Origin of the sequence: Bacillus cereus group sp. MYBK245-2 (genome assembly GCF_051916145.1) — a bacterium.
In the GTDB taxonomy this organism is placed as follows: Bacteria; Bacillota; Bacilli; order Bacillales; family Bacillaceae_G; genus Bacillus_A; species Bacillus_A pacificus.
Map to the genome: position 1 here is coordinate 402,879 of NZ_JBQAGB010000002.1, position 48,571 is coordinate 451,449.

Sequence of the window (48,571 nt, forward strand, 5' to 3'; positions counted from 1 at the left end):
TTTAGTTCCTGGATCGGATGATTTTCAATCAATGGCGGGTAATCATATTTATTTACGACTAGATGAATCAGGGACATATTTAATTCTTGCCCATTTAAAGCAAGGGTCCATTAAAGTTAAAGAAGGACAACATGTAAATGAAGGAGAATTTCTTGCTCAGGTCGGTAACTCAGGAAGTTCAAGTGAGCCACATTTACATATTCATCATCAAAGGCAGGATCCATCCAAGGTAAGCATATTTCTTTCGGAAGGATTACCACTTTACTTTCGAACTGAGAAGGGTGTGATAATGCCGGAAAAAGGAGAATATATAAAAAGACATTAGGGGGAAACGCTGATGTGGGAGAAATATTATATCGAAACTGATAGAGGGAAATTTGAGTATTTTCAAAAGGGAGAAGGAAAACCACTTTGTGTAACACATTTATACAGTGAGTTTAATAGTAATGGTAATTTATTTGCTTCTGCATTTACGAATCATTACACAGTGTATCTTATAAACTTAAGAGGATGCGGAAATTCTACACATGACACCACTAAATATAATTTGGGAATGGTAGATGCAGTACGTGATTTAGAAGCGATACGTGAGGCGTTGAATTTTAAAGATTGGACATATGCAGGTCATTCAACAGGTGGAATGCTAGCTTTACAATATGCGATAATGTGTCCAGAGAGGCTTGTAAAAATTATAGCTGGCGGATTATGTGCATCAGCTGAGTATATGAATCACAAAAATAGTATTTATTGTAGAGATAATGATCAAAATGCTCGTTTAAGAGAAATATTTGCAGTGCTCAGGGACGTAGCTTCTACAATTGATGAGAGGCGTGCCGTAAATAAAGAGTGGACAATGATGTCTTTATATAATGAATCAGCGTATGATGAAATGATTGCTAGACCGAACAGCGGTAAAACAGTATCAAAGCGCCTTGATTATTTTTCTTATAAGGAGTTACCTACATTTGATTTACGTTTACAATTAGAGAATGTAAATATACCAGCCCATATTTACGCTGGAATTTATGATGCACAGTGTCCGCATGAATTTGCAGTGGAAGTAGCGGAGCTTATGCCAAATGCGATAATGTCGACATTTGAATACAGTAATCATTTTCCATTTATTGAGGAGGAAGAAGAGTTTATAAAATTTGTTGAAAGCACGGTCTGTCATGTAAATGGATGATGAAAATCTATAATTTAAAAAGAAGAAGGCTGTCTTCAACACAAATTTGAGACAGCCTTCTTCTTTCATTATCCTACAAACGTTTGATACAGTAAGAAAATATTTAAAATGATAACAAGTACAGCAATGATCCAAGCGATAAAGGTAGTTATGCGGTGATTAACGAGTGCACCCATAATTTTTTTATTACTTGTAAACATAATAAGTGGTACTAATGCAAAGGCAATACCGAATGATAAGACAACTTGACTCATGACTAGAGCGTAAGTTGGATTTACGCCTAAAGCGATAATCACTAGTGGTGGAATCATTGTAATAAATCGGCGTAAGTATAACGGAATATGCATTCGAATGAAACCTTGCATAATAATATCACCTGACATTGTACCGACAGAAGAGCTAGATAGTCCTGCTGATAAGAGCCCAATTCCAAATAAAGCAGCTGATACAGGGCCCACTAAAGTACTGAACTGGTTAAAAGCAACATCAAGATCTTCGACATGCAAGCCGTTTTTAAAGAATAGTGCAGCAGCAACAATTAACATACTTGCATTAATTGCTCCAGCGATAACCATTGCAATAATGATATCAATAAACTCGAAGCGGAAAATCTTTTTCTTTTGTTCATCATTTGTTCCGATTACGCGGCGTTGCGTTAAGGCGGAATGTAAATAGATTGCGTGCGGCATAACTGTCGCCCCTAAAATTCCGGCTGCAAGTAATATACTGTCTACACCTTGGAATTTTGGAATAAATAGTCCTGAAAGCAAAGGGCTTAATTCCGGTTTTGCATAAAAGACTTGTACACCGAAAGCGATAACAACGATAAAAATCATTCCTGTTATAATAGCTTCTAATGGACGGAAGCCTCTGCGTTGAAATTCAAGAATAATAAATGATCCAGCAGCTGTAATTAAAGCAGCTGGTAACATTGGAATTCCAAATAATAAATACAATCCGAGTGCTGCCCCGATAAATTCAGCTAAATCAGTAGCCATAATAACGAGTTCACCTTGTATCCATAAGCCGATGGAAACAGGTTTTGGGAAGTTTTCTCGAGCAATTTCAGGAAGGTTTCTACCTGTAGCGATTCCTAATTTAGCTGATAAAGTTTGGATTAATACAGCCATTAAATTAGAAGCGAGAATTACCCAGAGTAATAAATATCCATATTGTGATCCAGCGGCAATATTTGTCGCGAAATTGCCAGGGTCAATATAAGCGACTGAAGCGATGAAAGCAGGACCTAAGAATGGTAATAGTCTTTTTAAGCCTTTCGTTTGTCCGCTTAATGCTAAATGCGCTGATTGAACAGTTGTACTTTGAGAAGGGACATGTTCATCTTTTGATATATCTTTATTCATAGTAGTTTTCCCCTTTGGTATGTTAACTTGATGAAATTATTGTAAGTATTCTTATTCTTTATTTCAATACATTTAAATGTACTAGGTTATATTTTTTATTTGAACATAAATGTTTCCTTAGTGCAAATTATATGCCTTAATACAATGAATGGTGTGGTGTTATTAAAAATTGGGAGTTTATGGTGTGATGACGTGGGGAAACATAATGAATTAAAGGGCTGTTTTTGAAATTTATGTGAACATAAAGCCGATAATACAGCATATTAATTGATGGAATTGCATTTGTATGATATATAATATATTGGGATTACAACATAACCATAGTGTTTTGGTGTGTAATCTTGTTTTTTATTTTTGTTAACTGATAGAAAATAGTATAAAGAGAAGAAAATGGGATTCATTTTCTTATTATATATGTTTTGATATGAACGTTAACTTATACATGATTTTAAAAATTAGATAGGTGGTAGAAATACATTGGCAACTACAAAACCATACAGAGTATTACTATATTACATGTACACAACAATTGAAAACCCAGAAGAATTCGCGGCAGAGCATTTAGCATTTTGTAATTCACTTGAATTAAAAGGTAGAATTCTTGTAGCAAAAGAAGGTATTAACGGAACTTGTTCTGGTACTGTAGAACAAACAGAGAAATACATGGAAGCTATGAACAACGATCCACGTTTTGACGGTATCGTATTTAAAATAGATGAAGCTGATGGTCATGCATTTAAGAAAATGCACGTGCGTCCTCGTCCAGAATTAGTTACACTTCGTCTAGAAGATGACATTAACCCACACGAAATCACTGGTAAGTATTTAGAGCCAAAAGATTTTTATGAAGCAATGAAACAAGAAGATACAGTTATCATTGATGCACGAAATGATTATGAATTTGATTTAGGTCACTTCAAAGGTGCGATTAAACCTGATATCGAATCATTCCGTGAATTACCAGATTGGATTCGTGAAAATAAAGAAGTACTTGAAGGTAAAAAGATTTTAACGTACTGTACAGGCGGAATTCGTTGCGAGAAGTTTTCTGGTTGGTTAGTTCGTGAAGGTTATGAAGATGTAAGTCAGCTTCACGGCGGTATTGTAACGTACGGAAAAGACCCAGAAGTACAAGGTGAGCTTTGGGATGGACAATGTTACGTGTTCGATGAGCGTATCGCTGTACCAGTAAACCAAAAAGAACATGTTATCGTTGGTAAAGACTACTTTACAGGTGAACCTTGTGAGCGCTATGTAAATTGTGCCAATCCAGAATGTAACAAGAAAATTTTATGTTCTGAAGAAAACGAAGCGAAATATTTACGTGCATGTTCTCACGAATGCCGTGTAAGCCCACGTAACCGCTACGTAATACAACATGAATTAACGGAAGAACAAGTAGCTACTGCATTAGAGAAAATCGAAGCAGGGAAGTAAGAGGAATTCGTGTAATAAAAAAGGGTACTCCAAACTTTATGTTGGAATACCCTTTTTATATTGTCCGGTTCAGCCTTTTGTCGGTTTCTGTCGGTAAGTCGATATATCTGGAAAATCGCCGATATATTTTGAGTTGCGCTGATATATTTAAAAAATCGCTGATATATTTCGAGATGCGCCGATATATCCGAAAAATCGCTGATAAAAATTTCAATTACTGTAGCGTACCACATACTTCAATGTAAAAATAATCTTCTTTATTTCGAATCATCTTTCTCTCTCACAGCAGAAAGTACAGTTTGTTTTACCCATGCTTTTCTTCGTTTATGTTGTAGACTCCATTGGTATAAACTTTGCGCACCTAAAATAAGTGAAATGACGATACCGCTAATTGCTATTAAAAGCGCGAAAAATTCAAGTGGCGATGATATTTTGTTTGAATCGGTGTTTCTTAACAGATCAATCATAGTAAACCCTAACATTTGGCCTACTACAGAGTAGAGCGTTAAAATTAATAGTAAAAGGCTATCTTTTTTTGAAGCAACATTTTCTTGATATTTAAACAAACTATCAAGATTTTGTTTTGCATTTGAGTATAGTATCTCAATGTTAAAAAGCTTTCTTAAGCGAAAGAAAATATCTTCACTCTGTGATTGGGATACTAGCTCTAAAGAAAAGTAATTCGCCGTAAACGAATTGATTGAATAAATTAATTTCTCTATTTCATTTGTATCTTGTTCAATGTTTAATTCAGCATAAGCGTTTGCCATTTTCAATAAAACAATTTTATGAAATAGATTTAATAATAAAGCGTAATAAAACTCCCCATACATTTGACTCGCAAGTTTAGTAAATTCGCGTCCTCCTTCATTTGTTACACATGTGAATATATGTTCTTCCATTATGAAATAGCGATTCGGAGCCCATCTTTGGTAAGCGTGTTGTTTTAAATAATCATGAATATAAGGCAGATTATTTGCACTCACATATGCCTTGCCATCACTTGTTAACCCGGAAAGACTAGAAGTACGATAAACATCCACTTCATTCAGTTCCATATCTTCTTTTATAGATAATAAAGTTTGTACGTACATTCGCTGATCTTCAAAGAAAGGAAAGGTTTGAAAGTAAGAACTTCTTAATCTCTTCTTCTCAAAGAAATCTGTTACGCCATGAAATAAATAGCCAAAAATGAATCTTTCCACTTGGGAATATTTTTTTCCATTACATTCAATGCAAATCGTTTCATTTGTATCATTTTTAGTTTCAAGTACACGGAAGCGGGCGGCGAATTCAATTGCTTCTGATAATGTCATGTTTGGAGCGGTCTCTACTTCTGTCCGAATTGTTAAGAAGCCAAGCTCATAAGGACAAAGTGTTACGTCAATAGAATGAATCTTAAATGGAACGGAAATAAGATTTGTTGTTAAATGTCCAGTTAAGTTAAGGTCTTTAGAATAGCGCTGTAACCCCTTTTGATGCTCTGAATGAGGAAATAAAATTTTATTTGTAAATGAAAGATAGTATGCTTCCATATTTTGATGTGAAACTTGAAACTTTCCATAGTATGTATTTTCATTTTCAAGATGATCGAGTCGAAAAGGACGAAAGTCATTTTTCTGTAAGAAAGGGAACATATTTTGTTCATAACCAGTTTTAAAAGAAAACGGGAATATAAATTGAAATATAGCTGTTGTTACATCTTTTTCCTCGATTGTATGTATTGCCTCCATTTACATTGTTTCCTTTCCAAATATGCTATAAAAACAACATGCCCAAATTCATTTGAAAATAACCACTGTTGTATACTTGATTAAGAATGAAAATTCAGCTTATTTAGTAGGGGATATGTATAATGTTATGTATACTGAATGTTATAAAATTGTATTTTGAAAAGGGGATGTTGTATGCGTATTTTAGTATTAGGAGCGGGAGGCGTTGGAGGATTTTTTGGGGGACGCTTAGTAGAAAAAGGAGAAGATGTTACTTTTCTTGTTCGTAGTAAACGGAAAAAACAATTGGAGGAAAGAGGACTTGTAATCCGTAGTGTTAACGGGGATTTTTCCTTCCAACCGAAATTAATAACGAAAGAAGATCGAACTGCTCCATTTGATGTCATTTTATTTTCAACAAAAGCGTATCACTTAAACGAGGCAATTCAAGATGTGAAGCCTTTTGTAGGTGAAAACACTGTGATTATTCCATTGTTAAATGGTATCGCTCATGTATCACTATTACAAAAGGAATTCGGTGAGGAAAAAGTAATTGGCGGTTTATGCTTTATCGAGACGACTTTAAACGATCAAGGAGAAATTGTACAAACTAGCGCTGCCAACAGACTTGTGTTTGGAGAAATGAAGTCTCAAGATTCAAAGAGAATAAAGCATATTTCTAAAGCATTTGCAGGTACGAAATCTAGTTTTGTTTTAAGTGAAAACATTATGCAAGATATGTGGCATAAATATTTATTTATTACTGTAATGTCGGGTGTGACGACATTAATGCGGGCACCGATAGGACCGATTCGTGAAAGCGAAGGTGGACGCGATTTTATCCAAAACTTATTTGAAGAATGTATGCAAATTATGAGATCTATGGAAGCGCCAATTAAAGATGATATTGCCGAGGAACATATGAAAACAATTGATAAAATTTCGTATAATATGAAGTCATCGATGCAGCGTGATATGGAAAAAGGTTCGTCTATTGAAGCGAAGCACTTACAAGGATACTTACTAGATGTAGCGGAACAATTTTCTATAGAAGCACCATTATTAGGAGCAGTGTATCAAAATTTGAAAGTGTATGAAGAAATGACCTTTAACAAATCAGCAATACAATTGGATGTATGAAAAAATAAAAAAGAAAGCAATATATAAATGTATTGCTTTCTTTTTTTATGACAAATCATTTATTTCTTTTTGTTCTATCTGTCAAATTTATTTCCTGTTCACGTTTACCGTATAATTGATTAATTTCATTTGCTAATGCATCTAAATAGGAATCGGAAAAAATAGGCTTCTTTTCTTTAGACATATAGATCTCCTTTAGTGATTTTTTAGTATTCATTATGTATATTTACCAGCGGATTATGCGCAATCATTTTAATTTTTTCTTTTTAAAAATTTTTGTTTACATTTTGAAAATAAAGGAGTATTATAATCCACAGTTTCAATTTTCTAAATCGCTGAAACCGCATGGTACGGGGGACCCGTTTTTACGGATTGGTACATAATCCGATGGGGTGAATCCTTGAAAAAGGTAGGGCTACTCATAGGCCCGAATCCGACAGCTAACCTCGTAAGCGTTATATTGAGAAGGAAGGTGGAGCTTGTGCGACAAAAAAAATAATGTCTACAAGTCTATTTCGTTATGGCTTGTAGACATTTTTTGTTTTCTGAAGAAATCGTTTATCCGCTATAACTAGCAGAAAAGTTCGTACAAAATTATTGGAGAGTGGACAGCAGTGGTTTCATCTATTAAAAGATTTTTAATTGGAAGACCGTTAAAATCAACAGAGCTTGGAGAACAGAAGCTTAATAAAACGAAAGCTTTAGCTATTTTATCTTCTGACGCATTGTCATCAGTTGCTTACGGTCCAGAGCAAATTTTAATTGCTTTAGCAGGTGTTGGAGCGATCGCTTATTGGTATTCCATTCCGATCGCTGTTGGGGTATTAGTATTATTGACGGCCCTTATTTTATCTTATCGTCAAATTATTTTTGCTTATCCGCATGGCGGGGGCGCGTATGTTGTATCAAAAGAAAATTTAGGGATGAATCCAGGCTTAATTGCTGGAGGATCTTTATTAGTTGACTATATTTTAACTGTTGCAGTAAGTGTGTCTGCAGGTACAGATGCGCTCACATCTGCTTTTCCTAGTTTACATGCACATAATGTAATCATTGCGATTATATTTGTTATATTTATTACCATCTTAAATTTAAGAGGTGTAACGGAATCAGCTTCCGTTTTAGCATATCCTGTTTATTTATTCGTTTTGGCACTATTTATATTAATTGGTGTAGGGATATACAATATTTTAACGGGGCACGTGTCACCAACTTTACACACGCCGATTGGAACACCAGTTGCAGGGATTAGTTTATTTTTATTACTAAGAGCATTTGCATCAGGTAGTTCTGCTTTAACAGGTGTTGAAGCAATTTCAAATGCAATTCCGAACTTTAAAGATCCTGCGCCAAACAATGCAGCGAAAACATTGCTTGCAATGGGTGCATTACTTGCAGTTTTATTTTCAGGAATTGTGTTCTTAGCTTATTATTACGGAATTTCTCCAAGTAAAGAAGTAACAGTTGTTTCACAAATTGCTGAACAAACATTTGGACGTAATTTCATGTACTATTTCATACAAGGTACAACAGCTTTAATATTAATCCTTGCTGCTAACACAGGATATTCTGCGTTTCCGTTATTAGCAGTAAACCTTGCAAAAGATAAGTTTATACCAAGAATGTTTACGATTAGAGGAGACCGCCTAGGTTACTCAAATGGAATTATTATACTTGGAATCGCATCGATTATTTTAATTGTAGCTTTCCAAGGGCAAACAGAGCATTTAATTCCTTTATATGCAGTAGGTGTATTTATTCCATTTACCCTTTCTCAAAGTGGTATGGTATTAAAATGGCTTCGTGAAAAACCAGAAGGATGGGCTTTACGATTAACAGTCAATTTAATTGGTGCAGTCATTAGTTTTATCGTAATGAGTATGTTCTTTTTAACTAAATTCGCACAAGTTTGGTCAATCCTTATTTTCTTACCTGTTATTATCTTCTTGTTCCACCGAATTAAGAAGCATTATGATGCAGTGGGTGATCAATTAAGCTTAAAAACTTGCGAACCTCTTATTCCAATTGAGGGGAATGTAATTGTCGTTCCAGTAGCTGGTATGACGCATGTAGTAGAAAATTCATTAAACTATGCGAAGTCTCTATCTGCAGATCAAGTTATCGCTGTATATGTTGCTTTTGACAGAGAAGAGGAAAAGAAATTTGAAGAGAAATGGAAGAAGTGGCAACCTGAAGTAAGGCTTGTTACATTACATTCTCACTATAGAAGTATTATTCAACCACTAACGAAGTTTATTGATACAGTACAATATAAAGCGAGTGAATCAAATTACCGAGTTACTGTCGTTATACCACAGTTCATTCCGAAAAAAGGTTGGCATAACATTCTTCATAATCAGTCTAGTTTACTCATTCGTGCGTATTTACTCTATAAAAGAAATGTAGTCATTACGACAGTTCCATATCATTTGAAAAAATAAGAAGATTTTTTAAGGATAGCTTCATGAAAGTGAAGCTATCCTTTTTGTGTATACTCTATGCATAATTGCATATGAGTCTAAAAGATATATTGATATAATTTTTGTATCTATAAATAAGTAGAGGTTTTTGTTGTGATATATGGATATTTTAATTGAAAAAGTGAAGTGGATTATATTTTGAAATAAAGACATGAAGGCTTGAAAATAAAGGGAATGAAAATACTTCTTTACGTTATATAAATAGCTGTGTTTAAATGACCTTACAGTACAAAACTTATATGAAAACAAAACGGAATTTCATATTTATGTATGTGAATTAGTTTAAAATGAATAATATTTTTATGTAATATATTCACTGTATCAATGTGGAAAATAAGATGAAATAGAAAATTTATGCAATGTTATTCATACTAACCATATATGAAAAGTTTTATAACGATAAGTAAGTACTGTAGCAATAAAATTGGAGAGAGATGGTTCGTGCGTGAATCGCGGTGAGAACGTTCTCTATTTTAACCATCTCAAACTATGTACAAGAAAATAGAATAATAAAATGCGATAGTAATAGTTGCTAATACATAGGAGGAGTTAAAGTGAAAAAGACTTTAATTACAGGGTTATTGGTTACAGCAGTATCTACGAGTTGCTTTATTCCTGTAAGCGCTTACGATAAGGAGGGGCAAACAGAAGTGAAAACAGTATATACACAAAATGTAATTGCTCCAAATACATTATCCAATTCAATTAGAATGTTAGGATCACAGTCACCGCTTATACAAGCATATGGACTAGTTATTTTACAACAGCCAGACATTAAGGTAAACGCGATGAGTAGTTTGACGAATCATCAAAAATTTGCAAAGGCAAATGTAAGAGAGTGGATTGATGAATATAATCCGAAGCTCATTGACTTAAATCAAGAGATGATGAGATATAGTATTAGATTTAACAGTTATTACAGTAAGCTCTATGAACTAGCAGGAAACATGAATGAAGATGAACAATCAAAAGCAGATTTTACAAATGCATATGGAAAACTGCAATTGCAAGTACAAAGCATCCAAGAGAGTATGGAGCAAGATTTATTAGAGTTAAATCGATTTAAAACGGTATTGGACAAAGATAGTAATAACTTATCAATTAAAGCTGATGAAGCAATAAAAACACTGCAAGGATCAAGTGGAGATATTGTGAAATTAAGAGAAGATATTAAAAGAATTCAAGGGGAAATTCAAGCTGAATTAACGACTATTTTGAATAGACCTCAAGAAATTATTAAAGGTTCTATTAATATCGGTAAACAAGTATTTACAATTACAAATCAAACTGCACAAACGAAAACAATTGATTTTGTTTCTATTGGTACTTTAAGTAATGAAATTGTGAATGCTGCCGATAGTCAAACGAGGGAAGCGGCTCTTCGTATTCAGCAAAAACAAAAAGAGCTCCTACCACTTATTCAAAAATTATCACAAACTGAAGCAGAGGCGACACAAATTACATTCGTTGAAGACCAAGTAAGTAGCTTTACAGAACTAATCGATCGTCAAATTACAACTTTAGAAACGTTATTAACAGATTGGAAAGTTCTAAACAATAATATGATCCAAATTCAAAAGAATGTTGAAGAAGGCACATATACAGATAGTAGTTTACTTCAAAAACATTTCAATCAAATTAAAAAAGTAAGTGATGAAATGAATAAGCAAACAAATCAATTTGAAGATTACGTTACAAACGTTGAAGTACATTAAAAATAAGTAACGATATAGGGAGAGAAGAAAAATGACAAAAAAACCTTATAAAGTAATGGCTCTATCAACACTTATGGCAGTATTTGCAGCAGGGAACATCATGCCAGCCCATACGTATGCAGCTGAAAGTACAGTGAAACAAGCTCCAGTTCATGCGGTAGCAAAAGCTTATAATGACTATGAGGAATACTCATTAGGACCAGAAGGCCTAAAAGATGCAATGGAAAGAACAGGTTCAAACGCTTTAGTAATGGATCTGTACGCATTAACAATTATCAAACAAGGTAATGTTAACTTTGGTAATGTATCGTCTGTTGATGCGGCTTTAAAAGGGAAAGTGATTCAGCACCAAGATACAGCTAGAGGAAATGCGAAGCAATGGTTAGATGTATTAAAACCACAGCTTATTTCAACGAATCAAAATATTATTAATTACAATACGAAATTCCAAAACTATTATGATACTTTAGTTGCTGCGGTTGATGCAAAAGATAAAGCGACGCTTACGAAAGGATTAACTAGATTATCAAGTAGTATTAATGAAAATAAAGCACAAGTAGACCAATTAGTAGAAGACTTGAAGAAATTTCGAAATAAAATGACGTCCGATACGCAAAACTTCAAAGGTGATGCAAATCAAATTACATCCATATTAGCTAGTCAAGATGCAGGAATCCCGCTTCTGCAAAATCAAATTACAACGTACAATGAAGCGATTAGTAAATATAATGCAATTATTATCGGCTCATCTGTTGCGACAGCTCTAGGACCAATTGCAATTATTGGTGGTGCAGTAGTTATTGCGACAGGTGCAGGAACGCCGTTAGGAGTCGCATTAATTGCAGGAGGCGCAGCGGCTGTGGGCGGTGGCACAGCTGGAATCGTATTAGCGAAGAAAGAGCTTGATAATGCACAAGCGGAAATTCAAAAAATAACTGGACAAATTACAACTGCTCAATTAGAGGTAGCAGGACTAACAAACATTAAAACACAAACGGAGTATTTAACAAATACAATTGATACTGCTATTACAGCGTTGCAAAACATTTCAAATCAATGGTATACAATGGAATCAAAATACAATTCTTTACTTCAAAATGTAGATTCAATTAGTCCGAACGACCTTGTTTTCATAAAAGAAGATTTAAACATTGCGAAAGATAGCTGGAAAAACATTAAAGACTATGCAGAAAAGATTTATGCTGAAGACATTAAAGTAGTAGACACAAAAAAAGCATAATCGAATACGACTCGTTAGAGCGTTACGTATTGATGAATGATTTGAAGCTCCTGTTCAGTTGTGAGCAGGAGCTTTTTATACCCTTATAAAGAAAATAGGTGAAAAGTATGCAGAAAAGATTTTATAAAAAATGTCTTTTAGCGTTAATGATCGCTGGGGTAGCAACGAGTAACGCATTTCCTTTACATCCTTTTGCAGCAGAACAAAATGTAAAGGTGTTACAAGAAAGTGCGAAAAATTATTCTCTAGGGCCAGCTGGATTCCAAGATGTTATGGCCCAAACGACGTCGAGCATATTCGCAATGGATTCATATGCAAAATTAATTCAAAATCAGCAAGAAACTGATTTGAGCAAAATAAGTTCGATTAATGGTGAATTTAAAGGGAATATGATTCAGCATCAAAGAGATGCAAAAATTAATGCGGCGTATTGGTTAAATAGTATGAAGCCTCAAATTATGAAAACGGATCAAAATATTATTAATTACAATAATACTTTTCAAGCGTATTATAATAGCATGTTAATAGCGATTGATCAAAAGGATAGTGTAAAATTAAAAGCGGATTTAGAAAAATTGTATGCCGATATTGTAAAGAACCAAAATGAGGTAGATGTATTATTAAGGGATTTGAAAGCTTTTCGTGATAGAATGGCGAAGGACACAAATAGTTTTAAAGAAGATACAAATCAATTAACAGCGATTTTAGCAAGTACGAATGCCGGTATTCCAGCTTTAGAACAACAAATCAATACATATAATGACTCAATCAAAAAGAGTAATGATATGGTCATTGCTGGTGGTGTACTTTGCGTAGCGTTAATAACATGTCTTGCTGGCGGACCAATGATTGCCATTGCGAAAAAAGATATCGCAAATGCAGAACGAGAAATCTCCAATTTAAAAGATAGAATTTCTGGCGCACAAGCAGAAGTTGCAATTTTAACTGATGTAAAAAATAAAACAACAAATATGACTGAAACGATTGATGCAGCAATTACAGCATTGCAAAACATATCAAATCAATGGTATACAGTAGGTGCAAAATATAATAATTTACTACAAAACGTAAAAGGAATTAGTCCGGAAGAGTTTACGTTTATAAAAGAAGATTTGAATACAGCGAAAGCTAGCTGGAAAGATGTAAAAGATTATACAGAAAAATTACATGAAGGCATGGCGAAATAACCAGTGGACTAGTTCCGCTGGTTATTTTTTATCACGTTTTTTGTAAGAGTTGAACTTGTAATTTTATATATAAGTTTTCATGTGTTTTATCAATGTGGCTATTGGATAATATGTAATGTTTTAATGAAAAAAGCTATACTGTAAGAAAAATTAAAAAATCGGAAAGGGAATACTAGAATATGGAAAATTATTTGTTATTTATCATTACAGCAATGTTAATCATAATCATGCCTGGTCCTGGTTTTGCACTAGTTACAAAAAATACTATCTCGTATGGTAAAAATGGTGGGATGAAGACTGTCTTAGGAACGATATCTGGAATGATGATTCATACAATAATGGCTACGCTAGGACTCTCTGCCATCCTAATGAAATTCTCTATGATATTTACATTAATAAAATATGTTGGGGCTTTTTATTTAATTTACTTAGCTGTAAAGTCAATTAAAAGTGCCTTTTCTAAAAAAGAGGACATGTTAGGTGGAATGGACATGAACTTTAAGGATACTGGAACGATTAAAAGTTTTAGACAAGGATTTACAACGGCAATCTTAAACCCAAAAACGGCTGTATTTTTCCTAAGCTTTCTCCCACAATTTATTATGAGTAATCAAAATCATTTCTTCCAATTTCTTTTGTTAGGACTCACATTTACGACTTTGACCGCAATATGGTATTTGCTTTATATCTCTCTAATACGCCAATTAAGAACTTTTTTAAGAAAAGAACGAGTGAACCGTACAATGGAGGGGATTACGGGCACAGTATTGTTAGTATTTGGAGTTGGGTTATTTTTCCAAAAAAAAATATGTAGATGAAACGAAAAATAAAAAAGGTGGTTATTTCTTCTTTAAAATCTGCAACAGAACCAGGATTTCCCCTCAAAATATAAATTCCAAGGGGGAATCCGTTTTTTTATTTACTTATATACGTACAGCTGTACCACTTACAGCAACCATTAACATTCCATCACGAACAACTTCGTAATCTACGTCAATACCAACGATCGCGTTCGCACCTTTTTGTTTTGCAAGTTCTTTCATTTCATCCATTGCGATATCACGAGCTTCTTTTAGCTTGCTTTCATAAGAACCAGCACGACCACCGACAACATCACGAACAGAAGCGAATACATCGCGGACAATATTTGCACCCATAATGGCTTCACCATTTACAATATCGATATACTCAATAATTTCTTTACCTTGAATTCCAGACGTTGTTGTTACAATCATGACTGACACTCTCCTAATAAGTTGTAGTTTTAATTAGCTATCTTACGGCTTTCTTATGCCGTAGAAAAAGTGGTTGTGGTGCCAAAAATACTCGATAAAAACATAGAGTATTTTTGCATCAAAACCTGTAATTACATATGTCTTCCTATGACATATGCAATTGAATAAAAGCAATAGAATTATTTAACATATGTATCGCCATAACATATGCAAGGGATCTGTTAGAAATAAGATAAGCCGCAGTAAGTATAACCGCGCCAGGTAAATAAAGAGCATAATCCGAAAGTTGGTTCGTATGAAGGAATGTAAAAATTAGAATCGAAATGATAGATGCAATAGCAGTACCAATATAATGTGAAAAACGATTTAATATTATATAACGAAATATAATTTCTTCAAGTATTGGACCGAGAATACCAAATACAAGTAATGTAAATATAAGAGGTATCTCCGCGCCCGTTTCAAGGAGCTGTTCTTGGTTCTCTGGCTGACCAGTTGCTAGAAAACGCATAACAATCTGTTCTACAATTACCGTAAATAAAACCACCATAGGAATACTTACTATTTTCAAAATTGTCTTCTCTCTAAAATAAGTAAAACTTTCAATAATTTCTTTCCTAAAGAAAATGATTCCTACAATAGCAGGTACACTCAAACCGATGGCAATAAGAGCAAATTCTGATTCAACTATATTGCTGTTAGTTAAAAGTGATATGCCCAATAATATGAACAAGCCGATTTGAAATGGTACAAACAGTGCATAAATTATTAGCATAATAAGTTCTTTTGTATTCGTTTTTATAAAGTTCACTTTATTACCTCCATAATTAAATTACTTAGAATTTTTGACTTTTCTTGCTGCATTAGGTTCTCCTTCTAAAATATATTTATATAAATACCAAACCGGACGGTTCGGTTCGAAAACTAATGATACTATAAGTTGCTAGTTTTTTAAACCCCTTTTATAAATTATTAATAAAATAAAAATGGTAAACTACAAATATATTTATATCTCAGTTGCTTATTTACAAGCAAATTTCAGTACTCATTCATTTTTGACAATTAGCTTTTTATAGAATGAAGTGATAAGGCTTTTAACCGCAAGGACTGCGGGAGATATCTTAATATACGAAGTGAAAGTGGGGTAGTTTAAACACTTTAGCTAAACATATTAATAAAAATTATATATAATAATCGTATGTCTATACGTTAAAATTAACTATATATTTTTATATCTCTACAATTTTAGGTGAAATTAGTTGTATAGCATGACTGAATTAAACAATTGGTCATGTTATTTTGACAGAAAATTCACTTATTTTATATGAATAATACAATTTGATTAACTTCTTTTCAAACTGTATTGTTTGAGGTTTCCATAAGATAGGGATTGATAAGATATTTCTGTTCCAAACGTATTTATACTTACAAAAAAATTAAGAAAATAGAGGGTAAACATTACCTAGAATATTAGGATCGTTTTCATTAGGAGGATTACAAAGCATGACTAAAGTTGATAAGGTAAAAGAAAAGATTATTGAAACATCTTTATATTTATTTAATACTAATGGGATAACTTACACATCCATCCAGGATATAATGACAGCTACTGAACTATCTAAAGGAGCTATTTATCGTAGATTCAAAAATAAAGAAGAAATTGTCCTTGCTGCCTACGACAAAAGTGGTGAGATTATGTGGGGGCATTTTCATAAAGCAATGGAAAATAAAAAGACGGCAATCGATAAAATCCTTGCCATTTTCCTTGTATATCAAGATGCAGCTAATAATCCCCCAATTGCTGGAGGTTGTCCATTGCTTAATAGCGCAATTGAAAGTACGGGAGTATTTCCAGAATTACAAAAAGCAGCAGCAAAAGGTTATGATGATACAGTAATGTTAATGGCCTCTCTCATAAAGGAAGGAATAGAGAAACAAGAATTTAAAGAAGATATAGACATTATATCGCTCGCTTCTTTTCTTGCATCTTCAATGGAAGGAGCCATTATGGCAAGTCGCGTATCTAACGATAATATACACCATCAATATTTTATTGAACAAATAAAGCATCATCTTTTCACTTATTCTAAATAAGTGGGAACTTGCATTGTTTCCATCCAATTTTTATAGAATTAAATTGAATAAATCCCCCTCATAAAATGTATCTTCTGTTTATGAGGGGGATTTGAATAGCTTTTAGACGATTTTTCATGTTTCTTATTGGAAGGCTTTGTTATCGTTACTACAGAAAAAGAAAAAAATGAATTACATATAAATCGATTTACATGTTTCAAGTGTATCTATATTGAGTTTGTAAATCTACACAATAAGGTTTCCTTGTATAGAACAAATGTAATAGAAGTTCAGGTAGATAAAATTCGATAGTCGAAATTTCTTGCATAAAGCTGTATAATGCTTGTAACGAAAGGGAAATACAGGAAAGGATTTGTAATGAGTTACTATGGAAAAGGATAAACAACAATTAAGCGTTGAAGTTGCAAGATTATATTATCAATCAGATTATAGTCAGCAAGAAATTGCTAACAAATTAAATATTTCAAGACCAACGATTTCTAGATTGTTAAAGTACGCGAAAGAGAAAGGGTTTGTTCAAATTAGTATCGCTGATCCATTTGCGGATTTAGATAACGTCGGGAACTTACTGAAAGAAAAGTATAACTTATTAGAGGCACATGTCGTATTTTCTCCAGTTCCGGAATATGCAACGATTACAGAGTATATTAGTAAATATGCTGCTGAGTATATGGAAAAGACGGTTAAAAACGGTGATATCGTTGGTGTAAGCTGGGGAATGACGATGTATGAAATCGCTAGGAAAATTGTACCGCAACATGTAAAAGGTGTAGAAGTTGTCCAGCTAAAAGGTGGTATTAGTCATTCGAGTGTAAATACTTATGCGAATGAGACGATAGCATTATTTGCAGATGCTTTTCAAACGACGCCAAGAAATCTACCTCTCCCAGTTATATTTGATAATGCAGTGACAAAAGAATTAGTAGAGCAGGATCGACATATTCATCACATTATCGAAATGGGAAAACAAGCGAATATTGCAATTTTTACTGTAGGAACAGTGCGAGACGAAGCGCTATTATTCCGATTAGGTTATTTCGATAAGGATGAAACAAATTTACTCAAAAAACAATCGGTCGGTGACATTTGTTCACGTTTCTTTGATGGAGACGGAAATATTAGTAGCGAAGAAATTAATAAACGTACAATTGGAATTGAGCTAGAGGAACTGAAATTAAAGAAACGCTCTATTTTAGTTGCAGGTGGTAACAGAAAAATAAAAGCAATTGATGGTGCGTTACGTGGCGGATATGCAAATGTATTAATTATCGATCAGCATACAGCAAAAGAATTGTTGCATTATCAAAAAGGTTAAAAATAAAAGGCTTTCTCAAGATATTAATTTTGAGAAAGCCTTTTATTTTGTTATGTATGAATGATAGGAGTGTTTTTTGAATACAAATTGCCTTTTTAAAAATAATTATGGATATTGAGATACATACTATTATTGTTAATATAGAAGTTTTGATTTTACATATGAAGCGTTTCTTAGTTAGAATGTGCTTTATTTAATACAAGAAAATTTCTTTTAAAAGAATGAACAAAATTTCAAAAGTGTATTTACATTTGTTCAACTAAGAGTTAGAATGAAGTTGTTAAAAGATATGAGGAGTGAAGATAATGAACATTGCAAAGTTAATTGACCATACAATTTTAAAAGCTAATTCTACAAAAGAAGATGTTATGAAAGTAATCGAAGAAGCAAAGGAATATAAATTCGCTTCTGTTTGTGTTAACCCAACATGGGTAAAGCTAGCGGCTGATGAACTAGCTGGACATGATGTAGATGTTTGTACTGTAATCGGTTTCCCATTAGGAGCAAGCACGACTGAAACAAAGGCATTTGAAACAAAAGATGCTATCGCAAAAGGTGCAACTGAAGTTGATATGGTAATCAACGTAGGTGCTTTAAAAGATGGCGACAATGAGTTCGTTGAAAAAGACATTTATGAAGTAGTACAAGCAGCAAAAGGAAAAGCTCTTGTAAAAGTAATCATTGAAACTTGCCTATTAACAGAGGAAGAGAAAGTACGTGCTTGTGAATTATCAGTAAAAGCTGGTGCTGATTTCGTAAAAACTTCAACTGGATTCTCAACTGGTGGAGCAACTGCTGAAGATATCGCATTAATGCGCAAAACAGTAGGACCAAACGTTGGTGTAAAAGCATCTGGTGGCGTTCGTACACGTGAAGATGCAGACAAAATGGTAGCGGCTGGAGCTTCTCGCGTTGGAGCAAGTGCTAGTGTTGCAATCGTATTAAATGATGCAAAAGGTGCTACAGATAACTACTAATCATTAATGAAGTCAAAAGCAATAGATACACAAAGTAAAGTGTATCTATTGCTGTAATAATTTTAAAAAATGTAAGCGGATACGAATGGGAGGAGACGGCTTATGAAATACTTAATCGGTATTTTTGGCCTCGTATTGATTTTAGGTATCGCTTGGCTTGCTAGTAATGATAGAAAGAAAGTCAAATATCGCCCAATCATAACGATGGTTATATTACAATTCATTTTGGGGTTTTTATTATTAAATACAAGTGTAGGGAATATATTAATTAGCGGAATAGCAGATGGTTTTGGAGAGCTGTTAAAATATGCCGCTGACGGTGTGAATTTCGTATTTGGTGGATTAGTGAATCAAAAAGAGTTTTCGTTCTTTTTAAGTGTATTAATGCCAATCGTATTTATCTCAGCTTTAATCGGTATTTTGCAGCACATTAAAGTATTACCTATTATTGTGAAATCTATCGGTCTAGCATTAAGTAAAGTAAATGGAATGGGGAAACTAGAATCATATAATGCTGTTGCTTCTGCGATTTTAGGACAATCTGAAGTATTTATTTCAGTTAAGAAACAATTAGGGTTATTGCCAGAGAAAAGAATGTATACATTATGTGCATCAGCAATGTCTACCGTTTCTATGTCTATCGTTGGATCATATATGGTGTTATTAAAACCACAATATGTTGTAACCGCTTTGGTGCTTAACTTATTCGGCGGCTTCATCATTGCTTCTATCATTAACCCGTATGAAGTTACTGAGGAAGAAGATATGTTAGAAGTACAAGAAGAAGAGAAGAAGACCTTCTTTGAAGTATTAGGGGAATACATTATTGATGGATTTAAAGTTGCGATTACAGTAGCAGCTATGTTAATTGGTTTCGTAGCTCTTATCGCATTCATTAATGCCGTATTTAAAGGTGTAATCGGTATTTCATTCCAAGAAATTCTTGGTTATGTATTTGCACCATTTGCATTTATTATGGGTGTACCTTGGCATGAAGCAGTTAATGCTGGAAATATTATGGCAACAAAATTAGTATCAAATGAATTTGTCGCTATGACAGATTTAGCACAAGGAAACTTTAATTTCTCAGATAGAACGACAGCGATTATATCTGTATTCTTAGTTTCATTTGCAAACTTCTCCTCAATTGGAATTATTGCAGGGGCAGTTAAGAGCTTAAATGAAAAGCAAGGGAATGTAGTCGCAAGATTTGGCTTGAAATTACTTTTCGGCGCAACATTAGTAAGCTTCTTATCAGCAACAATCGTAGGATTATTATTTTAATAGATTCATATCATATAAAAAGGAATGGTGATTGTAATGAGAATGGTAGATATTATTGCGAAAAAACGTGACGGTAAAGAATTAACGACTGAAGAAATCAAATTCTTTATTAATGGATATACAAACGGAAGTATTCCTGATTATCAAGTGAGTGCACTTGCAATGGCAATCTTCTTTAAAGATATGACAGATCGCGAACGCGCAGATTTAACGATGGCAATGGTGGAGTCTGGAGAAACGATCGACTTATCAGCAATTGAAGGAATTAAAGTAGACAAACATTCAACTGGCGGTGTTGGTGATACAACAACATTAGTATTAGGACCATTAGTAGCTGCTTTAGATGTACCAGTAGCAAAAATGTCTGGTCGTGGTTTAGGACATACGGGCGGAACAATTGATAAATTAGAAGCGGTAGAAGGATTCCACGTTGAAATTACGAAAGAGCAGTTCATTGATATTGTAAACCGTGACAAAGTAGCTGTTATTGGACAAACAGGAAACTTAACACCTGCAGATAAAAAGATTTATGCATTACGCGATGTAACCGGAACGGTTAACTCAATTCCTTTAATCGCAAGTTCAATTATGAGTAAAAAAATTGCAGCTGGTGCTGACGCAATCGTACTTGATGTGAAAACAGGTGCTGGCGCGTTTATGAAAACAGAAGAAGATGCAAAAGAATTAGCACATGCAATGGTACGTATCGGAAATAATGTAGGACGTCAAACTATGGCTGTTATTTCAGATATGTCACAACCTCTTGGATTTGCGATTGGTAATGCTCTAGAAGTGAAAGAAGCGATTGATACGTTAAAAGGTGAAGGTCCAGAAGATTTAACAGAATTAGTACTCGTATTAGGAAGTCAAATGGTCGTACTTGCGAAAAAAGCAAATACATTAGAAGAAGCTCGTGAAATGTTAATTGAAGTGATGAAGAACGGAAAAGCAACTGAGAAGTTTAAAGAGTTCTTAAGCAATCAAGGCGGAGATAGCTCAATTGTAGACAATCCAGAAAAAATGCCACAAGCGAAGTATGTAATTGATGTACCTGCAAAAACTTCAGGTGTTATTTCTAACATTGTTGCAGATGAAATCGGTATCGCAGCTATGCTACTTGGTGCTGGCCGTGCAACGAAAGAAGACGAAATTGATTTAGCGGTAGGACTAATGTTACGTAAAAAAGTGGGCGATGCAGTAAAAGAAGGCGAGCCATTCGTAACAATCTATGCAAATCGCGAAAATGTAGAAGATGTAAAAGCTAAAATTTATGAGAACATTTCTATCGCTGAAACAGCAGAGGCTCCTAAATTAGTGCATACAGTTATTACTGACTAATCATCATTACACTTACTTTGAGGGGGAAATAATATGGATAAGAAAAAATATATTGAAGAAGCAAATAAGATGTTAGAAAAAGCATATATTCCGTATTCAAAATTTCCTGTTGGTGCAGCGTTAGTTACGAAAGAAGGTAAAATCTATACTGGTTGTAATATAGAAAATGCTTCTTACGGCTTATGTAACTGCGCAGAAAGAACAGCGATCTTTAAAGCAGTATCAGAAGGTGAGCGCAACTTTAGTTACTTAGTTATTACAGGAGAAACGGACGGACCGATTTCACCGTGTGGTGCTTGTAGACAAGTAATCGCTGAATTCTGTGATCCGAAAATGCCTGTATTACTAACGAATGTAAAAGGCGATGAAAAAGAAGTAACTGTTGAGCAGTTACTGCCAGGTGCTTTCACAATAGAAGATTTAAAATAAGTTGAAAAACCATTCCACAAATATGAATTGTGGAATGGTTTTTTTATATTTAAATATTGAATGTAATATTTTGTTCATATTCCGTTCATAAACTTTGCGTAAAATGATTGCAGCGAATATGGAAAGTTTACAGCAGGAGGAATAGAATGAAGAAATTATATAATGCAGCATTCATTTACTTAATTATTGGTTTATTATCAGGAGTATTTGCAAGAGAGTACTCGAAAGCACAAGGAATTAAAGGGTCCACAATGTTGCAATTGGTGCATACACATGTATTAGTGCTCGGTTTCGTATTCTTTTTAATTGCTTTAGCTTTATGTAAAGTGTTTCATGTACAAGAAACAAAGAGTTTTCGTGCGTGGTTTGTTGTTTATAATGTAGGATTACTTTTTACTATTGCTACAATGCTATGGAGAGGTCTTCTACAAGTAAATGGAACTGACTTTAACGGTTTAAGCCATATGGCTGGATTAGGTCATGTTATTATAAGTATCGGGCTCGTTTGGTTTATGATTTTGCTCAAAAAGTCTGTTAAATAGATAGGAGTGGAAAGTATGATAGCACTTTTATCAAGTATTGTAGCAGTCTGTATGGCTGTTGGTGTCATGTTTCTTCGCTTTAAAGCAGCGAAAAAGCCGGTAACGAAAAAGAAAATTATATTGCCGCCAATTTTTATGAGTACTGGCGCAATGATGTACTTCTTACCAGAGTTTCGATTAACATCGTTAGAAATAGTAGAAGCAATTACTGTAGGACTTATTTTCTCTATATTCCTTATTAAAACAACGAAGTTTGAGATAAGAAGTGAACAAATATATATGAAACCGTCAAAAGCATTTATATTTATTTTAGTCGGATTATTAGCTGTACGAGTAGCGTTGAAATCATATTTAAGTCAATCGATTGATTTAGCGGAGTTAAGTGGAATGTTTTTCTTACTCGCATTTGCGATGATTGTGTCGTGGAGAATTGCGATGTATCGTTCGTATGCTAAATTAGAAAAAACAATAAAAAGAGCTGGAATTTCTATATAGGAAATCCAGCTCTTTTTATGTTTTATTAAAATTCTTTAGCGCGGAACTCATTTGCTTAATTTTAAACGTATTTGAGCATCTTGTAATGCGGCTGGTGTAACGTTAAGTCCATTTTGATCAACAATTTTTGTGTTTAATAAAATGGAATCTAAGCTTCCACGAAATGTTTGTGTATAGTTTTGACGCAACATTTGTTGTTCTTGTTTTTCATCAACTGTTAATCCAGATACTTTTTCTTTTTTTGATAATTCGTTAATACGGAATAAAATGTTTTTCATTTGTTTCACCTCTAGTTAGATTTAATTACATTAGTTACTTACTAATATATAGTTATTGTAACGTTTAATTTTAATTATGTCAACACCATCTAAAATGGTTAAAAATTGACGAAAAATTGTAACAATAATAAAATGAATTGATTAGATCATTAGTTTTTTAATCATACATAGAACGCTAGGGGGATTATTATGAAAGCAACATTTTTTGCTCAAAATAGAGAACGATTAGTAAACACATTACCAGACGAATCTATTACGATTTTATTTGCGGGACAAGCACCTCATATGTCAGCAGATGCACATTATAAATTTGTGCCGAATCGGAATTTTTACTATGTAACAGGAATCGATGAACCAAATGTTATTTTCATGTTGAAGAAGGTTGGAAATAGTGTTGAAGAAACACTTTTCATTGAAAAGTCGGATCCAGTAATGGAAAAATGGGTCGGTAAAACAGTTTCTAACGAAGAAGCAGAGAAAATTTCGGGTATAAAGAAAGTTGTATATTTAGATAGCTTTGAAAAGACAATGTCAAATATACTCTTCACAGAAAATGTGAAGCATCTATATTTAGATTTAGAGCGTCGTGAGTGGAATGGTACAGAGACAAAAACGCAAGCATTTGCTAAACATGTAAGAGAACAATATCCACACGTAACAATTGGTAATGTATATCCGAACATTTGTGAATTGCGAGTGTTTAAAACAGATGAAGAAATTGAAATTATGAAAGAAGCGATTGCTGTAACGAAAGAGGGCATTTACAACGTGCTTAAGCATGCAAAAGCAGACATGATGGAGTATGAATTAGAAGCTCAGTTTGACTTCATACTGAAGTCATCTGGCATTAAGCATCATGCGTTCAATACAATTTTGGCAAGTGGAAAAAATGCTACAGTTCTTCATTATGAAGATAATGATGCGCAAATTCAAAATGGTGATTTAGTATTACTAGATTTAGGTGCTCAAAAAGACTACTATAACGCTGATATTAGTTATACATTCCCAGCAAATGGAACATTCTCTAGTCGCCAAAAACAAATTTATAATATTGTATTAAAAGCATTGAAAGAAACAACAGAGATTATTAAGCCGGGCCTAAAGTTCGCTGCATTAAATGAACACGCTAAAAAAGTACTCGCAGAAGGGTGCAAAGCAGTTGGTTTAATTCAAGAAGATGAAGAGTTATCAAAATACTATTATCATGGTGTCAGCCATTTCCTTGGTTTAGATACACATGATGTAGGAACATACAAAGATAGAGTATTAGAAGAAGGTATGGTTATAACAATTGAACCTGGTCTTTATATTGAAGAAGAATCAATTGGTATTCGTATTGAAGATGATATTCTTGTAACGAAAGACGGATACGAAAACTTGTCAAAAGATATCATTAGAGAAGTGGAAGAGATTGAAGAGTTTATGAGAGAAAATAATGTGAATGTAAAAGAAGATGAGGTTGTTACGAAATAACGATTGGGAAAGACGCTCTGTTTTTGAGGGTCTTTTTTTTGTGGAGATGTGTTAGAGGGTGTTATATAGAAGGTTCAATATCTATATATATCTATAGGGTATTTGTTATGTTTCCACGTAATCAAATATAAAGAGAGCCGAAAAATTATGCATGCAATACCTATTTTTGAGTGCATACACTACGCTTGAAGTTTTTCAATAGGTGGAATCTTTTGTAAAAATTGTGAAGACATGATAATTTTGAAGTTATGCACTATTTATTTGTAATTTAATGAAATGAAAACCAATAAAAGAAAATATTGATATTTTAATTGTTATTCATTATTATTTGAATAATCAGAAAAATTAGTACTATCAATGGATAAAGTTTTAGAATTACTTCATTTACCCTCTGAAAAAGAAGAAGACAAAGTGACTATGCCTAGATCAGGTAAGTGTTTTGATGGATGAATTTAATTATCATATAAGTTTCATAAAATATAAATGCTGATATGTTCATAGCTAGAAAGAGGATGATCTAAGTGGCAGGGAATATTATTATGAAAAATATGACATTTAAATACGTATCGATGATTCAACCTATTTTTAGAAATTTAGATTTAAATATAGATGAAAATTGGAAGTTAGGACTTATTGGTAGGAATGGTCGGGGGAAAACAACTTTTTTGAAAATTCTTTTGAATGAATTTGAATATGAAGGTACAATCCAATCGGCATTAGACTTTAAATACTTTCCTTCCTATCCACATAGCCATGAAAATATAACTGCGTTAGAAGTGTTATTGAAACAAAACCCACTTATGGAAGTTTGGAAAATTGAACGAGAGTTAAGCTATATGGATTTATCACCAGAGATTTTAGATAAACAATTTAATGTATTAAGTGGTGGAGGACAAACAAAACTTTTACTTATCGAATTATTTTTAAATGAAAATTCATTTCCTTTAATTGATGAACCGACAAATAATTTAGATTTGCATGGTAGAAAAATTGTAGGGCAATATTTAAAGCGAAAAAAAGGGTTTATTCTTACAAGCCATGATGAATCTTTTTTAAATCAATTTGTTGATCATATTTTAGCTATAAATCAAGAATCTATTGATTTGATTAGTGGCAATGTAGATACATGGAAACAAGAAAAAGAAAATGCAGACATGCTTTCTGCAGAAAAAAATTCTAAACTGAAATCCGAAATAAAACGGCTTCATGATGTTTCAAGACAAGTAAATACTTGGGGGATGAAAAGAGAGAATAGTACGAGAGATGCCGCAGAAAGACGTCTCGCCGCAAAACAAATGAAAAGAGCAAAAGCCATTAAAAAACGGACAGTGGCAATGATTGAAGAAAAAGAAAATCTTATTAATAATATTGAAGCTGTGTCTAATTTGAAAATGATAGTTGAACAACCAAGAAAACAAGTACTATATTTTCGTGATTTTTCTATTTTGAGAGACGGGATACCTCTTTTTAAACCGATTAACATAGATATTTATCCAACAGAACGCTTCTTTATTGAAGGCAAAAATGGTGTTGGAAAATCGACATTACTAAATTTTATTCTTGGAGAAGAGAGTCTGGAAACAATTGGAGATTACAGGGTGAATTTACCTGATCAAGTGTCAATACTTCGTCAAAAAAATCAAGAAGAGGAAGAGTATTACTCTTTACTAAATCGGTTATCTACGAAAGAAGAAAAAGAAGAGTATTGGCATCTATTATATCAATTAGGAATTAATCGTAATAGTTTCTCACATATATCGAGTGAAAACTGGAGCTCGGGGGAGCAGAAGAAAGTATTTTTAGCAAATGCATTATTAGGAAAGAATAAGCTGTTTATTTGGGATGAGGTAACGAATTATTTAGATATGTTCGTAATTCAGCAACTCATTGATGCAATAAAGAAATATGAACCAACTATCATTGGTGTAGACCATAATGAATATTTAGTGAATGCGGTAGCTACTAAAAAGATAGAATTAATACCATATTTTTAATGGGATTTTTTGAAGTGTAATAAATAATATAGATGCGAATAAGCTTTGGATTCTAGAATTAGGATGTTACAAAAAATGAATTTTGAGATGTTACTTTGATTATATATTTCTCCCTATTGTGAACCCGCAAAGAATCAGCGTATAATATTATAGGTCTCTCATTTGCGAGACAAACCGCGAATGATAAATAAGATTGTTGTTTTATCATCGCTTCTAAACAGATAGACAATGAAAGTAACACTGGAATACAGATAGGGAGTTATAAAATGAAATTAATTATTGCCGAGAAACCAGATCAAGGTTTGGCTCTTGTTTCACAATTTAAATATCGCCGGAAAGATGGATATTTAGAAGTAGAAGCGAATGAGTTATTTCCAAATGGAGCGTACTGTACATGGGCAATTGGTCATTTGACGCAGTTATGTAATCCAGAACATTATCACGCAGAGTGGAAAAAATGGTCACTTGATACGTTACCGATGATTCCAGAGCGTTTTCAATTTGAAGTAACAAAGTCGAAGTATAAGCAATTTAACGTTGTGAAACAGCTGTTACATAATCCACAGGTAACAGAAATTATTCACGCGGGCGATGCTGGGCGTGAAGGGGAATTGATTGTACGGAATATAATTAATCTTTGTAACGTACAGAAGCCGATGAAGCGTCTTTGGATTTCCTCTTTAACGAAGCAAGCTATTTACCAAGGATTTAAAAATTTGCTTGACGAATCAGATACAATCAATACGTACTATGAGGCGTATACAAGGTCATGTGCGGATTGGGTCGTTGGTATGAATGCATCACGTGTGTTTAGTATTTTGTTAAAGAAAAAAGGAATGAATGATGTATTTTCAGCTGGTCGTGTACAAACACCGACACTCGCGTTAATCGTAAAGCGTGAAAAGGAAATAGAAAACTTTAAGTCAGAGCCGTTCTGGGAAGTGTTCGCAACCTTTAATATAGAAGGAAAGAAGTATGAGGGGAAATGGGAGAAGGATAGTGAATCCCGCTTAAAAGACCCTGATATGGCGAATAAAATTGCGGCATTTTGCCAAGGTAAACCGGCTGTAGTGAAGGAAATGAAAACGGAGCGTAAAGAATTTCAGCCGCCGCTTTTATTTAACTTATCATCACTGCAAGCAACGGCAAATAAAGCCTTTAAGTTTTCACCGAAAAAGACGCTTGATATAACGCAAGCACTATATCAAAAAGGGATTGTTTCTTATCCTCGTTCGGATTCCAACTATGTTACCCAAGGAGAGGCAGCGACGTTCCCGGATATTTTACAGAAGTTAAGTCAGTTTGATGAATATAAAGATTTATTACCAGCTCCAGTTGAATCGATTATGAATAATAAGCGTTATGTGAACGAAAAGAAAGTAACAGATCACTACGCAATTATTCCGACAGAGCAAGTTACAAATCCAAGTAGATTATCAGGTGATGAAAAGAAAATTTACGATATGATTGTAAGAAGGCTTATTGCAGCCCACTATGAAGTTGCGATTTTTGACTATACAACGATTGTAACGCTTGTAGATGAACGTGCTGAATTCATTTCAAAAGGAAAACAGCAAATTCAAGAAGGATGGCGTAAAGTTATTTTCCAAGACGATAAAGATGACGAAACCATTCTTCCAATTGTAGCTGAAGGTGAAGAAGGAAAAGTTGTAAAGGTGAAAGTGAAAGAGGGAAAAACACAACCACCGAAGCGTTATACAGAAGGACAACTTATTACGTTAATGAAAACAGCTGGTAAGTATTTAGAGAATGAAGAGCTGGAGAAAGTATTAAAGAAAACAGAAGGTTTAGGTACAGAAGCGACCCGTGCAGGTATTATTACGATGCTAAAAGACCGTAAATATATAGACGTGAAGAAGAACCAAGTGTATGCGACCGATAAAGGGAAAGTATTAATTACCGCAATCGGTGACAAAATACTAGCTTCACCAGAAATGACAGCGAAATGGGAGCAGCGTCTTGCAGAAATTGGTGAAGGTACGGCTTCACCAGCTACATTTATGGAACAAACGAAAAAGCTATCAGCTAAAATTATTGAAGATGCAGTGGAAATGTCAGAGAAATGGGACTTTACTGGATTGCATGTTGAATCGATTGAGCGAAAAAGATCGAAATTTACAACAGGTAAAAAGGTTGGTAGCTGTAAAAAATGTGATGGCGATGTGATTGATAAGTCAACGTTTTATGGTTGTTCTAACTACAATACAACGCAATGTGATTTTACCATCTCAAAGAAAATATTAAGTAAAACAATCTCGCAAAAGAATATGACAAAGCTCTTAAAAGGTGAAAAGACAGATTTAATTAAAGGCTTTAAAAAGGGCGAGAAAACATTTGATGCGAAGTTAGAGTGGAAAGATAATAAGATTAATTTTGTGTTTGAGAATTAAGTGTTGTCAACAAAAAAGGTGTTTTACTGAGTAAAAAGCTTTGTAAGAAGTTAGATGTGAAGAAGATTCCACATTGTAAAAAAACATTAATTTTATATTTTAGGACTAGAGCATGATAATTGGATGTCATGCTTTTTTCTTTTTTATATTTGGCGCTTCTAGAGAATTTATTTAAAGACTTATAATAAGTGTTATTATTATAATTGTTCTGAATATCAATCGGTGTTACTAATAGGGGGGCCGTCACATCGCTATCAAGCTAAGAAAAGCAAATACCCCAAAACGAGAAATTTTGGGGTAGCATAAAATTTTTAAATCGATGGCTAAGTATTGGAAATCAAATTATACTCCAGTCTTCCCAAAATTATTACAAATATATGGCATGAAAATTAAAAAGAAGCCTAATAGTACCATCAAAGAATTCAATGAAAATAAAGTAGATTGTTTAGCCCAAGCTGATCCAAAAATAATTACAAAAGTTACACCAGCTCCACGTAAAATAGATTTAAGAGAAACAGCATTTGTCATCATTTCAAATGTTTTCGCTTGTAAACTTTCAATTGATTTAGCTATTTTAACTTTCATAATCATCCCTTCTTTCTAAGAAATAGAGTACATATGATATATATATTTTATTCCTCTGTGCTTTTAAATTCAAATACCTATCGAGATTAGCCATGTGTATTTCAAGTTAAATGAAATTTATATCTATATAATGAAAAAGCATAGCGTTTTTTACGTTTTATGGATACAATTTTTTAGCTTAATGGCGATGGGGTACCTTCAAGTTCTTAAGCTTGATGGACATTTGGTGCCACCCCATATAGTATAAGACTGCCCTCATTTTGAGCAAAAGCAATAATGGTTTAAAATAAGGTATGAGACAAAGTTAATAAATAAATCGGAGGATGAAATGTATAAATTATTGATTGTTGAAGATGAAATGAATATAGCATATACGCTAAAAAATCATCTTGAAAAATATGGATATCATTGCCTCGTTGTAGAAGAGTTTCAAAAGGTATTAGAAATTTTTCAAGACTTTCAACCCCACCTTGTCATAATGGATGTTACCCTTCCTGCTTTTGATGGTTATTATTGGTCCCGTAAAATAAGACAAATATCAAATTGTCCTATTGTGATTCTCTCTGCTCGTATGAGTGAGGCAGATCAAGTGTATGGCATTGAAAATGGGGCTGATGATTTTATTACTAAGCCTTTTTTATTAGGAGTGATACTTGCAAAAATTAATGGACAAATTCGTCGTATATATGGCGAATATGCAAGAAATGTACAGGGGAAAATTATAAAAATAAAAAATACAGCTTTAAACCTGGACACTGTACGATTATGCACACCTAATCAGGAGGAGCTATTAACAATAAAAGAACTCCAGCTATGTACAATGTTCTTTGAAGCGTATCCTAATGTTGTAACAAGACAGCAACTACTTACAGCCATTTGGGATGAGGAAGAATTTGTTGAGGAAAATACCTTAACAGTAAATATTGCAAGAGTACGAAAGAAATTAGAAGCCATTCATTCTACTTTAGAAATTAAAACTATACGAGGAATTGGCTATCAATTAACGGAGAAACTCACATGAAGTTATTTTTAAAAGACCATATGAGTTTTATTATTTTGTATATCATTACATTTATTAGCTTACCAATTATGATTCATCGATTAGATGGTTTTGAAAATCATTATACCTATTTTATATTTCTAGCCTTCTCTCTATTAATCATACTACTTTTTTGTCGTTATTTACGCCGTAAAAAAATGTATGCACATATTGAGAACAAGAACATCCATACGGACAGTCTTATGATTTATCAGCCAATAGCTTCATACGAAAAAGCATACGCATCTCAGTTGCAATATATTCAATCCTTATTTCTATCAAAAGAAGAGGAATATAAGAGTTCTTTACATAATCAGCAATTAATGATTTCTCATGCTGTTCATCAAATGAAAACGCCACTTTCTGTCATTCAACTGCTTATACAATCTAATCAGTTTAAGGAACCAAATTCCCTTGCAGAATGGCAAAAAGTAAAAGTTGAATGCGATAAACTAAACTTTTCTTTAAATCAGTTACTAACGTATAGTCGCTCTACTAAATTATTAGCAGATTTAAAAATAGAACCAATTCCGTTAAAACATATTGTGCAGGAAGTTATTAATGATTTAAGGGGTTATTTTATTGAGGAAGAAATCTTTCCTAAGAGCACTATACCTGAGCATATATTTCTCTATTCAGATCGTAAATGGCTAAAGGTTGTGGTTTATCAGTTATTAAGTAACGCTGTTAAATATGGAGAAAAATACTCATCCATTATAATCCACTATGAAAATGGGCAGTTACTTATTAAAAATAAAGGAGAAACGATACCTGAAAGTGAAATAAAACGTGTTTTTGAATTATTTTACACGGGAACGAAAGGACGTACAAAAGGAGAAGCAACTGGTATCGGTCTCTATTTAGTAAAAAGTATTCTTACTACATTAAATCATCCATACCATCTATATTCTAAAGATAATGAAACAACATTTACAATAGACCTCTCAAGAAGTATAGAAACGGCTACCAAATAAGGTAGCCGTTTTGAATGTGACAATTTTGTCATATTGCTGTCACGTTGAAAGATGTTAAGAAGTAAAAGGCCCATCTATAATCAAATACTGAAAGATACAAAGGAGTGAGGTACTGATGTCAAACACCATTTTAAATGTAAAAGAGCTTCAAAAAGTATATACAGGAGAAATTTCTTATCAAGCATTGAAAGGTATTGATTTTAATTTAAACATGAATGAGTTTGTTGCGGTAATGGGGCCTTCTGGTAGTGGAAAAACAACTTTTCTTAACTGCATTTCAACAATCGATAGCCCAACTAAAGGCTCAGTTATAATTAATTCAAAAAATCCTTATGAATTAAATGATAATGAACTAGCGAAGTTTCGTCGCAAAGAATTAGGGTTTGTCTTTCAAGACTTTAACCTTGTTCATACCTTAACAGTAGAGGAAAATATTTTATTACCTTTGGTACTTGATTCTGTAGAAGCTAAGGAAATGAGTAAACGTTTAGAGAAAGTTGCGATTTTTTTAGGTATTAAAGAAATTTTAAAGAAACGTACATTTGAAATTTCAGGTGGACAGAAACAGCGTGTGGCAATTGCTCGAGCTGTTATTCATGAACCAGGGTTATTATTAGCTGATGAACCAACTGGAAACTTAGATTCTAAAGCGGTAAATGATGTTATGACATTGTTTGAGTCAATTAACAAGACCTTTAACACAGCTATTTTAATGGTGACACATGATGCCTATGTTGCTAGTTTTGCACATCGCGTAATCTTTATAAAAGACGGTATTCTTTATAATGAGGTGCATCGAGGCAATAATAAACAGAAGTTTTATCAAGAAATTATGGACGCACTTACATTTTTAGGTGGTGGACAGCATGAGTTTTAATCATATTGTCCTTCAAAACATTTTGCGCGATAAATGGACATATATTTCTTATTTTTTAAGCAGTGTATTTTCCATTTTGATATTTTTCTTATTTTCGATTGTAGCATTTCATCCTATGTTAGCGAGCATTCAAACAGGAAGCACACTTAGCCTTGTAATGATACTTACGAGCTGTATTGTGTATATTTTTTCATTCGTTTTCATCATTTATTCGATGTTTTCGTTTTTGAAAAAGAAAACAAAAAGTCTTGGCATTTTTATGATTAATGGAGCATCTATGAAGCAAGTGCGTAAGATGGTGTTCAGAGAAAATATGCTTATTGCTAGTGTAGCAATTATAAATGCCATTGTGCTTGGGCTTGTAATCGCCCCGTTGTTTTTAATGGTCACCAAAAGGGTGTTACAAGTGAATAGCTTTGGTATGTATATACCAATAAAAGCTATCGCATTAACTATTATTTTATTTGCAATTTTATTCTGTATCGTTTCTAAATTTATCACACGTTTTATTAACAAAGAAGAAGCTGTACATCTGTTAAAAGCAGATGTAACACAGGAAAAGCTAATTGTGCCTGCACTATGGAAGTTGTTACTATCAGTAATTACAAGCGTATTCTTAGCACTATCGCTCGTATTAGAAATGAATTGGGTTAAATCATCTGGAACCATCCATTACATTTTACTATTTGTTAGTTCGCTATTAGCCATATATTTTATTATCACGCAGGGAATGTTTGTATCGATTCATGTATTACAAAAACGACCGTCGTATTACAAAAAAACAAATATGCTTTACGTTTCGAACATAAAGGCCAAAGGTCGCTCACATTCCCATCTTATCTATTTATTAACAATCTTGTTGCTAGGTGTATTTTTATGTACAAATGTACTGTACAGTTCCTATTACAATATAAATACGAGAGCAGAATCAATAAATCCGTACAGCTTTGAATATATCTCACTCTCAGGTAATGCACCGGAAGTTGAAAAGAAAGATATTTCATTTATTGAAAATGCATTAGCGAAACAAGGTAAATACGATGCTTATTATTCTGCATTTAAAACAGATAAAAATCATAATATTGGCTTTATGTCAGTTTCAAATTATAATGCCCTTGGTTTTCATAAGACAATTTCACTAAAGGATGATGAATACTATGTTGCAGCAGGAAATAACTATGTTCTTCCAAATATAGAATTTATTCGTGACTACCCGTTTGGAAAACTTAAATATGCGGGCCTTGAGAAACGAAATATTTTAACTTCAGGTTTCCAAAAAATGTACTATATCGTCCCAGATGCTGTTTATGAAACTATTGACTATCCTATATTTAAAGTATTTGCTTATGAAATTGATAATTGGACAGAAAAGCTCGACTTGTCCGAAACGATTCTTTCCAAAATTTCAAATATACCAAATGAGCGCCTAATCTCTTCTAAAATTAATGTTTACGAGATTGAAAAAACGACAGTGAGCCTTCTATTCTTTATCGGTTTCATGTTGAGCCTTATCTTCTTGAGCGCGGCGATGAGTATTCTTTATTTCTATCTGCAAACGTCATTTGAAGGAGAAAAAGAAAAATATGCAGGAATCCGAAAACTTGGCTTTTCTGTGAAAGAATTAGTTGCTGTTGTGACTAAGGAGCTGGCAACTTTAATTTTTGTCCCGTTTACACTTGCATCTATTCTTCTATGTGGAATAATGCTTGCAATGCGTAACCATTTTTCATCAGCACTTTATGGAGTCACAGCAATAGGCGTAGGAATATTTTTATTGCTATTTGTTATAAGCTTTTTCATCATTCGACGAAGTTATTTGAAAAAACTTATGAATTAACAATGCATGTTTCTAATAATATAGGTGCTTGATCTAAAAATAACATAGAAAGTATACATGAAATTATACTTTTCAAGGGGTTCTTTTCATGAAAAAGAACCCCTTGGATAGATGCTCTTACTATAGAAACTTTATATAAGTATATCGTTGATGTAAGAAACAATATAGTTTTCCTAAAGGACTAATAGTATTTGAGTAATATATAAAGTGGAGGTTTTATATTTTTATGAGATTAAATGCTTTTCAATTAAAGATTTTTGCAATGATCCTTATGGTCATTGATCATGTATATACTTACATTCCAGGTATGCCAATGTGGATGCATCATCCAGGCCGTATTGTGGCACCAATTTTCTTCTATTTTGTAGTGGAAGGATTCTTTTATACAAGAAGTCGTACAAAGTATGCTACACGTGTATTTATGTGGGCAGCAATTATGTTTGCTGGTTCAGCGATTATTCAATATATCTTCCCGACAGAGGCTGGATTATCAAATAATATTTTCTTATCACTTGGGTTTGGGATAGTATTATTGTGTTCCATTGATTATATGAAACGTACAAAAAACTATTTACTCGGAATTCCAGCTATAATTATTGTGGGTACATTAGGAATATTTACAGAAGCAAGTTTTATAGGCGTCTTCATGACATTAATCTTTTATTTCTTTAAAGAAAAGAAAAAATGGTTAATTATCACATATGTATTACTTTCATTAATGGATGTCCCACAGTTACTTATGGCGGGAGAAATTTTTACAGACATGGGTTTGTTTGGTTTTAATAACCAATGGATGATGGTATTTGCGTTACCGTTCTTCTTCTCATATAACGGGGAACGTGGTTTAAATAATGCATTCACAAAATATATGTTTTATATTTTCTACCCGGTCCACTTATGGATTATCTATACAATTGGATATTTTATTAGTAAATAAAGATAAAAATAATAAATTTATAAGTTTCTAAATGAAGTTGTAGGGAATGAACCTTACAGAAAATTTTTATTGGATTCAAATTTTTCTTAGAGTACAAAATTTTTTGTTGGTACTATATCATCACTATCAAGCTAACAAAACTAAATTTCTTTAATATGAAAAAATACGCTATTCTTTCTGTAGAATCATAGGAAAGGATGGCGTTTTTTTAATTTTATAGATACTTTGTGGTAGCCTCAAGTAGGAGGATTTAGCACAGGCAAACAATGATATCTTTTGTCTAGAAAGGAGAATGTTTTTTGAAATACACATTACGAAAAAAAATTAAGGGTGTTTTTTATAGGATTACTAGTACTAGTAATAATCGCTTCTATTTTCGTTTATTACAAGTTTTTAAAACCTTCAGCAGATATTCAACAATACAAGGAGTATTATGCTCCAAAAACAACACAAAAAGTATTGAATCAAGGTGAGGTAAAGGTCACATTTTTAGGAACATTATCTTTACTATTTGATGATGGAAATACACAATTAATGATTGATGGTTTTATTTCTAGGCCATCCTTACCAAAAATGTTGTTCAGTAATATAAAAACAGATGAAGATGCTGTGGATAAAGTTTTTAATCAAATAGGGGTTGATAATAATAAACTTAAGGGATTATTTATTGCACATACACATTATGATCATGCGTTTGATTTAGCTTATATAGCTAAACGAACTGGAACACATGTATATGGTTCAGAATCAGCAATTAACATAGGGATTGGTGGTGATATAAATAAGAACCAGATGTCTGTATATGAAGTAAATAAGGCTATGAAGTTTGGTGATTTTACTGTTACTGTCCTTCCATCGAAACATTCACCAACCTTTGATGAAGGAGAAAAAATAAAAAAGCCACTTAAACAACCAGCTAAAGCCCTAGATTATCATGAAGACTCTTCATATGATTACTTGATTACACATAATAATAAAACTTTCCTTGTTAAACCAAGCGCTAACTATATAGAAGGGGTATTAGATGATATTCGAGCTGATGTCTTGTTTTTAGGAATAGGGGTATTAGGAAAGCAGGAAAGTACTTTCCAAAATACGTATTACAAGCAAACTGTACGAAAAGTACAACCGAAGCTTGTTATTCCAATACATTGGGACGATTTCAACAAACCATTGACAGATACTCTTGAAGCAATGCCTAAATATGCGGACAATACCAAAAATGGATTAGATTTTATAATTCAAAGGACAAAAGCAGATAAAATTGATTTTCAAATACTTCAAGGTTTTAAAAGTATTTACTTCTAAAAAAGGGATCCACCACACCTCTATCAAGTTAAGAAACATAAAAAACGATAATAATGAACTTCTGCGCTAAAAAAGCCACAAAATTTTCGTTTAGGGGGCAATCTGTTCTGTTAGATTGATGGGGATGGGGTACCGCCAGCATTTCGGAAAAAAACACGCTAAGCAAAAAACTAGACTCTGCAAAAGAAGCTAGTTGACGTAAAGTTCGTTACTAGCAGTAGGGACTTTATTTATTTGATGATTTTTAAAAACAAAACTTATTTGGTGTTTATCAATGCTTCGGATTGGTACAAGGCACCTTATTACAAAATAGAGAAAGTTCTTACTGTAAGAACTTTCTCTATTTTGTATATTTAGAATATAATGATGATTTGTTATAATGTATTAGAGGTCTACATTATGTGGAGTTATTGTTAATCATTCAAATAGTATTTTCACAGTAAATCCAAGCTAAAAAAAGAGACTTAATATGTTAAATGGTTTTGGAATTCCAGGAACTATTATTACTGTTTTAACTTTAATTGGATTAGTATTTTCATTTAATAAATTGTTTAGAAAAAATCAATAAAATAACATTTGATTTAAATAAGAAAGGAGGGGAGTTATGTTGAAACAAGGATGGAGCAAGTTTAAACGTAAGTGTAAATCCCCTAAAGACGGTTTAAGAAAAGCTTTAGACTTTATTTTTAGCGAAATCATATGGGATTCTATTTTTAAAGTTTTTCTTAAACTGTTATGGGTGTTTAAAGGTATGGGAAAAGGTTTGAAACGCTTAATAGATAACATATTTACATAATTTTTGTTATTGGTAGTTCCTTATTTATAAGTTAAATTCATTCATTTTTTACTTTCTTTATTTGACTTTGTTATGAAAGAAAAAGTATAAATTATAAGAGCTAACCAAATAAAGGTAAAAGCTATAAAATGTGTTTTTGTCAATGTTTCGTTATAAAGAAAGACACCGGTTATCAGGGATAGAGTTGGTGAAATATATTGGAGAATACCAAGCATAGATAATGAAACATTTTTAGCACTTTTTGTGAAAAATAAAAGTGGTAGAGCTGTTACTATGCCACTCCCTATTAATAATAAACTGGTTGAAACAGAATTGAAAAATTGTATTTGAGATTGAAACTTCAAGTAAGCCATATATACTAACGCAATGGGAGAAATCACCATTGTTTCAAGTGTTAATCCAATGACTGAATCTGTTTTAATCATTTTTTTTGCTAAACCATAAAATCCAAAGGTAAGCGCCAAACTAAGAGAAATCCAAGGAATCACACCATAATGGAACGTTAGTGTTAATACACCAATTCCCGCTAATATAAATGCAAGAATTTGAGAACCGCTTAACCTTTCTTTTAATGCGATTACACCGATTAACATACTTGTTAAAGGATTAATGTATTGACCAAGACTTGCTTCTAATATTTTTCCATTGATCACTGCCCACATAAAGATGCCCCAGTTTGAACTAATCAGTACGGAAGCAATAAAAAGGGATAAAACCAATTTTGGATTTTTAACGATTTCTTTCATAAATTCAACATATGTAGACCATTTTTTCATGAAAAATAAAAGTACAAGCATAAAAATAAAGGACCAAAAAACTCGTTGTGCTAGAATTTCTCCTGAAGATACGTGTTGAATAAGCTTCCAGTAAATTGGAGTAATACCCCACATAATATAAGAAATTATTGCAAACACAATACCATCTTTTTCATTATTTAATTTCATTCTTAGCCTCCTTCCTAAATATTCAAATGTTAAATTATCTAGTTTGTTTTGAATAACTATCAGTGGTAGAGAAAGTATTGATGAAATCTTCTTTAATGCAAATAATGATTTTAACATCAATGATTGATAAAGCAAAATATTTCATTATCTTATGTTGTTAGTAGAACAATGTATATTGTATACATGTAAGGTTAACATAACCTCCTATTATCGGTAGCTAAGAAAAAGGTGTCCCTGTACTCTCAGAAGGGATTCGCCTTTTTCTTTTTCTATGACTCTATGCATCTTTTTATACATTCCTATTCTAGAGCGACTTTTGGCTTCCCTATGTCTCCCTATTTTTCGCATGAAAATTTGTATACTCTTAGCGTGGTTTTTTACCGAAATGTTGGCGATATCCCATACCCATCAACTTAAGAAAACAGATCCACCCCACAACAAAGAAATAAGCTTTTTATTATAAGTTAACATAAAATTTCGTTCTGGGGGTACTATAAAATGTTAGGTTGATGGGCATGGGGTCGCCAGATCATTTCGGGAAAATTGTACGTTTAGACACAATTTGGACATATTTTATTGAAGCTTATTCCACAAGCGAACCCGTTAGTTCAATAAGGGTTATTCTCGAACTTCCCTAATACTTTTTCTACTTAAAAACGCGTGTCCGTTTGTTAATTTTTTTACTGTTTGAAATCCATATTTTTGATATACTTTTTCTACTGATTCATTTATTGAAAAAAACCAAAGCTTTTTTATTCCTCTAGTTATTACTTCTTTTTGTATAAATTGAATAACTTCACCTATTAAGCCTTTACCTATTAAGCCTTTACCTATGAATTCTTCAATTGTAGCTACACTTTCCATTCGAGCTTGTTCCCCATCTTCAAAAATACAGGCAGTTGAACAAGCTATCCTGTCGAACCGAAGAAGATAATGTGTGAAGGAAGAATGATTAAATTGTTCTTTATAAACTTTTTCAATTGACTCCTTTCCTCCAAACTCTTTAATACTACTCTCTATATCTAAAGCTTCTTGGTAATTTTCTCTAGTTACTTTTTCAATAATAACTCTTTTATTATTCTGAATTTCAATCACTCGGTTATTCCACAATTGAACAGGACTAACGAGTTCTTCATATCTAAAATTCCTTGTTTTTAATTCAGTAATTAGATTTTGTTGGCTCTCTAAATTATAAATATAAAACCTTGATATGATTTTTTAGACTGATAATAGCTAATAATCTCGTCTATAACTGACTGTGGATGTAACCACTCATCAATAATATGTGCGTGATTTGAGTCATAATAATTTGGTTGGGTTTCATTATAAAATAACGATCCCCACGAGGTATCAATTCGTTTAGAAAAGGTTTCATAGTATGAAATATCAAGCATTAAAAGTTCTTGTGAATTTGGCATATAGTTACCTCTCATTTTCCAGAATAGAATTAATATTAACAGAATTATAACATATATCTTTCAAATCCTTCTTAAACTAACCTGCACCTATAGATAAAAATTTTTTCAAAACGGTACGACTTTATTTTAAAATTACATTTATCGCTTTTTTATAGGGGTCCCGCCCCATGTCCATCAATTTGTGAATTAAATAACGCCTCAAAATAAAAATGTCCATTTTACTTGGAGGGATAGCATCAACAAAATGCGATTTTCGTACGCTAAGCAATTTTTCACATAGAAAAGGCCGATTCCCTGTACGCTAAGAGAATTGGTCTTTTTTTACTAATGTTACCGCAGTACTGGGAATTTCAAACAGACTTAATAGTATGTAATTAGCAGTTAAAACCCTAAATGAGTTTGGGGAGATGGAATAAAAAAGTTCTTTATTCATTCATTCATAAATGAGCTGATTATGCTATTTGTTAGTAAAGGACTTTTTTATGTAAAGACAAAGTGGTGTCAACAAATAGAAGGTCATGCTTTTTTATTTTGTATGCTAACGATAAAAAATAGTATTTAAATAGGATGTTGATATTATCTTGATCTTTTTTATATAAAAGGAAAAAGTAATTAAGGGGAATTGAGAGTAGTCTAGACTGATATTTGAGGGAGCTTACAATAAAAATGACATCTTAAATGATAAAAATTTATTGTAAAGCGATAAAAATTATATTAAAATCAAAATCATAATGAATAAGTGTGGTGCTTTTTATGGAAAAGGTAGCAACTTTATTTTTTTAATTAGAGGAGGTATAAATATGGATATTAATAATTTGATTATTGAAAATATGGATAACCCTCATGAGTTGGAGAGAATGTATAGAAAAGACCCGAAAGCTTTTAAAAAGTCATTCTCACAAGCATGGGATGAAAAACCTGATTCTCAGGTTCTAGCTGCTTGGTATGAAAGATTGCATTTCAAGGAGACGGCAAAGAAAGAAAAAATATCGCTGTTTCAAAAAGGATTCTTATTCATGGGTATGTTAGCTATTCTAGCTGGGCTCAGCACCAGAATCATTTTCCACTTTGTCGAACTGGAAGCAATTGCTCCAATTAACTTGGCTTTTGGTGTAATTCCCTTTATTGCTGCTTATTTTATTTACAATAATACTCCGAAAAAAAGTATTATTTATTGCCTTGCAGCGTTGTTCCTAATTGCCGGGTTGTATCTTAATATGTTGCCAGTAAATTATAAAGACAGTACAATCCTTGCTTATTTACATCTTCCTATATTTTTATGGGTCTTAGTAGGACTTGCGTTTACAGGAAATGAATATTCAAAAGGCAGTACAAGATTAGCTTATATTAAATTTAATTTAGAATATTGCCTTCTCTATGCAAGCATGGCAGTGAGCGGAATGATACTAGCAATATTCACTATGCGATTATTTAGCTTTGTTGACTTGAATATAGGAGAATTCTATTTTAGTAATGTTGTTTTATTTGGAGCTGCCGCTCTCGCTGTAGTGGCTGCATACTTAGTATCATTGAATCTTAAACTTGCTAAAAATATTACACCTTACATATCTAAAATTTTTAGCCCTCTCGTCCTGATCACATTGTTTATTTATCTTATAACGGTAATTTGGGTCGGGAAAAATCCGTTCTTGGATCGTAATTTCCTAATGGCCTTCAACGGAATCCTGCTTGGCGTATTGGCTGTTACTATATTTTCTATCGTTGAGAGTGAATCAGACGAGAAAAAGAGCATTTCAGATTATATAAATTTTGCCTTAATTGTTCTGGCGCTTATTATCGACACTGTCGCATTGTCAGCCATCGTATTCAGACTTTCTTCTTACGGGATTACACCTAATAGACTTGCTGTTTTAGGTGTAAACATACTGATCTGGGCAAATCTCATTTGGATTATGTTCTCCTATATGCGTTTTCTACAAAACAAATCAGGGCCGACAGCTATCCAAGATGCTGTTACGAAGTATTTCCCAATCTATGGACTTTGGGCAGCTTTCGTTATCTTTACTTTTCCTGTAATGTTTAATTAGATAGGCTTTGTTAATATAATGATTAATTAATTTTCTATAACGTATAAAATCCTTAGAGCGGATAATTATCGTTACTTCTATTATTTCTTGAAAATAAAAAAACGTCCTAATTTGGGACGTTTTTTTATTATGTATATTGCTGTTTTTTCTTAATAAGTAATAACACTTGTGAAATACAAGCAAGTACTGGCAGTTCAATTAATGGTCCAATAACGAGTGCAAGTGCAATAAGGGGCTCGTCCGGAAAAGCAGTCACAGCAATAGCGAGTGCAACAGGTGAGTTTCTTGCTAATGTTGTTAAGCTTAAACTCACTGTATCTTTATAAGATAAGCGCATCATGCGTCCGATAAATTGTCCGAGTATAAAATTAATGATAAAGAACAATAGAACAGGGATGAGTAATAGTAAAACGACATTCATATTTTGCAGTAAATATTTACCTTGTGATGCAAACATCGCTACGATTGCTAAACTTAAAAATATAATTTGCGCAGAGCTGAAAAACGGAATGAGTTTATTCTCGAGTGTTTCGGTTTTTTTCATTTTATTCATAATGAATTTTGTAGCATGTGCAAGTACAAATGGTAAGACGATTACGATAACAATACTTTCAACTAAAACAGAAAGCGCTACAGTCTTCATGACACCAGCAAATAAAAATAAATAAATGGGAAGCAGTAGTACTTGCAATATTAAATTCACAGGCAAAATTGCAGTAGAAAGTGCTACATTTCCTTTTGCTATTTCAGTAAAGATTAAGTACCAATCTGTGCATGGGGTAACCATTAACATAATAAATCCAACCCAAAGTGCTGGATGATCTGAAAGAAATAGTGCACCTAATCCCCAAGCGAGTAAAGGTGTCCATATAAAATTAATAGTAAGGCTCGTTCCAGCGAATTTTAAATTGCGGAACCCGCTTTTTATTTCTTTCAATGGGATGCTGAGGAATAATCCATAAAGCATGAAAAATAAGAAGGGGACAATAAATTGCTCTGAATACATATGTATCAAATTAAATTGTCCAAGTACGATGCCGCATGTAACAGCAAAAAGAATAATAAAAGTTTGAATCTTTTCTATAGTGCTCATGAATAAATCCTTTCTAAATATGAATTTCCCTCTCTACATCTATTATACAAACAATAAAGTTATAATGGATGTTTTAATTGTATTGGAATCATTATTTTTAATTCGAGATAATATTTTTTATTTAAAGTTACTTGACTAAAGTAAGTAGGTGTAATACAATCACTTACATAAGGTAATTAAATAACAAAAAGTTTTAACTAACTGTAAATAGGGTATCAACTGCCCGTAAAAGCCCGATTGGTGAGGGCTAATAATCAGTGGGGGTGAACACCCCCCACTGATTAAAGTTTCACTTTATTAGAATAAGAATTTTTATGATGATGAATAATGAATATGATAAGAAAGTTTAGGTGAAGAAAATGGGATTATTTAGCTCATTATTTGGTAAAAAAGAAGAAAATCAAAAAGTAGAGGAGAATAAAACAATGTCAAAAGTATTATTTGTAAAAGCAAACGATCGTCCAGCGGAGCAAGCAGTTAGTTCAAAAATGTATGAAACATTTGTAAGTGCTTATAAAGAAACAAATCCGAATACAGAAATTACAGAGTTAGATTTATTTGCATTAGATCTTCCTTATTACGGAAATATCGCTATTTCAGGTGGATATAAACGTAGTCAAGGAATGGAGTTAACAGCTGAAGAAGAGAAGGCTGTTGCTACAGTAGATCAATATTTAAATCAGTTTTTAGAAGCTGATAAAGTTGTATTTGCGTTCCCATTATGGAATTTCACAGTACCAGCACCATTAATCACATATATTTCATACTTATCTCAAGCTGGAAAAACGTTTAAATATACAGCAAATGGCCCAGTAGGTTTAGCTGGTGATAAGAAAGTCGTTGTGTTAGGTGCTCGTGGTTCAGATTACTCTTCAGAACAAATGGCTCCTATGGAAATGGCAGTTAATTATGTAACGAATGTGCTTGGATTCTGGGGAATTACAAATCCAGAGACTGTTGTAATTGAAGGACATAATCAATATCCAGATCGTTCACAACAAATTATTGAAGAAGGTTTAGAGAACGTTAAAAAAGTAGCTGCGAAATTTTAATTCATGATAGTAAACGGAAAAACCAACATGGATGACCATGTTGGTTTTTTAGTCTATTTTCCGTGTTAAAAAATGTATATTTATAAAATAAAAGAAAAGTTTGAAAATAGTATTGCAAAATATTATATAGCAAACTATAATGAGTTCAAGAATAGTTGATGATCGAATTAAAAATTCAGAAAATTCAATTAGTTAAAAATGGAAATGAGATAAAAGGATCGGAATGGAGGTTGTTATATTATGACGAACAAAGTACCGTTTTCGTTCATAGTAGTTATTGGATTAATGTTATTCGCACTATTTTTTGGAGCAGGAAATTTAATATTCCCGGCAATGCTAGGGCAATCGGCAGGAGAGAATGTATGGATTGCAAACACTGGATTTTTAGTAACGGGTGTTGGATTACCATTACTAGGTGTACTAGCATTTGGTTTTTCGGGTAAAGATGATTTACAGTCATTAGCAAGTCGTGCTCACCCAGTGTTCGGGATTGTGTTTACAACAGTTTTATACTTAGCGATTGGCCCGTTATTTGCAATACCAAGAACAGGAAATGTTTCTTATGAAATTGGTCTTAAACCGTTTATGCCAGAAGGATTAGGTTCTACACCTTTAATTCTTTTCACAATTGTATTCTTTAGCATCACTTGTTTTTTTTCGCTAAACCCCGCGAAAATTGTCGATATTGTTGGAAAAATCTTAACGCCAATTAAGTTGACTTTTATCGGTATATTAGTAATCGTTGCTTTTATACATCCGATTGGAGATATGCAAGCACCAGTGGAAGCTTATACATCACATGCATTCTTTAAAGGGTTCCAAGAAGGATATTTAACAATGGACACACTTGCATCATTCGTATTTGGAATCATTATCATTAATGCAATTAAAGAAAAAGGTGCGAAAACGAAAACACAGATTATGATTGTTTGTGCAAAGGCGACAATCATTGCAGCATCTATTTTAGCAATTATCTATACAGCTCTTTCTTATATGGGTGCCTCAAGTGTTGCGAAGCTTGGACATTTAGAGAATGGTGGAGAAGTATTAGCGAAAGTTTCTAACTACTATTTCGGATCATATGGCGGAGTGTTATTAGGATTAATGATTACAGTAGCGTGTTTAACAACTAGTGTGGGACTTGTATCAGCATGTTCTTCATTCTTCCATAAGTTATTCCCAAATGTCCCTTACAAAGCAATTGCAATCATACTATGTGTATTTAGTGCAATTGTTGCAAACGTAGGATTAACACAATTAATCGCAGTTTCTGTTCCAGTATTAACAGCAATCTATCCACTAGCAATCGTATTGATTTTCTTAACATTCTTCCATTCATTATTCAAAGGAAGAGCTGAAGTTTACCAAGTGAGCTTAATCGTAACATTTATTATCAGCTTATTTGATGGATTAAGTGCAGCTGGCGTTAACATTGCAGTAGTAAGCCAAGTGTTCACTAAATTCCTTCCGATGCAAGAAGTAGGATTAGGTTGGATCTTCCCAGCGATTATCGGTGGATTTATCGGATACGGCATTAGCGTTTTAAAAGGAAAAAATCAAGTTCAACCAGCAGCTAGTGCGAATAAGAAAATAGGTTAAATAAAAAAGTTATAGAACTTGTTTCTATAACTTTTTTTGTTACTATTAATAATGAAAGAAAATAAAGTAGTAGGGGAAATAAAATGAAAAAAACAATTGATCATATTGGCATTGCAGTTCGAGATATAGATAGTACGATACGTTTTTATGAAAAGGTGTTGTTAGGAACTTTAATAGATCGTTACGTAAGTGAAGCTCCTGGTGTTGAAAGCGAAGTAGCCATTCTTGAAGTGGATGGAGATAGAATTGAATTACTTGCACCTACGAATAATACGACATCTCCAATAGCACGCTTTATTAAACAAAAAGGTAACACGTTGCGTATCGTGTCGATGATTTAGATGTGGCTTTAGAAGAGTTAAAAGAACAAGGTATTCGAACGTTAGAGCATACACTTCGAATGAATAAGCACGGTAGGAGATTAATTTATCTTAATCCAGCGGATACTGAAGGGACAATTATTGAGTATTGTGATTATCCGGAAGAGAAATAAAGTTCAATCTTAAGTAAAGGGGTTACATAATAATGTAACTCCTTTTTAGTATTCACTTAATGAAGAAATGAATTGTTATATCCATGATCCTGTCTATATTTCTAAAATAAAGCCAGTCATTAATGTAGACTTACAAAATTCAAAGCGAGTAACATCCTCTGACGTCAATCAATTATCTATAAAAGAAAAAATGAAAGAAAAGGTTGCAAAAATATTTGAGTATTATTTGTAAAAGTAAAGGAGTTAGGTGGAAGGTAAACTGTCCGTAAACGCCCGATTGGTGGAGGCAAATAATCAGTGGGGATGAATACCCCCCCACTGATTAAAGTTTCACTTTATCATTTTTTAAATGTATGCTTTTCTTCCTAATTTTGAGGATATTAAGGGGATTGAGATAAACCTAATGTTTATGAGGGTTTGAATGTAAAATAATGTTCGGAATGTAACTTTGGATTATTTAAAAAATACCATAAATTGTAGTGAATTAGTGTATCTCAATGATTCTACATAGAATGTATCTAAGCTGAACAAAAAAGAAACCATGCTAATTAGTTTAAAAGGATTTCTTTTGTTTATAAAGGAGTAGTACCACAGATCCATCAAGCTAGTATTTTGGAGTGTCCCCAAAACGACAATTTTATTATTTTACAGCTATTTATGAGAATTTAGCTCGATTTTTTCGTTTTGAGGAACAACAAATTTCTTAACTTGATGGGCATACAGCGAACCCCACCAGATTTATAAATCTAACTATGATAAGACCTCTGGAAAAAATCTGAAGATGACAGCTTTTTATTGATTATATTGAGGCTCATCTTATAGAACCTCCTGAACACGTGGTTCTAAAGAATCAATAATTGTCTGCGCTTGTTGAGCAGCATTTTGATACAGTTGTTTTGCTTGCTGATTGTCAGTATCAAGAACAAATCCTTCTAAACATGCTTGAGCACTTTTTTAATCCAGAAATAGTTTGCTTAAGCTTAGTAATTACTGTCATAATCAAGTTCCTCCTTAGTAATTATGAATTCACTATTTAGAATAGCTATTTTCTACTAGAAATATGATTTCTAAATCCTGGTTATCTTTATAGAAGGGGGATTGCCCCCATTAATTATTATGAACGGCTGGAATTTCTGTGATTTTTGATATTCTCAAGCAATGTAATGAAGCTTACATATTTTAAGTGCTAATTAAGATAATATAATATGTGTAATTTAGCATTAGAAGATTTAGGAAGCATTCATTTATGAAAAGGAGGAGACAAAATGACTATTTTCACATTAGGTAAAAAGGTTCCAAACTTTATACTTCCTGAAATAACTGGACAGGAATTTTCTTTAGAAACCCATCTTAAAGAATCTAAGGGTTGGAAATTAATTATTTTTTTTAGAGGAGCTTGGTGCCCAGTTTGTGTCCATGATCTGAAGGATCTTGAAGAAAGCAAAGGTTTCTTTGAAGGGAAAAATGTACATCTTATTACTGTGTCTACTGACAAGTTAGAAAATTTAAAGAAGATGGCATTGGAGAACAACTTATCGTTCCCAATTTTATCAGATGAATCCCTGGTTGCTTTAAAAGCTTACGATGTTTTCTATCATGGTGATGATGCACCTTATGAAGATCACGGTACTCATGGAGAACCTGCGTACTTTCTTGTGGATGAAAATGGGCAACTACTATATCAGCAGAGGCAAACTAGTCCATTTGGTCGTCCAACATCGACGGAGCTTAGAAAGATTGTTCAATATATAGGTAAAAATCTAAAGTCTAAATAAATCTATTTATAAGAAAAGAGCAAGCTGTTGAAGTGACCCCTAAAAGTTAGACACGGTTATTTCATTAGGCAGCTTGATCCAAATGAGTCCGGTATTGTACCGGGCTCATTTTTAATTTTGCCTTAATCCGTTTCGTATTATAATAATCTATATATTTTTCTAATTCTATTTTAAAATGATCTACACTTTCAAACTCTTTTATGTAGAGGAACTCCGACTTCATAATCCCAAAGAAATTCTCTATTACTGCGTTGTCGTAACAGTTTCCTTTTCGAGACATACTCTGTACGATCCCCTTTGATTCAAGTGTACGGACGTATTGTCTCATTTGATAATGCCATCCTTGATCCGAATGCATTAGTAGCTGGTGGTTTTCAGGTAAACGTTCTAATGCTTTCTCTAACATCTCTGAAACAAGTGAATACGTCGGTCTAGAACCGATTGTATAGGTAATAATTTCACCATTATAT

At 33.0% G+C, this 48,571-nt stretch carries 41 protein-coding genes, 4 pseudogenes and 1 riboswitch (1 of these 46 running past the window's edge); of the genes and pseudogenes, 33 read left to right on the plus strand and 12 right to left on the minus strand.

The genetic code is table 11. The annotated features are described in order from the left end of the window. Both ACTFRN_RS06895 and ACTFRN_RS06900 read left to right on the plus strand, forming a co-directional pair. A protein-coding gene (locus ACTFRN_RS06895; RefSeq protein ID WP_000265708.1) for a M23 family metallopeptidase crosses the window boundary here: on the plus strand, positions 1 to 325 show its final stretch. It extends 536 nt beyond the left edge of the window; the window shows 325 of its 861 coding nt (coding positions 537-861); the start codon falls outside the window, past its left edge; it ends in the stop codon at positions 323 to 325. Between the two features lie 12 nt (positions 326 to 337). Beyond that, positions 338 to 1,186 (plus strand): alpha/beta fold hydrolase, encoded by an 849-nt coding sequence (locus ACTFRN_RS06900; RefSeq protein WP_000263698.1) that lies wholly within the window; start codon positions 338 to 340, stop codon positions 1,184 to 1,186. Positions 1,187 to 1,254: 68 nt separating this feature from the next. On the opposite strand, the gene ACTFRN_RS06905 is transcribed toward ACTFRN_RS06900, so the two are convergent. Further along, positions 1,255 to 2,550: an Nramp family divalent metal transporter gene (locus ACTFRN_RS06905; RefSeq protein WP_074614937.1), complete on the minus strand. Its 1,296-nt coding sequence runs from the start codon at positions 2,548 to 2,550 to the stop codon at positions 1,255 to 1,257. Between the two features lie 477 nt (positions 2,551 to 3,027). On the opposite strand from ACTFRN_RS06905, the gene trhO reads away from it, so the two are divergent. Beyond that, on the plus strand, positions 3,028 to 3,987 hold the full coding sequence (gene trhO / locus ACTFRN_RS06910) for an oxygen-dependent tRNA uridine(34) hydroxylase TrhO (protein ID WP_074568351.1): 960 nt from the start codon (positions 3,028 to 3,030) through the stop codon (positions 3,985 to 3,987). 257 nt (positions 3,988 to 4,244) lie between these two features. Here the strand turns inward: trhO and ACTFRN_RS06915 are convergent, their stop codons facing one another. Then, positions 4,245 to 5,720 carry a hypothetical protein gene (locus ACTFRN_RS06915; RefSeq protein ID WP_088106612.1) on the minus strand — a complete coding sequence of 492 codons (1,476 nt, stop codon included), beginning with the start codon at positions 5,718 to 5,720 and terminating at the stop codon, positions 4,245 to 4,247. 174 nt (positions 5,721 to 5,894) lie between these two features. On the opposite strand from ACTFRN_RS06915, the gene panE reads away from it, so the two are divergent. Continuing rightward, positions 5,895 to 6,839 carry a 2-dehydropantoate 2-reductase gene (panE, locus tag ACTFRN_RS06920; protein WP_088106613.1) on the plus strand — a complete coding sequence of 315 codons (945 nt, stop codon included), beginning with the start codon at positions 5,895 to 5,897 and terminating at the stop codon, positions 6,837 to 6,839. Positions 6,840 to 6,894: 55 nt separating this feature from the next. On the opposite strand, the gene ACTFRN_RS06925 is transcribed toward panE, so the two are convergent. Continuing rightward, on the minus strand, positions 6,895 to 7,023 hold the full coding sequence (locus ACTFRN_RS06925) for a hypothetical protein (protein WP_000031869.1): 129 nt from the start codon (positions 7,021 to 7,023) through the stop codon (positions 6,895 to 6,897). A 139-nt stretch (positions 7,024 to 7,162) separates the two neighbouring features. Next, positions 7,163 to 7,309, plus strand: a riboswitch (cyclic di-AMP (ydaO/yuaA leader). A gap of 144 nt (positions 7,310 to 7,453) precedes the next feature. On the opposite strand from ACTFRN_RS06925, the gene ACTFRN_RS06930 reads away from it, so the two are divergent. From ACTFRN_RS06930 to ACTFRN_RS06950, 5 genes are all read left to right on the plus strand, one after another. After that, entirely contained in the window at positions 7,454 to 9,280 is a 1,827-nt protein-coding gene (locus ACTFRN_RS06930) for an APC family permease (RefSeq protein WP_049111383.1), read from the plus strand. Positions 9,281 to 9,873: 593 nt separating this feature from the next. Next, positions 9,874 to 11,034, plus strand: a complete 1,161-nt coding sequence (gene nheA, locus ACTFRN_RS06935; RefSeq protein WP_088106614.1) for a non-hemolytic enterotoxin NHE subunit A — start codon at positions 9,874 to 9,876, stop codon at positions 11,032 to 11,034. A gap of 31 nt (positions 11,035 to 11,065) precedes the next feature. Further along, entirely contained in the window at positions 11,066 to 12,274 is a 1,209-nt protein-coding gene (gene nheB / locus ACTFRN_RS06940) for a non-hemolytic enterotoxin NHE subunit B (protein ID WP_088106615.1), read from the plus strand. A gap of 107 nt (positions 12,275 to 12,381) precedes the next feature. After that, entirely contained in the window at positions 12,382 to 13,461 is a 1,080-nt protein-coding gene (gene nheC, locus ACTFRN_RS06945; protein ID WP_001171979.1) for a non-hemolytic enterotoxin NHE subunit C, read from the plus strand. Between the two features lie 179 nt (positions 13,462 to 13,640). Continuing rightward, positions 13,641 to 14,279, plus strand: a complete 639-nt coding sequence (locus ACTFRN_RS06950; protein ID WP_088106616.1) for a LysE family translocator — start codon at positions 13,641 to 13,643, stop codon at positions 14,277 to 14,279. Positions 14,280 to 14,384: 105 nt separating this feature from the next. Here ACTFRN_RS06950 and ACTFRN_RS06955 read toward each other — a convergent pair whose 3' ends face one another. Both ACTFRN_RS06955 and ACTFRN_RS06960 read right to left on the minus strand, forming a co-directional pair. Next, complete coding sequence (locus ACTFRN_RS06955; protein WP_000637515.1) at positions 14,385 to 14,696, minus strand: heavy metal-binding domain-containing protein; 312 nt, start codon at positions 14,694 to 14,696, stop codon at positions 14,385 to 14,387. 145 nt (positions 14,697 to 14,841) lie between these two features. Then, on the minus strand, positions 14,842 to 15,507 hold the full coding sequence (locus ACTFRN_RS06960) for a CPBP family intramembrane glutamic endopeptidase (protein ID WP_001009356.1): 666 nt from the start codon (positions 15,505 to 15,507) through the stop codon (positions 14,842 to 14,844). Positions 15,508 to 16,199: 692 nt separating this feature from the next. Between ACTFRN_RS06960 and ACTFRN_RS06965 the strand changes: the two genes are divergently transcribed. From ACTFRN_RS06965 to ACTFRN_RS07000, 8 genes are all read left to right on the plus strand, one after another. Then, positions 16,200 to 16,790 (plus strand): TetR/AcrR family transcriptional regulator, encoded by a 591-nt coding sequence (locus ACTFRN_RS06965; RefSeq protein WP_088106617.1) that lies wholly within the window; start codon positions 16,200 to 16,202, stop codon positions 16,788 to 16,790. A 367-nt stretch (positions 16,791 to 17,157) separates the two neighbouring features. Beyond that, positions 17,158 to 18,105, plus strand: a complete 948-nt coding sequence (locus ACTFRN_RS06970) for a sugar-binding transcriptional regulator (protein ID WP_000409781.1) — start codon at positions 17,158 to 17,160, stop codon at positions 18,103 to 18,105. Between the two features lie 305 nt (positions 18,106 to 18,410). Continuing rightward, entirely contained in the window at positions 18,411 to 19,082 is a 672-nt protein-coding gene (gene deoC / locus ACTFRN_RS06975) for a deoxyribose-phosphate aldolase (protein WP_049112298.1), read from the plus strand. A 102-nt stretch (positions 19,083 to 19,184) separates the two neighbouring features. After that, positions 19,185 to 20,366, plus strand: a complete 1,182-nt coding sequence (locus ACTFRN_RS06980; RefSeq protein ID WP_029440895.1) for a NupC/NupG family nucleoside CNT transporter — start codon at positions 19,185 to 19,187, stop codon at positions 20,364 to 20,366. A gap of 36 nt (positions 20,367 to 20,402) precedes the next feature. Then, positions 20,403 to 21,704: a pyrimidine-nucleoside phosphorylase gene (locus ACTFRN_RS06985; protein ID WP_029440896.1), complete on the plus strand. Its 1,302-nt coding sequence runs from the start codon at positions 20,403 to 20,405 to the stop codon at positions 21,702 to 21,704. Between the two features lie 33 nt (positions 21,705 to 21,737). Next, positions 21,738 to 22,133, plus strand: a complete 396-nt coding sequence (locus ACTFRN_RS06990) for a cytidine deaminase (RefSeq protein ID WP_049112296.1) — start codon at positions 21,738 to 21,740, stop codon at positions 22,131 to 22,133. A 146-nt stretch (positions 22,134 to 22,279) separates the two neighbouring features. Continuing rightward, positions 22,280 to 22,675 (plus strand): DUF2871 domain-containing protein, encoded by a 396-nt coding sequence (locus ACTFRN_RS06995; protein WP_049112295.1) that lies wholly within the window; start codon positions 22,280 to 22,282, stop codon positions 22,673 to 22,675. Between the two features lie 15 nt (positions 22,676 to 22,690). After that, positions 22,691 to 23,170, plus strand: a complete 480-nt coding sequence (locus ACTFRN_RS07000) for a CcdC family protein (protein ID WP_049112293.1) — start codon at positions 22,691 to 22,693, stop codon at positions 23,168 to 23,170. A gap of 47 nt (positions 23,171 to 23,217) precedes the next feature. Here the strand turns inward: ACTFRN_RS07000 and ACTFRN_RS07005 are convergent, their stop codons facing one another. After that, positions 23,218 to 23,448: a DUF896 domain-containing protein gene (locus ACTFRN_RS07005; protein WP_000789788.1), complete on the minus strand. Its 231-nt coding sequence runs from the start codon at positions 23,446 to 23,448 to the stop codon at positions 23,218 to 23,220. Positions 23,449 to 23,637: 189 nt separating this feature from the next. On the opposite strand from ACTFRN_RS07005, the gene ACTFRN_RS07010 reads away from it, so the two are divergent. From ACTFRN_RS07010 to topB, 3 genes are all read left to right on the plus strand, one after another. Then, a complete protein-coding gene (locus ACTFRN_RS07010; protein WP_049112291.1) occupies positions 23,638 to 24,921 on the plus strand; it encodes an aminopeptidase P family protein in 1,284 nt (427 codons plus the stop codon). Positions 24,922 to 25,442: 521 nt separating this feature from the next. Next, complete coding sequence (locus ACTFRN_RS07015) at positions 25,443 to 26,915, plus strand: ATP-binding cassette domain-containing protein (RefSeq protein WP_088106618.1); 1,473 nt, start codon at positions 25,443 to 25,445, stop codon at positions 26,913 to 26,915. A 266-nt stretch (positions 26,916 to 27,181) separates the two neighbouring features. Then, positions 27,182 to 29,326, plus strand: a complete 2,145-nt coding sequence (gene topB / locus ACTFRN_RS07020; protein WP_000766742.1) for a DNA topoisomerase III — start codon at positions 27,182 to 27,184, stop codon at positions 29,324 to 29,326. A 342-nt stretch (positions 29,327 to 29,668) separates the two neighbouring features. Here topB and ACTFRN_RS07025 read toward each other — a convergent pair whose 3' ends face one another. Then, complete coding sequence (locus tag ACTFRN_RS07025) at positions 29,669 to 29,911, minus strand: hypothetical protein (RefSeq protein WP_000865093.1); 243 nt, start codon at positions 29,909 to 29,911, stop codon at positions 29,669 to 29,671. Positions 29,912 to 30,239: 328 nt separating this feature from the next. Here ACTFRN_RS07025 and ACTFRN_RS07030 point away from each other — a divergent pair, with 328 nt between their 5' ends. The 7 genes from ACTFRN_RS07030 to ACTFRN_RS07060 all read left to right on the plus strand — a co-directional run bounded on the left by ACTFRN_RS07030 (position 30,240) and on the right by ACTFRN_RS07060 (position 37,679). After that, positions 30,240 to 30,932, plus strand: coding sequence for a response regulator transcription factor (locus tag ACTFRN_RS07030; RefSeq protein ID WP_000277461.1), 693 nt, complete (start codon positions 30,240 to 30,242; stop codon positions 30,930 to 30,932). Then, on the plus strand, positions 30,929 to 31,924 hold the full coding sequence (locus ACTFRN_RS07035; protein ID WP_014893845.1) for a sensor histidine kinase: 996 nt from the start codon (positions 30,929 to 30,931) through the stop codon (positions 31,922 to 31,924). The genes ACTFRN_RS07030 and ACTFRN_RS07035 overlap by 4 nt, the downstream gene beginning before the upstream one ends. 115 nt (positions 31,925 to 32,039) lie before the next feature. After that, a complete protein-coding gene (locus tag ACTFRN_RS07040; RefSeq protein WP_088106619.1) occupies positions 32,040 to 32,801 on the plus strand; it encodes an ABC transporter ATP-binding protein in 762 nt (253 codons plus the stop codon). After that, complete coding sequence (locus ACTFRN_RS07045) at positions 32,791 to 34,638, plus strand: FtsX-like permease family protein (RefSeq protein ID WP_014893844.1); 1,848 nt, start codon at positions 32,791 to 32,793, stop codon at positions 34,636 to 34,638. The genes ACTFRN_RS07040 and ACTFRN_RS07045 overlap by 11 nt, the downstream gene beginning before the upstream one ends. Before the next feature lie 226 nt (positions 34,639 to 34,864). Next, positions 34,865 to 35,575 (plus strand): TraX family protein, encoded by a 711-nt coding sequence (locus ACTFRN_RS07050; protein WP_001238744.1) that lies wholly within the window; start codon positions 34,865 to 34,867, stop codon positions 35,573 to 35,575. A gap of 330 nt (positions 35,576 to 35,905) precedes the next feature. Beyond that, positions 35,906 to 36,883, plus strand: a complete 978-nt coding sequence (locus ACTFRN_RS07055; protein ID WP_014893843.1) for an MBL fold metallo-hydrolase — start codon at positions 35,906 to 35,908, stop codon at positions 36,881 to 36,883. A 604-nt stretch (positions 36,884 to 37,487) separates the two neighbouring features. Then, on the plus strand, positions 37,488 to 37,679 hold the full coding sequence (locus tag ACTFRN_RS07060; RefSeq protein ID WP_014893842.1) for a hypothetical protein: 192 nt from the start codon (positions 37,488 to 37,490) through the stop codon (positions 37,677 to 37,679). A gap of 41 nt (positions 37,680 to 37,720) precedes the next feature. Here the strand turns inward: ACTFRN_RS07060 and rarD are convergent, their stop codons facing one another. Both rarD and ACTFRN_RS07070 read right to left on the minus strand, forming a co-directional pair. Beyond that, positions 37,721 to 38,623, minus strand: coding sequence for an EamA family transporter RarD (rarD, locus tag ACTFRN_RS07065; protein WP_000773901.1), 903 nt, complete (start codon positions 38,621 to 38,623; stop codon positions 37,721 to 37,723). 618 nt (positions 38,624 to 39,241) lie between these two features. Next, a pseudogene (locus tag ACTFRN_RS07070) lies at positions 39,242 to 40,041 on the minus strand (GNAT family N-acetyltransferase). An 800-nt stretch (positions 40,042 to 40,841) separates the two neighbouring features. Here ACTFRN_RS07070 and ACTFRN_RS07075 point away from each other — a divergent pair. Further along, complete coding sequence (locus ACTFRN_RS07075; RefSeq protein WP_014893841.1) at positions 40,842 to 42,089, plus strand: DUF4153 domain-containing protein; 1,248 nt, start codon at positions 40,842 to 40,844, stop codon at positions 42,087 to 42,089. Positions 42,090 to 42,216: 127 nt separating this feature from the next. On the opposite strand, the gene ACTFRN_RS07080 is transcribed toward ACTFRN_RS07075, so the two are convergent. Continuing rightward, positions 42,217 to 43,182: an arsenic resistance protein gene (locus tag ACTFRN_RS07080; protein WP_000103801.1), complete on the minus strand. Its 966-nt coding sequence runs from the start codon at positions 43,180 to 43,182 to the stop codon at positions 42,217 to 42,219. A 359-nt stretch (positions 43,183 to 43,541) separates the two neighbouring features. Here ACTFRN_RS07080 and ACTFRN_RS07085 point away from each other — a divergent pair, with 359 nt between their 5' ends. The 4 genes and pseudogenes from ACTFRN_RS07085 to ACTFRN_RS07100 all read left to right on the plus strand — a co-directional run. After that, on the plus strand, positions 43,542 to 44,234 hold the full coding sequence (locus ACTFRN_RS07085; protein WP_000522506.1) for an FMN-dependent NADH-azoreductase: 693 nt from the start codon (positions 43,542 to 43,544) through the stop codon (positions 44,232 to 44,234). Between the two features lie 240 nt (positions 44,235 to 44,474). Further along, the gene (brnQ, locus tag ACTFRN_RS07090; RefSeq protein WP_000182728.1) at positions 44,475 to 45,833 is read left to right on the plus strand and encodes a branched-chain amino acid transport system II carrier protein; all 1,359 of its coding nucleotides are present in this window, start codon (positions 44,475 to 44,477) and stop codon (positions 45,831 to 45,833) included. 83 nt (positions 45,834 to 45,916) lie between these two features. After that, a pseudogene (locus tag ACTFRN_RS07095) lies at positions 45,917 to 46,326 on the plus strand (VOC family protein). A gap of 49 nt (positions 46,327 to 46,375) precedes the next feature. After that, positions 46,376 to 46,558, plus strand: a pseudogene (locus ACTFRN_RS07100) (cardiolipin synthase); the annotation flags it as partial. 584 nt (positions 46,559 to 47,142) lie between these two features. On the opposite strand, the pseudogene ACTFRN_RS07105 reads toward ACTFRN_RS07100, so the two are convergent. Further along, positions 47,143 to 47,323, minus strand: a pseudogene (locus tag ACTFRN_RS07105) (DUF1657 domain-containing protein). 268 nt (positions 47,324 to 47,591) lie between these two features. Between ACTFRN_RS07105 and ACTFRN_RS07110 the strand changes: the two are divergent. Then, positions 47,592 to 48,101, plus strand: a complete 510-nt coding sequence (locus ACTFRN_RS07110) for a peroxiredoxin family protein (RefSeq protein WP_014893839.1) — start codon at positions 47,592 to 47,594, stop codon at positions 48,099 to 48,101. Between the two features lie 64 nt (positions 48,102 to 48,165). Here the strand turns inward: ACTFRN_RS07110 and ACTFRN_RS07115 are convergent. Further along, positions 48,166 to 48,571: IS3 family transposase (locus tag ACTFRN_RS07115; protein WP_438877181.1), on the minus strand; the 406-nt coding region annotated here is incomplete at its 5' end.

What these genes read in the sequence shown, in the direction of transcription:
- ACTFRN_RS06900 (WP_000263698.1), top strand. Translation starts at nt 338, where the DNA reads ATGTGGGAGAAATATTATATCGAAACTGATAGAGGGAAATTTGAGTAT.
- ACTFRN_RS06905 (WP_074614937.1), bottom strand. Translation starts at nt 2,550, where the DNA reads ATGAATAAAGATATATCAAAAGATGAACATGTCCCTTCTCAAAGTACA.
- ACTFRN_RS06915 (WP_088106612.1), bottom strand. Translation starts at nt 5,720, where the DNA reads ATGGAGGCAATACATACAATCGAGGAAAAAGATGTAACAACAGCTATA.
- panE (WP_088106613.1), top strand. Translation starts at nt 5,895, where the DNA reads ATGCGTATTTTAGTATTAGGAGCGGGAGGCGTTGGAGGATTTTTTGGG.
- ACTFRN_RS06925 (WP_000031869.1), bottom strand. Translation starts at nt 7,023, where the DNA reads ATGTCTAAAGAAAAGAAGCCTATTTTTTCCGATTCCTATTTAGATGCA.
- nheB (WP_088106615.1), top strand. Translation starts at nt 11,066, where the DNA reads ATGACAAAAAAACCTTATAAAGTAATGGCTCTATCAACACTTATGGCA.
- nheC (WP_001171979.1), top strand. Translation starts at nt 12,382, where the DNA reads ATGCAGAAAAGATTTTATAAAAAATGTCTTTTAGCGTTAATGATCGCT.
- ACTFRN_RS06950 (WP_088106616.1), top strand. Translation starts at nt 13,641, where the DNA reads ATGGAAAATTATTTGTTATTTATCATTACAGCAATGTTAATCATAATC.
- ACTFRN_RS06955 (WP_000637515.1), bottom strand. Translation starts at nt 14,696, where the DNA reads ATGATTGTAACAACAACGTCTGGAATTCAAGGTAAAGAAATTATTGAG.
- ACTFRN_RS06965 (WP_088106617.1), top strand. Translation starts at nt 16,200, where the DNA reads ATGACTAAAGTTGATAAGGTAAAAGAAAAGATTATTGAAACATCTTTA.
- ACTFRN_RS06970 (WP_000409781.1), top strand. Translation starts at nt 17,158, where the DNA reads ATGGAAAAGGATAAACAACAATTAAGCGTTGAAGTTGCAAGATTATAT.
- deoC (WP_049112298.1), top strand. Translation starts at nt 18,411, where the DNA reads ATGAACATTGCAAAGTTAATTGACCATACAATTTTAAAAGCTAATTCT.
- ACTFRN_RS06980 (WP_029440895.1), top strand. Translation starts at nt 19,185, where the DNA reads ATGAAATACTTAATCGGTATTTTTGGCCTCGTATTGATTTTAGGTATC.
- ACTFRN_RS06985 (WP_029440896.1), top strand. Translation starts at nt 20,403, where the DNA reads ATGAGAATGGTAGATATTATTGCGAAAAAACGTGACGGTAAAGAATTA.
- ACTFRN_RS06990 (WP_049112296.1), top strand. Translation starts at nt 21,738, where the DNA reads ATGGATAAGAAAAAATATATTGAAGAAGCAAATAAGATGTTAGAAAAA.
- ACTFRN_RS06995 (WP_049112295.1), top strand. Translation starts at nt 22,280, where the DNA reads ATGAAGAAATTATATAATGCAGCATTCATTTACTTAATTATTGGTTTA.
- ACTFRN_RS07000 (WP_049112293.1), top strand. Translation starts at nt 22,691, where the DNA reads ATGATAGCACTTTTATCAAGTATTGTAGCAGTCTGTATGGCTGTTGGT.
- ACTFRN_RS07005 (WP_000789788.1), bottom strand. Translation starts at nt 23,448, where the DNA reads ATGAAAAACATTTTATTCCGTATTAACGAATTATCAAAAAAAGAAAAA.
- ACTFRN_RS07010 (WP_049112291.1), top strand. Translation starts at nt 23,638, where the DNA reads ATGAAAGCAACATTTTTTGCTCAAAATAGAGAACGATTAGTAAACACA.
- topB (WP_000766742.1), top strand. Translation starts at nt 27,182, where the DNA reads ATGAAATTAATTATTGCCGAGAAACCAGATCAAGGTTTGGCTCTTGTT.
- ACTFRN_RS07025 (WP_000865093.1), bottom strand. Translation starts at nt 29,911, where the DNA reads ATGAAAGTTAAAATAGCTAAATCAATTGAAAGTTTACAAGCGAAAACA.
- ACTFRN_RS07030 (WP_000277461.1), top strand. Translation starts at nt 30,240, where the DNA reads ATGTATAAATTATTGATTGTTGAAGATGAAATGAATATAGCATATACG.
- ACTFRN_RS07035 (WP_014893845.1), top strand. Translation starts at nt 30,929, where the DNA reads ATGAAGTTATTTTTAAAAGACCATATGAGTTTTATTATTTTGTATATC.
- ACTFRN_RS07040 (WP_088106619.1), top strand. Translation starts at nt 32,040, where the DNA reads ATGTCAAACACCATTTTAAATGTAAAAGAGCTTCAAAAAGTATATACA.
- ACTFRN_RS07045 (WP_014893844.1), top strand. Translation starts at nt 32,791, where the DNA reads ATGAGTTTTAATCATATTGTCCTTCAAAACATTTTGCGCGATAAATGG.
- ACTFRN_RS07050 (WP_001238744.1), top strand. Translation starts at nt 34,865, where the DNA reads ATGAGATTAAATGCTTTTCAATTAAAGATTTTTGCAATGATCCTTATG.
- ACTFRN_RS07060 (WP_014893842.1), top strand. Translation starts at nt 37,488, where the DNA reads ATGTTGAAACAAGGATGGAGCAAGTTTAAACGTAAGTGTAAATCCCCT.
- rarD (WP_000773901.1), bottom strand. Translation starts at nt 38,623, where the DNA reads ATGAAATTAAATAATGAAAAAGATGGTATTGTGTTTGCAATAATTTCT.
- ACTFRN_RS07075 (WP_014893841.1), top strand. Translation starts at nt 40,842, where the DNA reads ATGGATATTAATAATTTGATTATTGAAAATATGGATAACCCTCATGAG.
- ACTFRN_RS07080 (WP_000103801.1), bottom strand. Translation starts at nt 43,182, where the DNA reads ATGAGCACTATAGAAAAGATTCAAACTTTTATTATTCTTTTTGCTGTT.
- ACTFRN_RS07085 (WP_000522506.1), top strand. Translation starts at nt 43,542, where the DNA reads ATGGGATTATTTAGCTCATTATTTGGTAAAAAAGAAGAAAATCAAAAA.
- brnQ (WP_000182728.1), top strand. Translation starts at nt 44,475, where the DNA reads ATGACGAACAAAGTACCGTTTTCGTTCATAGTAGTTATTGGATTAATG.
- ACTFRN_RS07110 (WP_014893839.1), top strand. Translation starts at nt 47,592, where the DNA reads ATGACTATTTTCACATTAGGTAAAAAGGTTCCAAACTTTATACTTCCT.